General features: G+C 65.6%; 44 protein-coding genes, 1 tRNA gene and 3 pseudogenes. 19 read left to right on the top strand and 29 right to left on the bottom strand.

The window, feature by feature from the left end:
* Both BU28_RS0111545 and BU28_RS0111540 read left to right on the top strand, forming a co-directional pair.
* Nucleotides 1–200 (top strand): annotated as a pseudogene (locus tag BU28_RS0111545) (IS110 family transposase); the annotation flags it as partial.
* Between the two features lie 216 nt (nucleotides 201–416).
* Nucleotides 417–806 carry an aconitase family protein gene (locus BU28_RS0111540; protein ID WP_028719628.1) on the top strand — a complete coding sequence of 130 codons (390 nt, stop codon included), beginning with the start codon at nucleotides 417–419 and terminating at the stop codon, nucleotides 804–806.
* Between the two features lie 44 nt (nucleotides 807–850).
* Here BU28_RS0111540 and BU28_RS24655 read toward each other — a convergent pair.
* From BU28_RS24655 to rph, 16 genes and pseudogenes are all read right to left on the bottom strand, one after another.
* Nucleotides 851–1,096 (bottom strand): annotated as a pseudogene (locus BU28_RS24655) (transposase domain-containing protein); the annotation flags it as partial.
* Between the two features lie 67 nt (nucleotides 1,097–1,163).
* A complete protein-coding gene (tnpB, locus tag BU28_RS0111535) occupies nucleotides 1,164–1,370 on the bottom strand; it encodes an IS66 family insertion sequence element accessory protein TnpB (protein WP_081791359.1) in 207 nt (68 codons plus the stop codon).
* Between the two features lie 92 nt (nucleotides 1,371–1,462).
* Nucleotides 1,463–2,275, bottom strand: a complete 813-nt coding sequence (locus tag BU28_RS26075) for a helix-turn-helix domain-containing protein (protein WP_051578138.1) — start codon at nucleotides 2,273–2,275, stop codon at nucleotides 1,463–1,465.
* Between the two features lie 97 nt (nucleotides 2,276–2,372).
* Nucleotides 2,373–3,062: a recombinase family protein gene (locus BU28_RS26070; protein WP_051578137.1), complete on the bottom strand. Its 690-nt coding sequence runs from the start codon at nucleotides 3,060–3,062 to the stop codon at nucleotides 2,373–2,375.
* A gap of 246 nt (nucleotides 3,063–3,308) precedes the next feature.
* Nucleotides 3,309–3,856, bottom strand: a pseudogene (locus BU28_RS25450) (IS3 family transposase); the annotation flags it as partial.
* Between the two features lie 99 nt (nucleotides 3,857–3,955).
* Nucleotides 3,956–4,180, bottom strand: a complete 225-nt coding sequence (locus tag BU28_RS22745; RefSeq protein ID WP_036762719.1) for a hypothetical protein — start codon at nucleotides 4,178–4,180, stop codon at nucleotides 3,956–3,958.
* Nucleotides 4,181–4,237: 57 nt separating this feature from the next.
* Nucleotides 4,238–4,840 (bottom strand): molybdenum cofactor guanylyltransferase MobA, encoded by a 603-nt coding sequence (gene mobA / locus BU28_RS0111515; RefSeq protein ID WP_028719625.1) that lies wholly within the window; start codon nucleotides 4,838–4,840, stop codon nucleotides 4,238–4,240.
* Between the two features lie 130 nt (nucleotides 4,841–4,970).
* Nucleotides 4,971–5,810, bottom strand: coding sequence for an S-formylglutathione hydrolase (fghA, locus tag BU28_RS0111510; RefSeq protein ID WP_028719624.1), 840 nt, complete (start codon nucleotides 5,808–5,810; stop codon nucleotides 4,971–4,973).
* A 165-nt stretch (nucleotides 5,811–5,975) separates the two neighbouring features.
* Nucleotides 5,976–6,608, bottom strand: coding sequence for an ATP-dependent Clp protease proteolytic subunit (locus BU28_RS0111505; protein ID WP_028719623.1), 633 nt, complete (start codon nucleotides 6,606–6,608; stop codon nucleotides 5,976–5,978).
* Nucleotides 6,609–6,683: 75 nt separating this feature from the next.
* Nucleotides 6,684–7,811, bottom strand: coding sequence for an S-(hydroxymethyl)glutathione dehydrogenase/class III alcohol dehydrogenase (locus BU28_RS0111500; RefSeq protein ID WP_028719622.1), 1,128 nt, complete (start codon nucleotides 7,809–7,811; stop codon nucleotides 6,684–6,686).
* A gap of 115 nt (nucleotides 7,812–7,926) precedes the next feature.
* Nucleotides 7,927–8,511, bottom strand: a complete 585-nt coding sequence (gene gfa / locus BU28_RS0111495; protein WP_028719621.1) for an S-(hydroxymethyl)glutathione synthase — start codon at nucleotides 8,509–8,511, stop codon at nucleotides 7,927–7,929.
* 89 nt (nucleotides 8,512–8,600) lie between these two features.
* Entirely contained in the window at nucleotides 8,601–8,954 is a 354-nt protein-coding gene (locus tag BU28_RS0111490) for a YbaN family protein (RefSeq protein ID WP_028719620.1), read from the bottom strand.
* Nucleotides 8,955–10,148: a radical SAM family heme chaperone HemW gene (hemW, locus tag BU28_RS0111485; protein WP_028719619.1), complete on the bottom strand. Its 1,194-nt coding sequence runs from the start codon at nucleotides 10,146–10,148 to the stop codon at nucleotides 8,955–8,957. It abuts the gene before it with no gap.
* A complete protein-coding gene (locus BU28_RS0111480; protein WP_028719618.1) occupies nucleotides 10,145–10,519 on the bottom strand; it encodes a RidA family protein in 375 nt (124 codons plus the stop codon). Before BU28_RS0111480 ends, hemW begins: the two co-directional genes overlap by 4 nt.
* A complete protein-coding gene (gene rdgB / locus BU28_RS0111475; RefSeq protein ID WP_028719617.1) occupies nucleotides 10,512–11,117 on the bottom strand; it encodes an RdgB/HAM1 family non-canonical purine NTP pyrophosphatase in 606 nt (201 codons plus the stop codon). Before rdgB ends, BU28_RS0111480 begins: the two co-directional genes overlap by 8 nt.
* On the bottom strand, nucleotides 11,114–11,827 hold the full coding sequence (rph, locus tag BU28_RS0111470; protein ID WP_028719616.1) for a ribonuclease PH: 714 nt from the start codon (nucleotides 11,825–11,827) through the stop codon (nucleotides 11,114–11,116). The genes rdgB and rph overlap by 4 nt, the downstream gene beginning before the upstream one ends.
* Nucleotides 11,828–11,900: 73 nt before the next feature.
* On the opposite strand from rph, the gene hrcA reads away from it, so the two are divergent.
* Together hrcA and BU28_RS0111460 are read left to right on the top strand one after the other, a co-directional pair.
* Entirely contained in the window at nucleotides 11,901–12,956 is a 1,056-nt protein-coding gene (gene hrcA, locus BU28_RS0111465; RefSeq protein WP_028719615.1) for a heat-inducible transcriptional repressor HrcA, read from the top strand.
* Between the two features lie 3 nt (nucleotides 12,957–12,959).
* Entirely contained in the window at nucleotides 12,960–13,505 is a 546-nt protein-coding gene (locus tag BU28_RS0111460) for a nucleotide exchange factor GrpE (RefSeq protein WP_028719614.1), read from the top strand.
* A 42-nt stretch (nucleotides 13,506–13,547) separates the two neighbouring features.
* Here BU28_RS0111460 and BU28_RS0111455 read toward each other — a convergent pair whose 3' ends face one another.
* The 8 genes from BU28_RS0111455 to BU28_RS0111425 form a co-directional block, all read right to left on the bottom strand.
* Nucleotides 13,548–14,420 carry a ParB/RepB/Spo0J family partition protein gene (locus BU28_RS0111455; RefSeq protein ID WP_036762716.1) on the bottom strand — a complete coding sequence of 291 codons (873 nt, stop codon included), beginning with the start codon at nucleotides 14,418–14,420 and terminating at the stop codon, nucleotides 13,548–13,550.
* Nucleotides 14,421–14,434: 14 nt separating this feature from the next.
* A complete protein-coding gene (locus tag BU28_RS0111450) occupies nucleotides 14,435–15,211 on the bottom strand; it encodes a ParA family protein (protein ID WP_028719612.1) in 777 nt (258 codons plus the stop codon).
* On the bottom strand, nucleotides 15,204–15,788 hold the full coding sequence (rsmG, locus tag BU28_RS24645; protein WP_081791356.1) for a 16S rRNA (guanine(527)-N(7))-methyltransferase RsmG: 585 nt from the start codon (nucleotides 15,786–15,788) through the stop codon (nucleotides 15,204–15,206). Before rsmG ends, BU28_RS0111450 begins: the two co-directional genes overlap by 8 nt.
* On the bottom strand, nucleotides 15,785–17,644 hold the full coding sequence (gene mnmG / locus BU28_RS0111445; protein WP_028719611.1) for a tRNA uridine-5-carboxymethylaminomethyl(34) synthesis enzyme MnmG: 1,860 nt from the start codon (nucleotides 17,642–17,644) through the stop codon (nucleotides 15,785–15,787). The genes rsmG and mnmG overlap by 4 nt, the downstream gene beginning before the upstream one ends.
* A gap of 9 nt (nucleotides 17,645–17,653) precedes the next feature.
* Nucleotides 17,654–18,910 carry a tRNA uridine-5-carboxymethylaminomethyl(34) synthesis GTPase MnmE gene (gene mnmE, locus BU28_RS0111440; RefSeq protein ID WP_028719610.1) on the bottom strand — a complete coding sequence of 419 codons (1,257 nt, stop codon included), beginning with the start codon at nucleotides 18,908–18,910 and terminating at the stop codon, nucleotides 17,654–17,656.
* Nucleotides 18,911–18,926: 16 nt separating this feature from the next.
* Nucleotides 18,927–20,198: a transcription termination factor Rho gene (gene rho, locus BU28_RS0111435; RefSeq protein WP_028719609.1), complete on the bottom strand. Its 1,272-nt coding sequence runs from the start codon at nucleotides 20,196–20,198 to the stop codon at nucleotides 18,927–18,929.
* A gap of 120 nt (nucleotides 20,199–20,318) precedes the next feature.
* Nucleotides 20,319–20,765, bottom strand: coding sequence for a protoporphyrinogen oxidase HemJ (gene hemJ / locus BU28_RS0111430; protein ID WP_028719608.1), 447 nt, complete (start codon nucleotides 20,763–20,765; stop codon nucleotides 20,319–20,321).
* 406 nt (nucleotides 20,766–21,171) lie between these two features.
* The gene (locus BU28_RS0111425; protein ID WP_028719607.1) at nucleotides 21,172–22,149 is read right to left on the bottom strand and encodes a TAXI family TRAP transporter solute-binding subunit; all 978 of its coding nucleotides are present in this window, start codon (nucleotides 22,147–22,149) and stop codon (nucleotides 21,172–21,174) included.
* Nucleotides 22,150–22,340: 191 nt separating this feature from the next.
* Between BU28_RS0111425 and BU28_RS0111420 the strand changes: the two genes are divergently transcribed.
* The 12 genes from BU28_RS0111420 to BU28_RS0111370 all read left to right on the top strand — a co-directional run bounded on the left by BU28_RS0111420 (nucleotide 22,341) and on the right by BU28_RS0111370 (nucleotide 35,980).
* Nucleotides 22,341–23,579, top strand: coding sequence for an aromatic ring-hydroxylating oxygenase subunit alpha (locus BU28_RS0111420; RefSeq protein WP_028719606.1), 1,239 nt, complete (start codon nucleotides 22,341–22,343; stop codon nucleotides 23,577–23,579).
* Nucleotides 23,579–24,655 (top strand): FAD-binding oxidoreductase, encoded by a 1,077-nt coding sequence (locus tag BU28_RS0111415; protein WP_051578136.1) that lies wholly within the window; start codon nucleotides 23,579–23,581, stop codon nucleotides 24,653–24,655. The genes BU28_RS0111420 and BU28_RS0111415 overlap by 1 nt, the downstream gene beginning before the upstream one ends.
* Before the next feature lie 141 nt (nucleotides 24,656–24,796).
* Complete coding sequence (locus BU28_RS26905; protein ID WP_088239213.1) at nucleotides 24,797–25,396, top strand: twin-arginine translocation signal domain-containing protein; 600 nt, start codon at nucleotides 24,797–24,799, stop codon at nucleotides 25,394–25,396.
* 12 nt (nucleotides 25,397–25,408) lie between these two features.
* Nucleotides 25,409–27,880, top strand: a complete 2,472-nt coding sequence (gene fdnG / locus BU28_RS0111405) for a formate dehydrogenase-N subunit alpha (RefSeq protein ID WP_198944977.1) — start codon at nucleotides 25,409–25,411, stop codon at nucleotides 27,878–27,880.
* Nucleotides 27,877–28,866: a formate dehydrogenase subunit beta gene (gene fdxH, locus BU28_RS0111400; RefSeq protein ID WP_028719602.1), complete on the top strand. Its 990-nt coding sequence runs from the start codon at nucleotides 27,877–27,879 to the stop codon at nucleotides 28,864–28,866. Before fdnG ends, fdxH begins: the two co-directional genes overlap by 4 nt.
* Complete coding sequence (locus BU28_RS0111395; protein ID WP_088239214.1) at nucleotides 28,866–29,555, top strand: formate dehydrogenase subunit gamma; 690 nt, start codon at nucleotides 28,866–28,868, stop codon at nucleotides 29,553–29,555. The genes fdxH and BU28_RS0111395 overlap by 1 nt, the downstream gene beginning before the upstream one ends.
* Nucleotides 29,556–29,597: 42 nt before the next feature.
* Nucleotides 29,598–30,503 carry a formate dehydrogenase accessory protein FdhE gene (gene fdhE / locus BU28_RS0111390; RefSeq protein WP_036762712.1) on the top strand — a complete coding sequence of 302 codons (906 nt, stop codon included), beginning with the start codon at nucleotides 29,598–29,600 and terminating at the stop codon, nucleotides 30,501–30,503.
* Nucleotides 30,503–31,834, top strand: coding sequence for an L-seryl-tRNA(Sec) selenium transferase (selA, locus tag BU28_RS0111385; protein WP_028719599.1), 1,332 nt, complete (start codon nucleotides 30,503–30,505; stop codon nucleotides 31,832–31,834). The genes fdhE and selA overlap by 1 nt, the downstream gene beginning before the upstream one ends.
* Nucleotides 31,831–33,744, top strand: coding sequence for a selenocysteine-specific translation elongation factor (gene selB, locus BU28_RS0111380; protein ID WP_028719598.1), 1,914 nt, complete (start codon nucleotides 31,831–31,833; stop codon nucleotides 33,742–33,744). Before selA ends, selB begins: the two co-directional genes overlap by 4 nt.
* 55 nt (nucleotides 33,745–33,799) lie before the next feature.
* A tRNA-Sec gene (locus BU28_RS25445) sits at nucleotides 33,800–33,895 on the top strand.
* A 17-nt stretch (nucleotides 33,896–33,912) separates the two neighbouring features.
* Nucleotides 33,913–34,965 (top strand): aldo/keto reductase, encoded by a 1,053-nt coding sequence (locus tag BU28_RS0111375; protein ID WP_028719597.1) that lies wholly within the window; start codon nucleotides 33,913–33,915, stop codon nucleotides 34,963–34,965.
* 67 nt (nucleotides 34,966–35,032) lie between these two features.
* A complete protein-coding gene (locus tag BU28_RS0111370) occupies nucleotides 35,033–35,980 on the top strand; it encodes an NAD(P)H-dependent flavin oxidoreductase (protein WP_028719596.1) in 948 nt (315 codons plus the stop codon).
* A gap of 102 nt (nucleotides 35,981–36,082) precedes the next feature.
* Here BU28_RS0111370 and BU28_RS0111365 read toward each other — a convergent pair whose 3' ends face one another.
* Complete coding sequence (locus BU28_RS0111365) at nucleotides 36,083–36,886, bottom strand: response regulator (RefSeq protein WP_028719595.1); 804 nt, start codon at nucleotides 36,884–36,886, stop codon at nucleotides 36,083–36,085.
* Between the two features lie 94 nt (nucleotides 36,887–36,980).
* Between BU28_RS0111365 and BU28_RS0111360 the strand changes: the two genes are divergently transcribed.
* The 3 genes from BU28_RS0111360 to BU28_RS0111350 are packed head-to-tail and all read left to right on the top strand — an operon-like array spanning nucleotide 36,981 to nucleotide 39,538.
* Entirely contained in the window at nucleotides 36,981–37,148 is a 168-nt protein-coding gene (locus tag BU28_RS0111360) for a NepR family anti-sigma factor (protein ID WP_028719594.1), read from the top strand.
* Nucleotides 37,145–37,735 carry an RNA polymerase sigma factor gene (locus BU28_RS0111355; RefSeq protein ID WP_028719593.1) on the top strand — a complete coding sequence of 197 codons (591 nt, stop codon included), beginning with the start codon at nucleotides 37,145–37,147 and terminating at the stop codon, nucleotides 37,733–37,735. Before BU28_RS0111360 ends, BU28_RS0111355 begins: the two co-directional genes overlap by 4 nt.
* A 12-nt stretch (nucleotides 37,736–37,747) precedes the next feature.
* Nucleotides 37,748–39,538 carry a sensor histidine kinase gene (locus BU28_RS0111350; protein ID WP_028719592.1) on the top strand — a complete coding sequence of 597 codons (1,791 nt, stop codon included), beginning with the start codon at nucleotides 37,748–37,750 and terminating at the stop codon, nucleotides 39,536–39,538.
* A 33-nt stretch (nucleotides 39,539–39,571) separates the two neighbouring features.
* On the opposite strand, the gene BU28_RS0111345 is transcribed toward BU28_RS0111350, so the two are convergent.
* From BU28_RS0111345 to BU28_RS0111330, 4 genes are all read right to left on the bottom strand, one after another.
* Nucleotides 39,572–40,447 (bottom strand): YihY/virulence factor BrkB family protein, encoded by an 876-nt coding sequence (locus BU28_RS0111345; RefSeq protein ID WP_028719591.1) that lies wholly within the window; start codon nucleotides 40,445–40,447, stop codon nucleotides 39,572–39,574.
* A 78-nt stretch (nucleotides 40,448–40,525) separates the two neighbouring features.
* On the bottom strand, nucleotides 40,526–41,239 hold the full coding sequence (gene dnaQ / locus BU28_RS0111340; RefSeq protein WP_028719590.1) for a DNA polymerase III subunit epsilon: 714 nt from the start codon (nucleotides 41,237–41,239) through the stop codon (nucleotides 40,526–40,528).
* Nucleotides 41,232–41,828 carry a dephospho-CoA kinase gene (coaE, locus tag BU28_RS0111335; protein WP_028719589.1) on the bottom strand — a complete coding sequence of 199 codons (597 nt, stop codon included), beginning with the start codon at nucleotides 41,826–41,828 and terminating at the stop codon, nucleotides 41,232–41,234. Before coaE ends, dnaQ begins: the two co-directional genes overlap by 8 nt.
* 11 nt (nucleotides 41,829–41,839) lie before the next feature.
* The gene (locus tag BU28_RS0111330; RefSeq protein WP_028719588.1) at nucleotides 41,840–42,688 is read right to left on the bottom strand and encodes a shikimate dehydrogenase; all 849 of its coding nucleotides are present in this window, start codon (nucleotides 42,686–42,688) and stop codon (nucleotides 41,840–41,842) included.
* Nucleotides 42,689–42,732 lie beyond the last annotated feature (44 nt).

Here is a 42,732-nt window from a genome sequence, read left to right as displayed (position 1 = left end):
TGCTGATCCTCGGCGCCAACAGCGTCATCATCAAGCGGCATGTCCATGCCGCAGCCCGGCCAGGCACCTGGCTGGGCGGGATGCTGACCCGCAAGCCACCGATGCTGGTGCGGGTGGCGCTGGCGAACAAGATGGCGCGGATCGTCTGGGCCCTGATGGCCAAGGGCGGCGTCTACCAGTCTCCGGCCGCGGCGGCGTAAGCCGTCTGTCGGTCGCGAGGACGTCGGAGCGGAGGAGGGCAAGGAGCAGTTTGGCGCAACGGTCGTGAGACGGGATCGGGAGACCCAGGGTGCAACAGAGTGCCATCGAGCAGGGTGCAACAGAGTGCCATCGAGCACGCGGCTTTGATCTGGACCCGACCCGCGGACACCATACGGGCCCGCGGCATGACGATGGCCGCATCAGAGGCCGGACACATGTCGGCACCCGACACCGCGCCAACATCAGCTCCGAAGATCCCCCTTGCGCTTGGGGCGGTTACACATGGCTGCACCACCTGCATCGGCAATTCCGGCCCGCTGCCCGACAGCGCGATCCAGGCGCAGGCGGCGGGCCGCCTGCAGGTCGCGGTCCTGTCGGGCAACCGCAACTTTCCAGGCCGCGTGCACCCGCAATTGGCCGCCGGCTTTCTGGCCTCGCCGCCCCTGGTGGTGGCCTTTGCCCTGGCGGGCGACGTGGAACGCGACATCCTGCGCGACCAGATCGCGCCGGGTGTCCACCTGGCCGACCTCTGGCCTTCAGGCGCCGAGATCGACGCCATGCGGACGGCCGGGTCCTTGCCGCGCACGGTCGCATCGATCCGATAGAGCAACGCGATCTTGCGAGGCCCTTCCCCTCGCGCCCGGGCAAGCGCGGCTTCAGCCTTCTCCTGTGCGGCCTCAAGCACGCCCTGGGGCAGTTCGGCGTCCTCGAGCGGCAAATTGAACTGGTCAGGTGACAACTTCTCGGAACTCTTACCGGAGCGCTCACGCTGCGAGGCGCGCAGGATACCCTCCAACCGGCGGTTGGCCTCCTGCACCTCCGCGAGCGCTGTCTCGACCTCCGCGAGGCGGGCCTTCAGATGAGCGTTCTCGCGGCTGAGAGTGTCGGCATACATGCCTGAAGTGAATCACGTTGATGCCGTTCTAGCCAGTAAAAACGGACCTCCAGTGCATCGGACGCACTTACCCTGCAACCAGCGGGCGGCGCACCCGCTTGGGTCTTACCAATCTCCAGTCCAACCCCTCAAACAGCGCCGCCAACTGCGCCGAGGACATGCGCATCACCCCATCCCGCACCTGCGGCCAGACAAACTTGCCGCCCTCGAGGCGCTTGTGAACGAGCACCATCCCGGTCTGGTCCCAGACCAGCATCTTGATACGATCGGCCAAAATCCGGGCAGAGGCATGGACCTGTCTGCCATCTTCTCAAGGGCTTGCCGTGGACGGCGCGCAGCAATCTCCTGCAATCCTATCCGCACCGCCTAGGTCTCCAGCGCGTCAACCGGTATTTTCCAAGGCGCGGAATACATGATCTGCGTTGCGGGCAGGGTTTGCGATCGGATCAGCTTGTGCACCGAAGCGACGCATACGCCGAGCCGCTTGGCGGCAGCGTCGACACTCAAGGTCTTCGGGACCTCGGCATCAGGATCATAGGCCGGGATCGCGAGCTTGTCGCGCAACTCGGCGACACGAACGGTTGTCCATGTCTCCCCATCCTCGGTGCGGCAGCGCATCCGGTTGAGGGTGACGGCCAACTCCCTGTCAGGCCAGTGTCCGGCAAGCTTGCGGAGGACCTCCCGGGCTGTGAGCGGGCGACCTGGTGGGAACCGACCCGTCTTGCGTCGGGCCAGTCTGACCTCGGTATGGCGTCCGCCGATCCAGTGAATGAGGAGAATGAACTCGTTCTCCTCCGCGTCGATGTCGATCACGACCTCCTCGATCAGCAGCCTGACCAGACGTTGTCTCGCGCGGGCATCGCTCCCAACCGCGTTCCAGACGGACGGCAGATCCGTGGCGAGCCGCATGAGAACAGCAGGATCGACCCCGGGTTTGGCCCGGAGCTCCGCGCCCAGTGCAGCAAGCTTGTGCTCTACCGCCGCGACCCGCTCCAGCGCCACGTTCCAGCGCGCCTCCAGGGTCCGGGCGACATGCCGTTTGGCAGGATCGACGTGCTCGTAGCGCCGCTCCGCCAGTTCCGCCGCATATCGGGCCTCATCGAGTTCCTTCTCGACCGCAAGCCGGACCGTCTCCTGCGCCTTGGCGGCCTGCTGCCCCGCCAGAAGGGCGGCCTGCACGGCCTGCCCGGAGACGGCCTCGAGAAGCTGGCTGGCAACAAGTGCATCGATACCTCCCCCGCCGGCACCGATGCACAGACCGGCCCCGACATGCCCGTCATCGCCGCGGCACTGATAACGGCGACAGGTCGGTCCCCGTCTTGTAGAACACCCGCATCATCCGGCCGCAGCGCGCGCAGCGGGCCATGCCCGACAACAGCGCCTGTCCGCCACGTCCCGATTTGCGGGCCGCGCGCTTCTGCATATGCGCGTTCTCTTCCAGCATGCGGCGGTTCTCCTCGTAGGCGCGCCAGTCGAGATATCCCTCGTGATTGTCCTTGATCAGCACGCTCCAGTCCGCGATCGCACGGTGGTGACCGCTGGTCTTGCGCGCTTGCCCATCGACCACCCCCGTCCGGTTCCCGGTCCGTCCAAAGGCATAAGCGCCAGCATAGATCGGGTTGTGCAGCACCTGCATCACGCTGTGATAGGCAGGCTTGCGCCAGGCGATCTTGCGCAAGGCGCCGTTCCGCAGCGCCACCGGCAGATGGATATCCGCCGCACGCAGCCACAGAAACACCTGCCGCCCGCTGCCCAACTCGCGGAACTTGGCGAAGATCAGACGGATGGCCTGCTGGACCCGTTCATCGGGATCCATCTCGATCCTGTCGTCCTCGCTCCAGCAGAAGCCCGGCGGAAGGGTGAAGCGCAGTTCGCCCCGGCTCGCCTTCGCGTCTCGGGCTGCCAGTCCGCGCTGGCGAAGGAGGCTCAGTTCGTATTCCGACATCGTTCCCTTCAGCCCCAGCATGGACTTGCCCGACTTTTGTGGAGAGCGTTTAGCTCACTTCCCGGGCCTTTCGCTCGAAGGCGACTGGGCTCTGGGAGCCGCTCGACAGGGCGTCATTTACAACCTGTCTGGACTTGCCCGACTTTTGTGGAGAGCGTTTAGCTCACTTCCCGGGCCTTTCGCTCGAAGGCGACTGGGCTCTGGAAGCCGCTCGACAGGGCGTCATTTACAACCTGTCTGGACTTGCCCGACTTTTGTGGAGAGCGTTTAGCTCACTTCCCGGGCCTTTCGCTCGAAGGCGACTGGGCTCTGGAAGCCGAGCGATGAATGCCGCCTGACGGGGTTATAGAACCCGTCGATGTATCCGGCGACGGCGTTTTCTGCCTGCTGGCGAGATTGCCATGCAACCGGCCAGATCAGCTCCGACTTGATGGTCTTGAAGAACGTTTCCACCATCGAGTTGTCGTAGCAGTTCCCGCGCCCGCTCATCGAGATCAGGATGCCACGTTTGCGCAGCAGCGCCTGATAGTCCACCGAGCAGTATTGGGCGACCCGCGGTCGGAATGGTGAACCAGCCCCGACCCAGGGTCGCGAGCTACCAGAGCACGGCGCAGGGCTTCGACCGCAAGATCGCGTTTCAGACGGTCACTCGTGGCCCAACCGACGACGCGCCGCGAGAAGAGGTCCAGTACGATGGCGAGATAGAGCCAGCCCTCTGCCGTCCAGATGTAGGAGATGTCCGCCCCCCACTTCCTGTCCGGGCCATCCGCCGTGAAGTCCTGCGCCACGAGATTGGGCGCGACGGGCCAGGCATGTTCATTCTCGCTAAAATCTGTCCACCGGACAGATTTCTTCACGCTCGAATTCCGTCGTGCGCTTGAAGCGCCGCGTCGGACCGCGCCAGCCGCACCGCTTCACGCCGAAATTCCGGCGTCGGTCTGTTCCCGTTTCTCATAGAACACCTCCTGGTTCCTCAGTTGGTGCTCTCCACATTTTCCGGGCAAGTCCAGCCGGACCTTGCGGAGCCGGTGATGTGCAGGGATCCGCTCCTCCAGATCGACATAGCTGAAGAGCAAACCGCTCGCCTCGTCTGTGCCCGCATCGTCACCCCCATCATCGACCGCCAGAAGGTGAATCATGTTCCACAGCCCGCGTCGAGACGCGACTAAATCAGCAACCTGTTAGCGGACCAGCGCTCAGACCAGAAGGGCGGCGCGGTCCAGATCCTCGGGCGTGTTGATGTTCAGGAACGGGTCGACCGGGTGGCTGTCAAAGACTGCACGCCCCGGCTGATAGGCGGCCGCGAACTGGCCGATGCGGTGCAGTCCGGATTCCAGCGCATCGCGCAGGTCCTGGCGCAGGGCCACCGGCCACAGCGCGCAAGTCGGATGGTCGCGCAGCCGTCCGCTGTCATCGGGGCTAGCGGCCAGGGCCAGCCCGGACCGGCCCCGCGCATCCAGCAAGCGATAGACCAGATCCTCGGGGATGAAGGGCGTGTCCACACTGGCGCTGACCACGCTGTCGGCCCCCAGCGCCTCGGCCCATTCCATGCCCGCAAGCACCCCGGCCAGCGGTCCGGCGAAACCCGCGAAGCCGTCCGAGATGACCGGCAGGTCATAGTCGTCGAAGGCATCGGGCGCGCCATTGGCGTTGATCGCGAGCGGCGCGCATTGCGGCGTCAGACGGCGGATCACGCGGGACAGCAGGGTTTCGCCCGCCAGGACGCGCAAGCCCTTGTTGCCGCCGCCCATGCGGGTGGAAAGCCCGCCGGCCAGGATGATGCCGGGCGGCCTGTTCATCGGGCAGCCCGGCTGGATTGGGGTTCGGTCAGGTCATGCATGAACCGATGGTGACCGTTTCGACGGGAAAAATCCACCCGTTTCATTCCCCTGCCCCGGTTCCGAGGATGGCCGGGCGCGTCCCCCCGCCTTAGGCCAGCCGTTCGGCGTGCCAGCGGATGTGGTCGGCCATGAAGGTCTGGACGAAGAAATAGCTGTGGTCATAGCCCTGGTGCAGGCGGAACTCGCCCGGCTGGCGGCGCGCGGCCATGGCATGAGCCAGCGCCTCGGGCTTGAGCAGGTCCAGGAACTGGTCGCTGGCGCCCTGGTCGATCAGCACCTCGCCCGGATAGCCGCGCTCGCGCATCAGCAGGGTCGCATCGTGCCGTTCCCAGGCGGTGCGGTCGCCGCCCAGATAGGCGTTGAACTGCTTGCGCCCCCAATCGGATTCGGTCGGGTTGGCGATCGGCGAGAAGGCCGAGACCGAGCGGTAGCGTTCGGGAAAGGTCATGGCGATGGTCAGCGCGCCGTGCCCGCCCATCGAATGGCCGGTGATGCCCTGCGCGTCGCGGTCCAGGGCGAAATTGTCGAACACCAGCTCGGGCAGCTCGTGGGTGACATAGTGCCACATGCGGAAATGCGGCGCCCAGGGTTCCTGCGTCGCATCGACGTAAAAGCCAGCCCCCTGGCCCAGGTCATAGGCCTCGTCATTGGCGACGCCTTCGCCGCGGGGCGAGGTGTCGGGAAAGATCAGGGCGATGCCATAATCCGCGGCCCATTCCTGCGCCCCGGCCTTGGTCATGGCGTTTTCATGGGTGCAGGTCAGGCCCGACAGATACCACAGCACCGGCACCTTGCCGTGCTGGGCGGCGGGCGGCAGATAGACGGCAAAGGTCATGTCGGTTCCGGTCGCCTGCGACGTGTGGCGATAGACGCCTTGGGTTCCGCCGAAGCTGCGGTTTTCCGAGAGGGTCTCATAGGTCAGGGTCAAGGCTTCTCTCCTGTCAGGGCGTGAAATGTCGGGGCGAGGAAACCCGCAGGGCGGCGGGCCGGCAAGACCGAAACCGCGCTTCTGCCACGAACGAAGGGGACGGCCGCGGGATCGGTCCAAGGCGGCGAATGCCGCCCGGGCCGTCGCCGCAGTCCCGCCCCCGCCTTAGTTCAGTTCGTCGACCGAGCGGATGACCTTGCCCAGCAGGCCGTAATCCAGCGCCTCTTGCGTGTTCAGCCAGAAATCGCGCTGGGTGTCCTTTTCGATCCGCTCGACGGGCTGGCCCGTGGCATCGGCAAAGATCTGGTTCAGCCGGTCGCGCATCAACCGGACCTGTTCGGCCTGGATCATCATGTCGGACGAGGTGCCGCCGATCCCGCCGGAAGGCTGGTGGATCAGGAAGCGGGTGTTCGGCAGGCAAAAGCGGTTTTCCCGTTTCGCCGCGACAAAGATCAGCGCGCCGGCGCTGGCGACCCAGCCCGAACCGATGGTGCGCACGGTCGGGCGGATGAACTTGATGACGTCATGGATCATGTCGCCCGATTCCACATGCCCCCCGGGCGAGGAGATCAGCATGTTGATCGGCTTGTCGCCATCCTCGGCCAGGGCCAGCAGATGCGCGACGGTGCGCTGCGCCAGCTTGTCGGTGATGGTGCCGGCGACGATCACGGTGCGCGACTTGAAATACAGCTTGCCGATCTTGTCGCCTTCCGGCAGGCCCAGCCCTTCGTCCTTCTGGCCTTCTTGCGGGCGCTCGTCGTCGTCGTCATCGTCGTCCAGATGGAAGTGCTGTGCCATGATCGGTCCTTTCGTGTTGACGGCGGGGCCGGTCGCCCGCCCCCGCCGTCCTTTTACCTAAGCAGAGCTTACCGATCAGTAAAGGACGACCGAGCGGATCGACTCGCCCGAGTGCATCAGGTCGAATCCCTTGTTGATGTCGTCGAGTCTCATGGTGTGGGTGATCATCGGGTCGATCTCGATCTTGCCGTCCATGTACCAGTCGACGATCTTCGGCACATCCGTCCGGCCGCGTGCGCCGCCGAACGCCGTGCCCTTCCAGACCCGGCCCGTGACCAGTTGGAACGGACGGGTGCTGATTTCCGCGCCCGCCGCGGCGACGCCGATGACGACCGACTGGCCCCAGCCACGGTGGGTGCATTCCAGGGCCTGGCGCATCACGGTGGTGTTGCCCGTGGCGTCGAAGCTGTAGTCCGCGCCGCCGATCTGGTCGAAGGGGGTCTTCGTCATGTTGACGATTTCCTGCACGACATTCTCGACATTCTTCGGATTGATGAAATGCGTCATGCCGAAATGTTCGGCCATCGGCTTCTTGTCGTCGTTCAGGTCGACGCCGATGATCATGTCCGCGCCCGCAAGCCGCAGGCCCTGAATCACGTTCAGGCCGATGCCGCCCAGGCCGAACACCACCGCCTTGGCGCCGATTTCCACCTTGGCGGTGTTGATGACCGCGCCGATGCCGGTGGTCACGCCGCAGCCGATGTAGCAGATCTTGTCGAAGGGCGCGTCCTCGCGCACCTTGGCGACGGCGATCTCGGGCAGCACGGTGTAGTTCGAGAAGGTCGAGCAGCCCATGTAGTGATAGATCGGCGTGCCATCCAGCATCGAGAACCGCGTGGTGCCGTCGGGCATCAGGCCCTGGCCCTGGGTGGCGCGGATCGCGGTGCAAAGGTTCGTCTTGCCCGAGAGGCAGGATGCGCACTGCCGGCATTCCGGGGTGTAAAGCGGGATGACGTGGTCGCCGGGCTTCACGCTGGTGACGCCGGGGCCGACCTCGACCACCACGCCCGCGCCCTCATGGCCCAGGATCGAGGGGAAGATGCCTTCCGGGTCGGCGCCCGAGCGGGTGAATTCGTCGGTGTGGCAGATGCCGGTGGCCTTGATCTCGACCATGACCTCGCCGGCCTTGGGGCCTTCCAGGTTGACCTCCATGACCTCCAGCGGTTTTCCGGCTTCAAGAGCGACGGCGGCGCGGGTTCTCATTTCTGCGTTCTCCTTGCGTGGGGGCCGGTTGGCCTGCGGCGGCATGGCCGGACATGGTCTTGGGGGCCGGCGTGACCGGCCCCCTTGTGCTGTTCCCCCGGCAACCGGGGTTTCGTCAAGCGGCGAGTGCGCCGGACTTCTTGGCGATATGCGTCGCGATGGCATCCATCAGCGGCGGGGACAGCGCGTCATAGGGTTCAAGCCCCAGTTCGCGCAGCCGGGCGCGGATCGCGTCCATGCGAGAGGGATCGACGCCCGACTCGATCACCGAGCTGACGAAGGCCGCGAATTCCGGCGCCGCCCAACCGTCCTCGTCCGAAAGCTCGGTATGGACGAAATCGAGACCATAGAACGGGTGTTCGGTGTTCTCGATGCGGCCATACATGTGGACGCCGCAGCCCTTGCAGCGATAGCGCTGGATCGGCGCGTCCTTGTTGACGACCTCGAGCTTGTCGGCGCCCGACAGGACCTCGACCGCGTCGCGGCCGACGACAGCCACCTGGGAAAAGATGGCGCCTTCCGGCTTCCAGCACTTGGTGCAGCCGCAGACGTGGTTGTGCGCGGTCTGGGACTTTACGGCGACGCGAACCGGATCCGAGGCACAGTGGCAATGCAGTTCACCGCCCGAGAAACCGGGCTTGGCGGGTTTGATGCCGTTATCCACGGCGGGGTGAATCTTGACCCCGGATGTATCTGTCATGGCCTTCCCTCCGATAGACCTGAAACAGCGGCAGGTTCGCGCCGGGGCAAGGCCGCAGCAAGTGGGCAAAAGGTTGTATTCGCCCGCGCTCAGGCTTCGGGACGGGTCACGAGCCAGGCCGCGACCGCGCCGCAGACCAGCGCCTGGACCAGGACCAGCCGGGGATCGAGCCCGAACCACAGCGACCAGCCGACCCCGCAGGCCATCGCCAGCGTCGCAAAGACCTTGGCCCGCCGGCCGATCACCCCGCGCTTGCGCCAGGCGCGCAGTTGCGGGCCGAAGGTGGGATTGCGCATGATCCGCGCGCCAAGGCGCGGCGAGGACCGTGCAAAGGCCCAGACCGCGATCAGCAGGAAGGGCACGGTCGGCACCACCGGAAGCACGGCGCCGATCAGGCCCAAGGTCAACGCCAACCAGCCGAGGGCGAGCCACAGATACTGCATCTAGTCCGCCAGTTCGCGCAGGATGGCGTTCAGGACCGGCCGCCCGTCGCGCGTCGCGGCCAAGCGGCCCCCGCGCCGTTCGACCAGCCCCAGCACGGCCAGGTCCGCCACGCGCGCGTCCGGCAGGCGCGCACCGTGGGCCAGATAGCGGTCGATCTCCATCCCCTCGACCAGGCGCATGGACATCAGGAGGTATTCCAGCGCCCGATCGGTCAGGGGCAGAAGCTCGCGCCCCAGGTCGCCGTTGCCTTGGGCCTCGACCGCGGCCAGCCACGCCTCGGGGGCGCGATGCGCCTCGGTCGCCCAGCGGTCCGGGCCCAGCGTCAGCCGCCCATGCGCGCCCGGCCCCACCGCCGCCCAGTCGCCCTGGCGCCAGTAGACCAGGTTGTGCCGGCTTTCGGCGCCGGGCCGGGCGTGGTTCGAGATCTCATAGGCCGGCATCCCAGCCGCCGCGCAGATCTCCTGCGTGTCGAGATACATGTCGGCGGAAAGATCGTCGTCGGGCAGGCCCCTGAGGCCGCCCTTGGCATGGCGGGCGCCGAAGGCGGTGCCCGGCTCGATGGTCAGTTGATAGGCCGAGAGGTGATCGACCGCCATGGCCAGCGCCTCGGTCAGTTCGCGCCGCCAATGTGCGCGGTCCTGATCCTGGCGGGCATAGATCAGGTCGAAGCTGACGCGGGCAAAGCAGCCCCGGGCGATGTCGAAGGCGGGGCGCGCCTCGGCCACGGAATGCATCCGCCCCAGCCGGCGCAGGTCGTCGTCGTTCAGCGCCTGCACCCCCATCGAGACGCGGTTGACCCCGGCCTCGGCATAGGCGCGGAAACGGCCGGTCTCGACACTGGTCGGATTGGCCTCCAGCGTGATCTCGACATCATTGGCAAAGGGCCAGGCGGCGCGGGCGGCCTCAATCACGCCTGCCACGGTTTCGGGCGCCATCAGGCTGGGCGTGCCGCCGCCAAAGAAGATGCTGTTCAGCACCCGGCCCGGGGTCTCGCGGCCCAGACGCGCGATCTCGGCCCGATAGGCGGCCAGCCAGCGGGACTGGTCGATGGTCGCGGCGACATGGCTGTTGAAATCGCAATAGGGGCATTTCGCCGCGCAGAACGGCCAGTGGACGTAAAGCGCGAAGCCCCCTGCCCGCCAATCGTCGGCAAGGGTCGGATCCGGGGCAAGGGCTGCGGCGATGGCGGTCATTCCCGATACGCGGTCACTTCGATTTCGTTCTTCATTTCGGGTCTGATGAGGCCCGCGACAACCATCGTCGCCGCAGGTAACGCATCCTTCATCGCCGAACCCAGGACCGGGGCGATTTCGTCAAGCAGCGCGGCATCGGTGATCGTGTATTGCACGCGGACAATGTCGGCCGGCGCGAAGCCAGCCTGATCCAGGGTTGCGAAGATGGTGGCAAAGGCGGCCCGGGCCTGTTCCGCGGCGCTGTCGGGCATCCGCATGGCGGCGTAATCATAGCCGGTGGTGCCCGAAACGAAACACCACGGCCCCTTGACGACCGCCCTGCTGTAGCCAAGCGCGGCCTCGAACGGCGATCCGGTCGAGATCCTACGCAAGGGCCGCCTCGAGCAGGGCGAAGGCGCGGGCGCGGTGGCTGATCGCATTCTTCTGTTCGGGCGTCATCTCGGCATAGGTCAGATCATGGCCGTCGGGAACGAAGATCGGATCGTAGCCATGGCCCTGGACGCCACGGGGCGGCCAGACCAGCCGGCCGGGGGCGACGCCTTCAAAGATCTCCTCATGCCCGTCGGGCCACAGCAGGATCAGCGTGGCGCGGAACTGGGCGGTGCGCGGCTCGGGGACCTTGCGAGCCTCGAGTTCGTTCCAGGTCCGGGCCATGGCCTGCATGAAGTCGCGCCCGTTCGGAGTTTCGGCCCAGTCGGCGGTATAGACCCCAGGCGCGCCGTCCAACCCGTCGACGGTGATGCCGCTGTCATCGGCGAGGACCGGCAGGCCGGTCGCCTGCATGGCAGCACGGGCCTTGATGCGGGCATTGCCGATGAAGCTCGACTCGGTCTCGGCCGGTTCGGGCAGGCCCATGTCGCCGGCCGATGTCACCTCGATTCCGTGGGGCGCCATCATGGCGCGGATCTCGTCCAGCTTGCCGCGGTTGTGAGTCGCGACCAGCAGGCGCCTTTCCGCGAGGCGTCTCATGCGACGGCGTCCTTCTGGGCGCGGACCAGTTCGGCGATGCCCGCCTCAGCCAGGTCGAGCAGCTGGGTCATTTCGGCCCGCGAAAAGGTTGCGCCTTCGGCCGACATCTGCACTTCGACCAGACGACCGGCGCCGGTCATGATAAAATTGCCGTCGGTCCCGGCCTCGCTGTCTTCGGCATAATCCAGATCCAGAACCGCCTGGCCGGCATAGATGCCGCAGGACACCGCGGCGACATGGTCCAGGATCGGGTCCGTCGAGATGATGTTGGCCTTGAGCAGCTTGTTCACCGCCAGCCGCAGCGCAACCCAGCCGCCGGTGATCGCGGCGCAGCGGGTGCCGCCGTCGGCCTGGATCACGTCGCAGTCGATCACGATCTGGCGTTCGCCCAAGGCGCGCCGGTCAACCCCGGCCCGGAGGGCGCGACCGATCAGCCGCTGGATTTCCTGGGTGCGGCCCGACTGCTTGCCGGCCGCCGCCTCGCGCCGGTTGCGCGAGTTGGTGGCGCGCGGCAGCATGCCGTATTCGGCGGTCACCCAGCCCTGCCCCGACCCTTTCAGAAAGGGAGGCGCCTTGTCCTCGATCGTGGCCGAGCACAGCACGCGGGTGTCGCCGCAGACGATCAGGCACGAGCCTTCGGCATGGCGCATCACGCCCGTTTCGATTGAAATCGGGCGCATATCACTTAAATTTCGGCCGGAGGGGCGCATCCGTCATTCCTTTCGGGAGTTTTGCCGTTCAGATACAGGCCAGCCGCCAATGACCGCAACCCGTGAATGTCCCATGCCCGATATTGCCTTGCTTTCCGACCTGAATGACCGCTCGCGCGAGGTTTTTCGCCGGGTGGTCGAATCCTACCTGGAGACGGGCGAGCCCGTCGGCTCGCGCACGCTGACACGCGACATGAGCGAAAAGGTCAGCGCAGCCACTATCCGCAACGTGATGCAGGACCTCGAGCATCTGGGCCTTCTGGATCATCCGCACGTCTCGGCCGGGCGCATGCCGACCCAATTGGGCCTGCGGTTGTTCGTGGACGGGCTGATGGAGGCGGGCCCCGTCTCCAACGCCGACCGCGAGATGATCGAGGAGACCCTGGGCCGGGATCGAAGCGATACGGGAGCCATGCTGGACCGGGTCAGCACGGCCTTGTCGGCACTGACGCATGGCGCGTCCCTGGTGCTGATGCCGAAGCAGGAAGCCCCGGTCCGGCATATCGAGTTCGTGTCCCTTGCGCCCGACCGGGCGCTGGTCGTGCTGGTCTTTGCTGACGGACGAGTCGAGAACCGGGTCTTTGCCCCACCTCCGGGCCTGACAGCCAGCGCCATGCGCGAGGCGGCCAATTTCCTGAACGCCTTTGCCGAAGGCCGCACGCTTGAAGAATTGCGCCGCGACGTGGCCGCCGAAATGGATGTCAGCCGGCAGCAGCTGGACCGGCTGGCGGCGGAACTGATCTCATCGGGGTTGGCGATGTGGGACGGCGAAGGCTCGGACGCGCGGCTGATCGTACGGGGCCGCGCCAATCTGCTGGCGGACGAGCTGGCCGATCTGGACCGCATCCGCACGCTGTTCGACGATCTGGAGCGCAAGCGCGACATCGCCGAGTTCCTGGAGCTTGCCGAACAGGGTGAAGGGGTGCGCATTTTCATCGGCTCGGAAAACAAGCTTTTTTCACTTTCCGGTTCCTCTCTGGTGGTTTCACCCTATATGAATGCGGACCGCAAAATTGTCGGTGCGGTAGGCGTGATCGGCCCAACGCGGCTGAATTACGGGCGTATCGTGCCGATCGTCGATTATACCGCGCAGCTCGTCGGCCGGATGATTTCCGGCCGGAAAGGATAGGACATGACGAACGAGAACCCGAACGGAAGCCCGCTGGACGAGGACTTCGCCGACCCCTTGGCCGAACCAGCCGAGGGATCCCCGGACATCGAGGCGCTGATTGCCGAGCGGGACAGCTTCCGCGACCGTTTCATGCGCGCGCTGGCCGATGCCGAGAATGCGCGCAAGCGCGCCGAAAAGGACCGCCGCGAGGCCGAGCAATATGGCGGCTCGCGCCTGGCCCGCGATCTGCTGCCCGTTTATGACGCCCTGTCCCGGGCGCTGGATATGGCGAACGAGGAACAGCGTGCTGCCGCATCTGCCCTGATTGAAGGCGTGGAACTGACGCTGCGCGAACTGAGCAACGTGTTCGCCAAGCATGGGATTACGGTGATTTCGCCGCAGATCGGCGACAAGTTCGATCCCCAGCAGCACGAAGCCATGTTCGAGGCGCCTGCGGCTGGCACCGTGGCTGGTCAGATCATCCAGGTGATGGGGGACGGATTCATGTTGCACGACCGCTTGCTGCGTCCGGCCAAGGTCGGGGTCAGTTCAAACCCCGCGCACTGACATTGCCGCCCCTGCAAGAACCCCGGCCCGCGCCGGGGTTTTTCATTGCCCGGCCAGGATCTGGCAAAGCCGGTCGAGCTGATCGAGATCCTTGTAAGAAATCACGAGCTGGCCGCCGTCCTGGCCCGCGTGCTTGATCGCCACCTTCATCTTGAGATGGGCGCTGAGGTCGCCTTCCAGGGCGCGGGTGTCGGCATCCTTCTCAGACTGCGGACGCTTTGACTTGGCCGCTGCACCCTCGGCTTGCCGGCGGACCAGTTCCTCGGTCTCTCGTACGGACAGATTGCGTTCGATGACCTTGCGCGCCAGGTCGACGGCGTTGCTGGCCGTCACCAGGGCACGGGCGTGGCCGGCAGTCAGCTTCCCCTCGCGCAGCCAAGCCTGAACCTGGTCAGGAAGATTCAGCAATCTCATAAGGTTAGCGATATGGCTGCGGCTTTTATTCAGCGCCTCGGCCAGCTTGTCCTGGGTATGGCCGAAGCGATCCATCAACTGGCGATAAGATGCCGCTTCTTCGATCGCATTCAGGTCCGAGCGCTGGATGTTTTCGACAATGGCGACTTCCAGAACCTCGGTATCGTTCAGATCCCGGACGATCACCGGAACCTCGTGCAGCTGGGCGATCTGGGCAGCGCGCCAACGCCGCTCGCCCGCGACGATCTGGTAAAGGCCGCGGTCGCTGGGATGGGGGCGTACGATCAGCGGCTGCAACATGCCGCGATTACGCAACGAGGCCGCAAGCTCTTGCAGCGCCTCAGGTGCGAAGCTACGACGCGGCTGGTCAGGGTTTGGTGTCAGTTGCTCGACGGGGACGACTTGCCGGGGTGCGGGCTTTTCCGACGGAATCAGGTCTACATCCGCCATCAGGGCAGACAGCCCCCGACCCAGACCGCGCTTTTCCAGCTTGTTGTCCATCAAATTCGCTCCCCTCAGGCGGCCACGACTTGGCGGGTCAGAAACTCTTCAGCCAAGGCGCGATAAGCCGCACTGCCCTTCGAGTTCGAGTCGTATTGCAGAACCGGCATCGCATGGGACGGCGCCTCGGACAAGCGCACGTTGCGCGGGATTACCGTCTTGTAAACCAGACCCGACAGGGTGTTGCGCGCGTCCGCTTCGACCTGCTGGGACAGATTGTTGCGATTGTCCGACATGGTCAGCAGAACCCCTTCGATCCGCAGATCGGGATTGGCAGTCTGCCGCACCTCGCGGACCGTCATGAGCAGCTGCGAAAGCCCTTCAAGGGCATAAAATTCAGCCTGAAGGGGCACGAGGACGCTATCGGCGGCAACCATCGCATTGACCGTCAGCAGACCAAGCGCGGGTGGGCAGTCAATCAGGATAAACTCGAATTCTGACACACCGGACAGCTTTCGCCGCAAGAGATGAGTCCTGCCAGGCCGGTTGGACATTTCGAAGTCAACCGAGGACAAATCGCGGCTGGACGGCACAAGGCTGAGGTTGGGCAACTTGGTTGGCATAAGGCAGTCATGGAAAGTAACATCACCTGCCAGCAGATCGTAGGTCGTCGTTTCCCGCTCATCCGGAGTGAAGCCAAGGCCCGTAGATGCGTTCCCTTGGGAGTCCAAGTCGACAAGGGCAATGCTGTGGCCAGCCTCAGCCAACGCAGCGCCGAGATTGATGGCGGTCGTCGTTTTTCCGACCCCGCCTTTTTGATTGGCGACCGCAATTATCCGCGTTTCACGCATGACAGATCCCTGTGATCTCCAAGATCGCTGCGTCCGGATCAGTGATGCTGGAATGGCTCAGCAGATCGAACTTCCAGGTTTTCCGGGCCTCATCGACCTCTGATTGCCAGTTTCTACCCTTCATCAACCAAGCCCTGCCCGATGGTGCGAGATGTCGTGCAACATATGACATGAGGAGCGGTAACGGGGCAAGGGCGCGCGCGCTGAGGTTCTGAGAATTCAGAGGTGAAGTCTTCTCGATGCGGTGATTCAACACGGTGACATTGCGCAGGCCAAGCTCACGGACAACTGTCCTGAGAAAACTGCATTTTCTCTGGTCACTTTCCACCAAGGTCACGGGCATTCCGGGGCGCAGAATGGCAACGACAATCGCCGGAAGACCGCCACCACTTCCCAAGTCTGCCCAGCTGCCATCAGAGTTTGATGATAGGTGAACAAGGTGTTTCGAGTCCTGAATATGACGAAATTCAAGATCTTTAAGCGTGCTTGGCGCCACCAGATTTATCGTACCGTTCCACTTACGAACGAGTGCCGCGTAATGCTCCAATTGTTCTGTTTCACGTGAAACATCGCTCATGCACTTCTGCGCTCGCCTGACCGAATTACCGCAAGAATGAGAGTTAGGGCTGCAGGCGTCATACCTTCGATCCGGCCTGCCTCTGCCAGATTAGCTGGCTTCTGCTTATTAAGCTTTTGCTTGAGCTCGTTAGACAGCCCCGACAGAGCATCGTAGTCAAAGGTTTCGGGAATGGTTGCCGCTTCTTCTTTCCTAAGTTGTTCTGCGTCACGCGCTTGGCGATCAGCGTACTGTGCATAGAGAGCATCGGTGGCCACCTGCTGCCGTATGGCAGGATCGGCCTTACTTACGATTTCGTCGAGCGATAGTACCAACTCAGGCGTAATTTCCGATTGGCCAAGGAGAGAAAACAGGCTGCGCCGGCTGCCGTCCTGCCTAACCGCGATCCCCGCCTTATTCAATTGCGACGGCGTGAATTGAACCCGCTCGCAATGCTGACGCAACGCATGAATGCGGCGCATTTTATCCTTGTGCGCGTCTGCTCTGTCTTGCGTCACACAGCCGAGTTCCAGACCAAGCGGGGTCAGTCTTTGATCAGCGTTGTCCGCCCGAAGTGAGAGGCGATATTCAGCGCGCGACGTGAACATACGATATGGTTCGGTGACTCCGCGCGTCACAAGGTCGTCGATCATGACGCCGATGTAGCTTTGTGACCGGCTGAAAGTAACAGGCGGACGCTTCAAGCTCTTCAGCGCCGCGTTCAAGCCCGCGACCAGGCCTTGAGCTGCTGCCTCTTCATAGCCCGTCGTGCCATTGATCTGGCCTGCCATGTAGAGCCCTTCGACTGCCTTGAGTTCCAAGGTTGGCCTTAAGGCGCGAGGATCAATATAATCATATTCCACCGCATAGCCTGGTTGAACAAGCTTAGCATCTTCCAGGCCTCTTATAGAACGGACGTAATCATGCTGAACGTCCTCTGGAAGCGAAGTGGATATCCCGTTCGGATAAACCAGCGGAGAGTCCACCCCCTCAGGCTCCAGAAAGATCTGGTGTGTATTCTTTTCGGAAAATCGAACGACCTTGTCCTCGATCGACGGGCAATATCGCGGCCCCACGCCATCTATGCGGCCGCCATACATTGCTGATCGGGATAGGTTTTTCCTGATAATGGCATGCGTCGTAGCGTTGGTATGAGTAATCGCGCATGAAATTTGGGGAAGCGCTGTCCGGGCACTCAGGTATGAAAACAGGACGGGTTCATCGTCCCCTCTCTGTTGTTCCAAGCTGGCCCAGTCGATGCTTGCCTTTTCGATACGGGGCGGCGTCCCCGTCTTCAACCGCCCTACGGGGAGGCCGAGCGATTGCAGGGTCTGCGCCAAGGCTATCGAGGCACCATCACCCCACCGTCCCGCCCTTCGTGTGGTTTCGCCGATGTGGATGAGACCGTTGAGAAACGTGCCCGTGGTAAGAATCACGTTCCCTGTCATGATATGCTCGCCGTCAGCGAGCTTAACGCCTACAATTCTGTCTCCGTCTCTCGCAATATCGGCCACCTCACCGACGATGAGGACAAGGTTAGATTGTTCCGAAACCAGCTTTGCTGCCTCGGAACGGTAGATCTTTCTGTCCGCCTGGGCACGAGGGCCTTGTACCGCCGGACCTTTACGGCGATTCAGCAACCGAAACTGAATACCGGCGGCGTCAGCCAAGCGCCCCATCACACCGTCCAAGGCATCGATTTCCCGAACAAGATGACCCTTGCCCAATCCGCCGATGGCCGGATTACAGGACAATGTGCCTAGATCATTGCGGGACAGCGTGATCAAGGCGGTATTGGCACCCATGCGGGCAGATGCCATCGCAGCCTCAATTCCGGCATGTCCGCCACCGACAACCACTACATCAAATTGTTTCACGTGAAACACCTATTTCCCGATGCAGAATGATGAGAAGATCTCATCCAGATAGTCTTCGGCTCCAATGCGGCCAACCATCGAAGCCAGTTCATGTGACGCCTGCCGCACTGATTCGGCCAGTATCTCCGCCGGAGCCTCTTTGCCGACATCAAGAGCAGTGATTGCCCGATTCAGAGCCTCCGCCTGCCGCCTGTGGCTAACCAAGCCCGGATTCACCGCTCGGACGTAGAGCCGTTCATATACCATGTCTAGCAGTTCCGGGAGCCCTTGTCCGGTGGCGCCCGACACTCCGTCGTGCGTACCTTCTCGGTCGATCTTGGATCGCACCACCAGGTCGCCCTCTCGATAAGGATCCTGTCGTGCACCATCCTCTGACAGATGAATTCTCAGATCCGCATCAAACGCCCGCTGCCGAGCACGTTCGACGCCCATCGCCTCAACGACATCGTCCGAATGCCTCAATCCCGCGGTGTCCAGAAAGGTCACCGGAAGGCCACGAAGATCGGTTCTTAGTTCGATGATATCGCGCGTCGTCCCCGCAATGTCCGACACCAGCGCCACATCCCGGCCCGCGACATGATTCAGAAGCGTCGACTTGCCCGCGTTGGGGGGGCCGATGATTGCAACCTCATAGCCTTGACGAAGACGTTCAGTGGCAGGATAGCGGCTCAGCATCCCCGCCAAATCACTGGATATTTTCTGAATAATATTAAAGACTTCATCAGGAACGTCCTCCGGAACCTCCTCATCGGCAAAGTCGATGCTAGCCTCGATCAGCGCCCCTGCCCGGACCAGCCTCGCGCGCAGCGCGTCCACCATGCGGCCCAAGGCGCCATCCGTAGCCTGGACCGCCAGCTTCCGCTGCGCTTCGGTTTCCGCAGCCAGAAGATCGGCCAGACCTTCGGCCTCCGCAAGATCCATCCGACCATTCACGAAAGCCCTGCGGGTAAACTCACCCGCCTCTGCCCGCCGCGCACCCCGGGCCAGCAGCGCCTGGCTCAGACGCTGTGCGATGACGGGCGCACCGTGCAGATGGATTTCTGCCGCCTCTTCACCCGTAAAGCTGTGACCTTCGCGGAACCACAGAACCAGGGCACGGTCGATCAGATCGCTGCCGTCCCGAATCGCGCGCAAGGTGGCGTGGCGGGGCTGTTCGACAGGCCCCGCCAGATCCTGCAACAAGGCATGCGCCTGCGGTCCGCTGATGCGGACCACTGTGACGCCACCCCGGCCGGGCGGCGTCGCCTCGGCAAAGATCGTATCCACCCAGCCTCGTCTCCTGTCAGGCGTTCATCGACTCGAAGAATTCGCCATTCGTCTTGGTCTGCTTCAGCTTCGAGATCAGGAACTCGATGGCGTCGGTCGTGCCCATCGGGTTCAGAATGCGCCGCAGCAGATAAGTCTTCTGCAGATCCTTCGCATCCACCAGAAGTTCCTCTTTCCGGGTGCCGGATTTCAGGATGTCCATGGCCGGGAAGACGCGCTTGTCGGCGACCTTCCGATCCAGGACGATCTCACTGTTGCCGGTACCCTTGAACTCTTCGAAGATCACCTCGTCCATGCGCGACCCGGTGTCGATCAGCGCCGTCGCAATGATGGTCAGCGAACCGCCTTCCTCGATATTGCGCGCGGCGCCGAAGAAACGCTTCGGCCGCTGCAAGGCATTCGCATCGACACCGCCGGTCAGCACCTTACCCGAGCTGGGGACAACGGTGTTAAACGCCCTACCAAGTCTTGTGATCGAATCGAGAAGAATAACAACATCTCGTTTATGCTCGACCAGTCGCTTGGCTTTTTCGATGACCATTTCCGAAACCGCGACATGTCGGCTGGCCGGCTCGTCGAAGGTCGAGGAGACGACCTCCCCCTTGACCGAACGCTGCATGTCGGTGACTTCCTCGGGCCGCTCGTCGATCAGCAGGACGATCAGATAGCACTCGGGATGGTTCCGGGCGATCGAATGGGCGATGTTTTGCAGCAGCACCGTCTTGCCGGTGCGCGGCGGCGCCACGATCAGCGACCGCTGGCCCTTGCCGATTGGGGCGACCAGGTCGATGATCCGGGCCGAGCGATCCTTGATCGTGGGATCCTCGATCTCCATCTTCAGCCGCTCATTCGGGTAAAGCGGCGTCAGGTTGTCGAAGGCGACCTTGTGGCGCGCCTTTTCAGGGTCCTCGAAGTTGATGCGTTCGACCTTGGTCAGCGCGAAATAGCGCTCGTTCTCGCCCGGTGCGCGGATCACGCCCTCGACGGTGTCGCCGGTGCGCAGCGAGTGCTGCCGGATCATGTCGGGGCTGACATAGATGTCGTCAGGACCGGGCAGATAGTTCGCCTCGGTCGAGCGCAGAAAGCCGAAGCCGTCCTGGACGACCTCCAGCACGCCATCGCCGCCGATCTCGAACCCTTCCTCGGCGTGCTCCTTGAGGATCGAGAACATCATCTCGCCCTTGCGCATCGTCGAGGCGTTCTCGATTTCCCATTCCTCGGCCATGGACAGCAAGTCTGCCGGGCTCTTGGCCTTCAGGTCGGAAAGATTAAGGCGTTCTTCGCTCATATCCATGCCTATGCGATGCGGCGCACCCGCAAGCGGGGCAGCGCGTCAATCTGTGTGCGGAAAAGACCACCGGACGGCGGACGGCTGTCACATAGGAAGAAATGGCCCCTGAGTCAATTCTCAGAACCTCAGGATCACCGAAAGCACGATCACGACCATCAGCAGGGTCGGAACCTCGTTCATCATCCGATAGGTCCGGCCGTTCGCTCCGCGGCCCTCGGACAAAGCCCGGCGCTGACGCGCAAGCCACATGTGAAACCCGGTCATCGCCAGCACGGCCGCGCCCTTGGTCCAAGGCCAGACCTGTGAAAAATCAACGATTCCAGGGGTTAGGACCAGCAGCAGGCCGGCGATCCAGGTCACGATCATCGCCGGATTCATGATCAGCCGCAGCAGCTTTTCCTCCATGATCGCCAGCGAGGCCGCAGGCTCGGTCCCCGTGCGGCCGCGCTCGGCGTGATAGACGAACAGGCGCGGCAGATAGAACAGTCCCGCCATCCAGGAAATCACCGCCATGATGTGCAGGGCTTTGATCCAGGGATAGGCCTGGGCGAGCAGATCGGTCATGGGCGCCTCCGCCCTCTCTCCTTTCAAAAAAATAGGTAAAGATAAAGAAGGATGATGTAGTGGTAGGCCCTGTGCATAACGGGAAATCAATGTTCCACGCCAGAATTCCACCGCAACGAGGAATGTGGAAAAAAATGCGCTCTCGCAGCACGACCTGAAATTTCCGTTTAAAAACATAAATATGGTTTTATCCAACCTGTGGATAAGTTTGTGAGAACTTTTGTTGTCCACAGCGTGTGGAGAAGGCCGATGGGCTTGTCGACATGTGGAAAACCCGCCTTCGTTCGCCAGCCGTTCCAGGGGCTCGTCCACAGGCTCTGCGCAGGCCCCGATTCCCGCACACGTCCCGCCCCCTGAGTCGCGGGTTCTTGTCCACAGGCTTATGCGCAAGTTTGGGGCCAAGGCCTCAGTCCAGCATCCCGATCTCGCGATAGAACTGCGCGGCGCCGGGATGCAGGGGGATTCCCAGCCCCTCCAGCGCATGGGACCGCTCGATGGCGCGGCCCATCGGACGGCCCGTGCGCAGCAGCCGGGCCGAGGGCTCGCTCCACAAGGCGCGGGTGATCGACAGGATCAGGTCGTCGGACTGGCGGGCCGAGGTCGCCCAGATGGCGGCCACGGACAACGTGGGCATAGCCTCGCCCTGTCCCTGATAGGTGCCGGGCGGGATGGTGCTTTCGGACAGGAACGGATGATCCTGCGCAACCTGGCGCGCCAGTTCCACCGGAATCGGCAGCAGGGATATCTCGACCTGGCCAACCAGTTCAGCGATGGCGGGGGCGGGGTAGCCGCCGACAAAGAAGAAGGCGTCCAGTTCGTTCCTGGACAGGGCGCGGGCGGCATCGGACGCGCTCAGCCTTGCTTCCGTGAAATCGCCCGGCGCCAGACCGGCAGCCGCCAGGATGATCCCCGCATCCACCATCGTGCCCGAACCCGCCATGTCCACGGAAACCCGTTTGCCGCGCAGGTCGCCGATGGTTGCGATTCCAGCGTCCCGCCGCGTCACCACATGAATCGCCTCGGTATAAAGCGCGGCGATCGCGCGCAGGTCGGGTGCCGCGCCCATCTGCGCCAGCGCTGCCACGTCGCCCTGAACCAGGCCGGATTCGACCCGGTTCTCCTGGATGGCCGCGACGTTTGCGACCGAACCTTCGCTGGCGATGGCCGAGGCGATCAGCCCCGGCACCCCGCAGGGCCCGCCCTGCGCGCAGGGGCGCGAGCCGGGCGGCGCCGAAATCGCCGTGGCGATCAGGGCCCCGACTGGATAATAGGTGCCGCCCGTCGCGGCCGTTGCGATGCGAAAAAAGCGCAGTTCCTCGGCCCGGGGGGCTGGAATGCAGACCATGGCCAGGGCGATGGTCGCTGCCAGAAACCGCATCAACATCGTTCCGCTCCTGTCTTCTTGGCGCCCGATCAGCCTAGCACAAGGCCAGCACCGTTCGGCACAAATGCATGGGCCGGTCACCGGGGTCCGTTTCCGTCGTCTGAATGTCGCATTTGTCGGATTGCGATCCGCCAAAGGGGTGCAAATCTCGGATCAGGAAGCCCCTCCACCCCAGCCACCGGAATCAAGCCATGCTGAACCCCGCGGAAATCCTGTCCCAGCTTGCCAATCGGCAGCCGAAATATTCGCTGAGCCGCGATCTTTACTGCGACGAAGGCGTGTTCCAGAACGATCTGGAACAGATCTGGTACAAGGAATGGCTGTTCGCCATCCCGGCCTGCGAAATTCCCAAGACCGGCAACTACGCGACGATGCAGGTTGGCGCCTATCCGGTGCTGATCGTGCGCGGCGGCGACGGCAAGATCCGCGCCTTCCACAACGTCTGCCGGCATCGCGGCCAGCGGCTGTGTTCCAAGCCCAGCGGCTCGACCGCCAAGCTGGTCTGCCCCTATCACCAGTGGACCTACGAACTGGACGGCAAGCTGCTTTACGCCCGCGACATGGGCGACGACTTCGATGCGTCCAAGTTCGGGCTCAAGCCGGTGCATTGCGTCGACCTGAATGGCATGGTCTTTGTCTGCCTGGCCGAGGTGCCGCCCTCGATCGCCGAACTGGGCAAGAACCTGATCCCCTATCTGGCGCCCTCGGGCCTGGCGGATGCCAAGGTGGCCTTCTCCTCGACCATCATCGAGAACGGCAACTGGAAGCTGGTGATCGAGAACAACCGCGAATGCTATCACTGCGGCGGCAGCCACCCCTCGCTCTGCCGGACCTATTCCGACAACCCGCTGATGACGGTGATGGAGGGGCCGAACGCCGCCTCGCCGGAAATCCTGGCCCATTGGGACCGCTGCGACAAGGCGGGCGTGCCCGCGCGTTTCGTGAACCAGGCCGACATGCAGTGGCGTCTGGCGCGGGTTCCGCTGCTGGACAATGCCGAAAGCTTCACCATGTCGACCAAGGCGGCCGTCGCGCGCCGCATGGGCACCATGCCCTGGAACGACGCGGGCAGCCTGATGTTCTATCACTTCCCGTCCAGCTGGAACCACTTCCTGCCCGACCACGCCATCGTGTTCCGCCTGCTGCCGATCAGCCCGACCGAAACCGAGGTGACCAGCAAGTGGCTGGTCCACAAGGACGCTGTCGAGGGCAAGGATTACGACCTGAAAACCCTGACCGAGGTGTGGCTCGCCACCAATGACGAGGATCGCCGCGTGGTCGAGGAAAACCAGAAGGGCATCCTGTCGCCCGCCTATCAGCCCGGGCCCTATTCCCCCACGCAGGAGGAAGGCGTGATCCACTTCGTCGACTGGTATGTGCGGCACATGCAAAAGCACCTGACCCCCAGCCCGGCCATGGCGGCCGAATAATGGCGGTTCTGGTCAAGGCATTCGGCGACAAGCCGTGGAAGGACGACGAGTTGCTGGAATGCGCGATGGTGGTGCCCGAGACATCGGACACCGCCACCTTCACCTTCCGTGCACCGTCGGGGGCCTGGTTCGATTATCAGCCGGGCCAGTTCATCACGCTGGACCTGCCGGTGCCGGGCGGGAACGTGCAGCGGACCTACACGATCAGTTCCAGCCCGTCGCGGCCGCTGTCGATCTCGGTCACGGTCAAGGCGCAGATGGGCAGCATCGGCACGCGCTGGATGCTGGATCACCTGCGCCCCGGCATGCGGCTGAAAGCCTTCGGGCCCGCCGGCATCTTCAGCTTTCTGCGCCACGAGGCGCCGAAATACCTGATGATCTCGGCCGGGTCGGGCATCACGCCGATGATGTCGATGACCACCTGGGCCTGGGATTCGGGCGAGATGCCGGACATCGTCTTCGTCCATGCCGCCCGCGCGCCCAGCGAGATCATCTTTCGCCAGCGGCTGGAAGGCATGGCCGACCGGGTGCCCGGCCTGCAGCTGCGCTTCACGGTCGAGGAATCGGACCCGTTCCGCACCTGGCACGGCTATCGCGGCCGCCTGAACCAGATCATGCTGGGCCTGATGGCGCCCGATTACCTGGAACGCGAGGTCTTCTGCTGCGGCCCCGAGCCCTTCATGCAGGCGGTGCGCGACATGCTGATCGCGCTTGGCTATGACATGGACCGCTATCACCAGGAAAGCTTCGGCGCGCCCATCCGCAACGAGGCCGATGCCCCCGTCCTGGACGATGTGGTCCCCGACGAGGACAGCGCCGCCCAGATCACCTTCGCCGCTTCGGGCATTACGGCGAAATGCGCCGAGACCGACACCGTCCTGGCGGTGGCCAAGGCCAATGGCCTGAACATCCCCTCGGGTTGCACCTTCGGCCTTTGCGGCACCTGCAGGATCAAGAAGACCTCGGGCGAGGTGCACATGGTTCACAATGGCGGCATCACCGACGAGGACATCGAGGAAGGCTATATCCTGGCCTGCTGTTCGCACCCCATCGGCGCCATTGCCGTCGAGGTCTGAGCGGCGATCAGAAGGCCGTTTTCAAGATCGGGGGGCGGGTTTCGGAACCCGCCCCTTCGGCGTCCGTTCGCTTGACAGGACTGCCATACCGGGCCAATCTTCGCTCATACCTATCTATACGACAGGCAAAAGGAGGGTTTGATGAACATCGACCTCTCACGCCGCAGTTTCCTGAAAATTGCGGGTGCGGGTGTCGCGGCGACGTCGCTGGGGGCCTTGGGCTTCGGCGATGCCGAGGCAGCGGAACAGGCGCATGTGCGCGCCTTCAAGCTGGCCTCGACCACCGAGACACGCAACACCTGCACCTATTGCTCGGTCGCCTGCGGCATCCTGATCTATTCCAAGGGTGATGTGGCGGCCGGCGAACAGGCGGTCATCACCCATATCGAGGGCGATGCCGACCACCCGACGAACCGCGGCACGCTGTGCCCCAAGGGCGCGGCGCTGAAGGACATCGTTCATTCCGAAACCCGCCTGACCACGCCCTGCATCCGCCGCCCCGGCGCCGCCGGGTTCGAGGAGATCAGCTGGGACGACGCCCTGGACAAGATCGCCCGCGCGCTCAAGGACGACCGCGACGCGAACATGGTCCTGACCAATGACGCGGGCGTCACGGTCAACCGCTGGACGACGACCGGATTTCTGGCCGCGTCGGCCACCACGAACGAAACGGCCTGGCTGACCTACAAGACGGTCCGGTCCATGGGAATCGTCGGTTTCGACAACCAGGCGCGCGTTTGACACGGCCCCACGGTGTCCAGTTTGGGCCCGACCTTTGGCCGTGGAGCGATGACCAATCCATGGACTGACATCAAGAACACCGACCTGGTGATCGTCATGGGCGGCAACGCCGCCGAAGCCCATCCCTGCGGCTTCAAATGGGTGACCGAGGCCAAGGCGCATCGCGGCGCCAAGCTGATCGTCGTGGACCCGAGGTTCACGCGCACGGCCTCCGTGTCCGACTATTACGCGCCGATCCGGCCGGGGTCCGACATCACCTTCCTGATGGCGCTCATCAACTGGATGATCCAGAACGACAAGGTCCAGTGGGAATACGTCAAGAACTTCACCAACGCGGCCTTCATCGTGAAGGACGAGTTCGGCTGGAGCGAGGGGCTGTTTTCCGGCTACGACCCGGAAAAGCGCGACTATGACAAGTCCAGCTGGGATTATGTCATTGGCGATGACGGCTTTGCCCAGGTCGACATGGCGCTGCAGAACCCGCGCTGCGTCTGGAACCTGCTCAAGGAACACGTCTCGCGCTATACGCCCGAACTGGTCGAACAGGTCTGCGGCACCCCCAGCGACCGCTTCCTGAAGATCGCGCAGATGATCGGCGAATGTTCGGCGCCCGACAAGACCATGACCTCGATGTATGCGCTTGGCTGGACGCAGCATGCCAAGGGCGCGCAGAACATCCGCGGCATGGCCATGCTGCAGCTGATCCTGGGCAACATCGGCGTCCGGGGCGGCGGCATGAACGCCTTGCGCGGGCATTCCAACATCCAGGGCCTGACCGACATCGGGCTGATGTCGAACCTGATCCCGGGCTATCTGAACATGCCCACGGAAAAGGAAGCCGACTGGGCGACCTACATGTCCAGCCGGAACTTCAAGCCCTTGCGGCCGGGTCAGACCAGCTACTGGCAGAACTATCCCAAGTTCATGGTCAGCTTCATGAAGGCCATGTGGGGCGATGCCGCCAGGGTCGAAAACGACTGGGCCTATCACTACCTGCCCAAGCTCGACGTGCCCACCTATGACATCCTGCGCATGTTCGAGCTGATGAAGGCCGGGCAGATCACCAACTATTTCTGCCAGGGCTTCAACCCCCTGCTGGCCTTCCCGAACCGCGCCAAGCTGACCGAGGCCCTGAGCAAGCTCAAGCTTCTGGTCATCATGGACCCGCTGGAGACCGAAACCGCCCGGTTCTGGGAAAACCACGGCGAACACAACGACGTGGACACCGCCTCGATCCAGACCGAGGTGATCCAGCTGCCGACCACCTGCTTTGCCGAAGACGACGGCTCGCTGGTGAACTCGGGGCGCTGGCTGCAATGGCACTGGGCGGCGGGCACGCCCCCGGGCCAGGCAAGGCGCGACACCTGGATCATGTCGCAGATCTTCCTGCGGGTGAAGAAGCTTTATCAGGACGAGGGCGGGATCTTCCCCGATCCGATCCTGAACCTGACCTGGGACTATGCCGATCCGAACGAACCCACCGCCGAGGAACTGGCCAAGGAAATGAACGGCCGCGCGCTGCGCGACGTCTATGACCTCAAGGACACCACCAAGCTGCTGACGCCGGCCGGCAAGCAGCTGGTGAACTTCAGCCAGTATCGCGACGATGGCTCGACCATGGGCGGCTGCTGGATCTTCTCGGGCTGCTGGACCGAGGAAGGCAACATGATGGCGCGGCGGGACAACACCGATCCCGACGACACCGGCATGTATCTGAACTGGACCTACAGCTGGCCGCTGAACCGCCGGATCCTGTACAACCGGGCCTCGGCGGACATGCAGGGCAAGCCCTGGGACCCCTCGCGCAAGCTGATGGAATGGAACGGCGAGAAATGGACGGGCTACGACATTCCCGACATCGCCCCCACCGCCAGGCCGGACGAGATCGGTCCCTTCATCATGAACCAGGAAGGCGTCTCGCGCCTGTTTACCCGGGGCATGATGCGCGACGGTCCCTTCCCGACGCATATGGAGCCCTTTGAAAGCCCCATCGCCAACCCGTTCAACGCCCGGATGCGGGGCAACCCGGTGGCGCGGGTCTTTGTCGACGATGCCGAGCAATTCGGCACCAGCGACGAATTCCCCTTTGTCGCCACCTCCTATCGGTTGACCGAGCATTTCCACTACTGGACCAAGAACAACCGCATCAATGCCGCGCTTCAGCCCGAATTCTTCGTCGAGATCAGCGAGGAACTGGCGGCCGAACGGGGCATCACCCGGGGCGGCTGGGTGCGGGTCTGGTCCAAGCGCGGCTCGATCAAGGCCAAGGCGCTGGTGACCAAGCGCATCCGCCCGCTGCAATGCGGCGACAAGCTGGTCCATGTGGTGGGCATCCCGCTGCACTGGGGGTTTGTGGGCGCGGCGCGCAAGGGCTGGGGGCCGAACAGCCTGACGCCCTTCGTCGGTGACGCAAACGTGGAAACGCCGGAGTTCAAGGCGTTCCTTGTCAATATCGAACCCGCGACCGGGGAGGCCGTGTCATGACCATGGACCCGAACCTCGACAGCCCGCGGACGGCTGTGGCCAATCCTCCGGTCCAGCCGATGCCGGCCAACCTGGGGGCGGGCGATGTCGTCCGCGCCTCGGCCATGCCGGACCTGGCGCCGCCGACGCGCCAGCTGACGCCCGTCGCCAAGCTGATCGACGTCAGCAAATGCATCGGCTGCAAGGCCTGCCAGTCGGCCTGCGCCGAGTGGAACGACACCGTCCCCGAGATCGAGCACAACGTGGGCATGTATCAGAACCCCCACGACCTGACGCCCGACATGTTCACCCTGATGCGGTTCACCGAATACGAGAACCCCGACAGCGGCGATCTGGAATGGCTGATCCGCAAGGACGGCTGCATGCATTGCGCCGATCCGGGCTGCCTGAAGGCCTGCCCGGCCCCCGGCGCCATCGTGCAGTACACGAACGGCATCGTGGATTTCATCCACGAGAACTGCATCGGCTGCGGCTATTGCGTGACGGGCTGCCCGTTCAACATCCCGCGCGTCAGCCAGAAAACCCATGTCAGCTACAAATGCACGCTGTGCTCGGACCGGGTGGCGGTCGGGCAGGGGCCGGCTTGCGCCAAGGCCTGCCCCACCCAGGCCATCGTCTTCGGCACCAAGGAGGACATGGTCGCCCATGCCGAGGAACGGGTCGCGGACCTCAAATCGCGCGGCTATGACAATGCTGGCATCTATGATCCCGAAGGCGTGGGCGGCACGCATGTGTTCTATGTGCTGCACCATGCCGACCAGCCGGGGCTGTACTCCGGCCTGCCGGAAAATCCCCGCATCTCGCCGGTGGTCGAGGGCTGGAAGGGATTCACCAAGACGCTGGGCCTTGCGGTGATCGGGGCAGCCGCGGTCGGCTCGGTCCTGCACGGACTTCTGGGCCGCGCCAACAAGGTCAGCGCCCAGGAAGAGCATGAGGCCGAGGAACTGGTGCAGGGCTCGACCACATCGCCAGGCAAGGGGGCATGATGCGGGACCGTCTTTATTATTCCGAAGCGGGCGACCGGATCGAAAGCACCCGGCCCGTCCTGGTCAGCCGCTATCGCGGCTTCACCCGGGCGAACCACTGGGTGACGGCGGTCAGCCTGATCGCGCTGCTGCTGTCGGGCATGGCGCTGTTTCACCCCTCGCTTTACTTTCTGACGGGGCTGTTCGGCGGCGGCCAGACCACACGCTGGCTGCACCCCTTCGTTGGCGTGCTGCTGTTCTTTAGCTTTTTCATCCTGTTCGCCCAGCTGTGGCGCCTGAACCTGCCCAAGCCCGAGGATCGCACCTGGGTCAGCCAGATCGGCGAGGTGGTGAAGGGAGAAGAGGAGAAACTGCCCGAGATGGGGAAATACAACCCCGGGCAGAAGTTCGTCTTCTGGGGGATGTCGGTGCTGATCGTGGTGCTGATCGTCACCGGCATCATGATCTGGGAACAGTTCTTCGGCCATCTCGTCAGCATCCAGACCCGCCGCTGGGCGGTGCTCGTCCATTCGCTGGCGGCGGTCGGCATCACGCTGGTCTTCATCCTGCATGTCTATGCGGCGATCTGGACGCGGGGCACCCTGCGGGCGATGACGCGCGGCACGGTGACCGGCGGCTGGGCCTGGCGTCACCACCGCAAATGGCTGCGCGAACTGGCTGGACGCAGCGGCCGGGGCCCGGCAGAGTAGGTCCGGCCCAAGGACAGTGGCCGGTTCGGCCCCAAGGATAAGATGACGACCGTCAAACCCGACCCCTCGATGATCGGCGGCGTGGCCAAGGTTCCGCTGGCCCGCCTGCCCGACCCTCCGGCCCTGTTCCGCACCCGGTCCGAACGCCTGGCGTTTCTGGCCGGGCACAACCCGAACCTGGGCCCGTATCTGCGTTTCCTGACGGCGATCTGTGACGCCCAGGCCCAGGTCGCGGCGCAGCTTCCGGCCCCCGATCTTCCCTCGGCCGAACGCCTGCAACAGGCCCGAAGCGCCGCCATGCCGCCGCTGGGGCCGTCCGACCTGCGCGCGGGCCTTGCCCGAACGCTCGACCGGCTGCTGGAGCGGTTGGGCCCCATCGACATGCCGCAGCCCGCGCGGCTGGCGCTGGACGCGCTGCGGGACGCGACGCCCTCGGACCGCGACTGGGTGCTGGAGAACGTGCTGGCGGGCACCATACCCGCCGACAGCGTGGCCCCGCACCTGTTCGCGGCGGCGGCCCTGCAGGTCCATGCCGCGCTGGCCGCCTCGGGGCTGCAGGCCGACCGGCTGGTGCCCGTCGGCATCGGCACCTGCCCGGCTTGCGGCGGAAGGCCCGTGGCCAGCCTGGTCACGGAAAACATCGGCGCCGAAGGCGCGCGCTATTGTTCCTGCGCCACCTGCCAGACGCTCTGGAACGAGGTGCGGGTGAAATGCACCTGCTGCGGCTCGACCAAGGGCATCACCTATCGCTCGGTCGAGGTCGAGGACGCCGCCGTCAAGGCCGAGATCTGCCGCGAATGTGGCAAATGGGTCAAGATCCTGTACCAGAACAAGAACCCCACGCTGGAAGCGGTCGCGGACGATGTGGCGAGCCTTGGCTTGGACCTGATGATGCGGGACACGGACTGGGTCCGGGGCGGCTATAACCCGTTCCTGGCAGGGTACTGATGGACCTGCGCGCCCTGCCCTCGGTCGACCGGCTGCTGGCGCAGGCCGATGCGCTGGTCGCGGCCCACGGCCGGGCCCTGGCGACACAGGCGCTGCGCGCGGAACTGGCCGCGATCCGTCAGGACCGGCCCCATTCCCTGCCCGATGCCGGCGCGATCCTGAAGGCCGCGGCCCGCGCGCTGGACGCCGCGGCCCGCTCGGCGCTGCGGCCGGTCCTGAACCTGACCGGCACCGTCCTGCACACCAACCTGGGCCGCGCCGTGCTGGCCGATCACGCCATCGCGGCGGCGCTGGACGCGATGCGCGCGCCCGCGGCGCTGGAATTCGACCTCGGCAGCGGCGGGCGCGGCGAACGCGACAGCCACCTGCGCGGCCTTCTGTGCGAACTGACGGGGGCCGAGGACGCCACCGTCGTCAACAACAACGCCGCCGCCGTGCTGATCGTCCTGAACACCCTGGCCCGGGGGCGCGAGGCAGTCCTGTCGCGCGGCGAGCTGATCGAGATCGGCGGCGCCTTTCGCATGCCCGCGATCATGGAACAGGCGGGCTGCACCCTGCGCGAGGTCGGCACCACCAACCGCACCCATCCCCGCGACTACCGCGAAGCCATCGGCCCCGACACCGCCCTGCTGATGAAGGTGCATACCTCGAATTATCGGATCGAGGGCTTTACGGCCGAGGTGCCCGCCCCGGATCTTGCCCGGATCGCGCATGACGCGGGCCTGCCCCTGGTCAACGACCTCGGCTCGGGCACGCTGGTCGATCTGCGATCCTGGGGCCTTGCGCCCGAGCCCACCGTGGCCGAGGCGGTGGCCGAAGGCGCCGACGTGGTGACGTTTTCTGGCGACAAGCTGCTGGGCGGACCGCAGGCGGGTTTCATCGTAGGCCGCCGCGACATCATCGCCGCCATCAACAAGAACCCGCTGAAACGCGCCCTGCGGCTGGACAAGATCCGCATTGCCGCGACCGAGGCGACGCTGCGGCTGTACCGCGACCCCGACACGCTGGCCGAACGCCTGCCGACCCTGCGCCTGCTGTCGCGCCCCGAGGCCGAGATCCGCGCCCAGGCCAAACGCCTGGCCCCGCAGGTGGCGCAGGCTCTGGGCTGCGCGGCGGCAGTCGTCCCCTGCGCCAGCCAGATCGGCTCGGGCGCGTTGCCCACGGACACCATCCCCAGCGCGGGCCTTGCCCTGACCCCCGCGCCCGAGGCGCTGGCAGCCCGGCTACGGTCGCTGAAAACCCCGATCATTGGCCGCATCCACGACGGCGCGCTGATCCTGGACCTGCGCTGCCTGCCCGACGACGCGGCGCTGCTGAACGCCCTGGCATGATCGTCGGGACCGCGGGCCACATCGACCACGGCAAGACCGCGCTGGTCAAGGCGCTGACCGGCGTCGACGCCGACCGCCTGGCCGAGGAAAAGGCCCGCGGCATCACCATCGAACTGGGCTTTGCCTATGCCGACCTGGGCGGCGGTGTCGTCACCGGCTTTGTCGACGTGCCGGGGCACGAGAAATTCGTCCATACCATGCTGGCCGGCGCCGGCGGCATCGACATGGCGCTGCTGGTCGTGGCCGCCGACGACGGCATCATGCCGCAGACGCGCGAGCACCTGGCGATCCTGGATCTGCTGGGCGTGTCCCACGGCATCGTGGCGCTGACGAAGGCCGACCTTGCCACGCCCGCGCGGATCGCCGAGCTTTCGGCCCAGGTTTCCGCGCTGCTGGCGGGTACCGGCCTGGCCGGGGCGCCCGTCCTGCCGGTCTCGGCGCTGACCGGCGTCGGGGTCGACGCCCTGCGCAACGCCCTGGCGGCGGCCGAGGCCCGGACCGTCCGCCCCGCCGACGCCGCCCGTTTCCGCATGGCCATCGACCGCAGCTTTACCCTGTCGGGCGCGGGCACGGTCGTGACAGGCACCGTGCTTTCGGGCCGGGTCTCGGTCGGGGACCAGGTGCTGCTTTCACCCCAGGGCATCCCGGCCCGGGTGCGCGCGATCCATGCCCAGAACCGCCCCGCCCCGACCGGCAGCGCCGGCCAGCGCTGCGCGCTGAACCTGGCTGGCCCCGCGCGCGAGGCCATTCATCGCGGCGACGTGGCGCTGGACCCGGACCTGCACGCGCCGACCGACCGCATCGATGTCGAACTGCGCGTGCTCGCGACCGAACCCAAGGCGCTGGCGACCTGGTTCCCCGCCCGCCTGCACCTGGGCGCAGCGGAAACCGGGGCCCGCATCGTGCCGCTCGAAGGGGCCATCGCGCCGGGCGAAACGGCGCTTGCCCAACTGGTGCTCGACCGTCCGCTTGCCGCGAGCTTCGGGGAACGCTTCATCCTGCGGGACGTGTCGGCCCGGCGCACCATCGGCGGCGGCCGGCTGATCGACCTGCGCGCCCCCGCCCGCCGCCGCGCCCGGCCCGAGCGTCTGGCCGCCCTGCGCGCCGCCGCTCTGCCGGATCCCCTGGCCGCGCTTCGGGCGCTGGCGGCGCTGGCGCCGGTCGATCTGGACGCCTTCGCCCGCGACCGCGCGCTGTCCGCCGCCGGTCTGGAAACCCCGGCGACCGCTCTGATCCCCGGCACCCGCCTGGTCAGCACCCCGGCGGCGCTGGACGGCCTGCGCCGCCAGATGGCCGAAGCGCTGGACGCCTTTCACCGCGACAACGCCGACCTGCAGGGCATCGGCCGCGAAAAGCTGCGCCTGGCGCTCGACCCGCGCCTGTCGCGCCCCGATTTCACCGCCTTCCTGCGCCACGACGCCGAGGCCGGCCGCATCGCCCTGGACGGTGCCTTCGTCCGCCTGCCCGGCCACCTGCCGCGCCTGTCCCCCGAGGACGAGGCGATGCTGGCCCGCATCCTGCCCCGCCTGTCGGGCGAGGACCGCTTTCGCCCGCCCCGCACCCGCGATTTCGCGACCGAGTTCGCCGCCGAGGAGGCCGAGGTCCGCCGCATCCTGCGCATGGCCGCGCGCCAGGGCCGGATCGACCAGATCGCGCATGACCATTTCTTCGCCCGCGCCACCACGCGCGAGATGGTGGCGATCATCCGCGACCTGGCCGGCCCCGGCAACGACTGGTTCACCGCCCCCGCCTTTCGCGACCGGGTGCAGAACGGGCGCAAGGTCGCGATCCAGATCTTGGATTTCTTCGACCGCCACGGCCTGACCTTGCGCCGCGGCGACCTTCGTCGCATCAACCCGCACCGCATCGACCTGTTCGGCGAGGCGGACGGACCGGGGCAGGGCGCGTAGCGGATAACCGCCCGTGTTGTTGCCCGCCCGCGGATGGCTTAACCAGGGCCGCGATGGAAGAGAATCGTCCCCGGTGGGGCGGCCGGACTTCAAATCCGGTTGGGGCAGCAGGCCTGTCCCGGGTGGGTTCGACTCCCATTCTCTTCCGCCATGAACACGGGGTGCGGGATGGAACGGGTCAGGCTCGGCGGCAGCGAGGTCATGGTCAGCGCGGTGTCGCTGGGGACCATGACATTCGGAAACCAGACCGCCCGGGACGAGGCGCACCGGCAGCTCGACATGGCGCTGGATGCCGGGATCGGCTTTCTCGATACGGCCGAGATGTATCCCGTGAACCCCGTGCGGCGCGAGACCGTCGGCCGCAGCGAGGAAATTCTGGGTGCCTGGCTGGCCCTCCGGGGAAACCGCGACCGGGTGCAGATCGCGACCAAGGCCACCGGACCCAGCGACAAGGTCCGCCCCGAAGGCTATGACGGTTCGACCATCGGCGACATCATCAACCGCTCGCTCAGGCGGCTGGGAACGGATTGCATCGACCTGTACCAGCTGCACTGGCCGGTGCGGGGCTCCTACGCCTTCCGGCAGAACTGGCGCTACGATCCGTCGAAACAGGACCGCCAGCGCACGCTCGACCACATGGCCGGCATGATCGAGGCGCTTAAGCAGGCACGGCAGGCCGGCAAGATCCGCGCCTTCGGCCTGTCGAACGAATCCGCCTGGGGCACCCTGCGCTGGATCGACACGGCCGAACGGCTGGGCGGGCCGCGCGTCGTCTCGGTCCAGAACGAATATTCGCTGCTCCACCGGCTTTACGACACCGACATGGCCGAGGTCGCGGCGAACGAAAACGTCACCCTGCTGGCCTATTCGCCGCTGGCCGCCGGGCTTCTGACCGGCAAATACGCCGAAGGAGAACCCGACGGCAGCCGCGCGGCGGTGGATCGTGCCGCGGGCGGATCGGGCGACCTGGGCGGGCGGCGCACCCCGCGCGCGGCGGCGGCGGTCGCGGCCTGGTACGCGCTGGCGGCCGAACTCGGGCTCGACCCCATCCACATGGCCATTGCCTTCACCCGGCAGCGGCCCTTCGCCTGCATCCCGATCATCGGCGCCACGACCTGCGACCAGCTGGACCACCTGCTTCGGGGGTTGGATCTGGTCCTGACCCCGGATGCGCTGCGCCGCATCGACCGGCTGCACCGCGACCATCCGCTGCCCTATTGAACGCGACGAAACCTTTGCCTTGCAGCGCGGGCCGTGCAACCTGCCCGCCAGCCAAAGGAGGATCGTCATGCTGCCCCCCGTTCTTGCCGGCCTGCGCCTGCCGGTCGTGGCCTCGCCCATGTTCATCGTCTCGGGGCCGGACCTGGTCATCGCGCAATGCAAGGCCGGCATCGTCGGCAGCTTCCCGGCGCTGAACGCCCGCGAAAGCCACGGCGAGCCGCCGCTGCTCGACGCCTGGCTGACCCGCATCGCGCAGGAACTCGACCGCCACAACCAGGAAAACCCCGACCGCCCGGCCGCGCCCTTTGCCGTCAATCAGATCGTGCATCGCTCGAACGCCCGGCTGGAACGCGACATCGAGATCTGCCACCGCCATCGCGTGCCGATCTGGATCACCAGCCTGGGCGCGCGCCCTGAGGTGAACGCCGCAGCCCATGACTGTGGCGGCATCGTGCTGCATGACGTGATCTCGAACAGCTTCGCGCGCAAGGCGATCGACAAGGGCGCCGACGGGCTGATCGCGGTCGCCGCCGGGGCAGGGGGCCACGCCGGCCAGCAATCGCCCTTTGCCCTGATCCAGGAAATCCGCGCCTGGTTCCAGGGTCCGCTGCTGCTGTCGGGCGCCATCGCCACGGGCCGCGCCGTGCTGGCGGCGCGTGCCATGGGGGCCGATCTCGCCTATATCGGCAGCCCCTTCATCGCCACGGCCGAGGCGAACGCCCCCGAAGGCTACAAGCAGATGATCGTCGATTGCGGGGCCGAGGACATCGTGAACTCGACCCTCTTCACCGGGGTGGCGGGCAACTACCTCGCGCCCTCGATCAGGAACGCCGGCCTCGACCCCGCCGCGCTCGGCAGCGCCGATCCCTCGACCATGGACTTCGGCAAGGCCAAGGCCTGGAGCCGGATCTGGGGCGCGGGGCAGGGGATCGGCGCCGTCCACGCCGTCCGCACGGCCGCCGAACTGATTGACCAGCTGGCCGCCGAATACGCCGAGGCCCGCGCCGCTCTGTGAAAAAGGCCGGGGCGCGCGCGCAACGCCCCGGCCTTCACCGTTTTCCAAATACCCCTGCGGCGATGCAATCCGCGCGCCCGCGAGGGATCAGGCGGCGGCGGATCAGGCCGCCGTCAGCCCCTCGGTCGAGGAAAAGAACATCGCCTGGCTTACCGCCGAACGAACCTGCTCCTCGGTATAGGGCTTCGAGATCAGGAAGGCCGGCTCCGGCCGCTCGCCGGTCAGCAGCCGCTCGGGGAAGGCGGTGATGAAGATCACCGGAATATCCCCCATGTCGCGCAGCAATTCGTTCACCGCGTCGATCCCCGACGAGCCGTCCGCCAGCTGGATGTCGGCCAGGATCAGGTCCGGCCGCTTGCCATGCGCCAGTTCCACCGCGGCGGAATGGGTGCGCGCGATGCCGGTCACGTCATGGCCCATCGACTGGACGATGCCCTTCAGGTCCATGGCGATGATGGTCTCGTCCTCGATCACCATGACCTTGCCGGCCATCGAATTCGACATCTCGGTCATCGCGATCTGGACCAGCTCCTCGGCCTCGTCCTGGTCGATCTGCATGATCGTGGCGATCTGCTCATAGCGCAGCTCCTCAATCGTGCGCAAAAGCAGCGCCTCGCGCGAATTGGGGGTCAGGCCGCGCAGATGCGCCTGGGCGCGGGCCTCCTGCGGGGTCTGGCTTTCCTGCTCGACCGGCTGGCCCGAGCTTTGCCAGATGGCATGGAAGGTGCGGAACAGACCGATGCGCGTGTCCTCGGTGTCCATGAGGCTGCGGTCGCTCAGGATGGCTTCCAAAGTGGCCACCGCGTAATTGTCGCCAGCGGTCTGGCTGCCGGTCAAAGCGCGCGCATAGCGGCGCAGATAGGGCAGCTCCCGGCGGATGGATTGTGCGAGATCTGCTGCGGTCATCTTGTCCCTCGAAAAGTGTTGGTCACAATGGAACTCGCAATGATAGGTAACCGTTGCATCGTGTGCGCACAAGAATTTCGGGAATAACCAAAAAATGAACAGCAAGCGTGAGGAACGCAGGCGGGCCGCCATCGAACAGCAGATCGACGAGAACCTCAAGCGGGTCTACGAACAGGACGCAACCCAGCAGATTCCGGACAAGTTCCTGGAGCTTCTGGAAAAGCTTCGAGACAACGGTTTCGATCAAGGGAACCCGGCATGACCCGTAACGCCAAGGCGGCACGCGCCCCTTCGGACCATGCCGACCCGCGGAACGAACTGGTGGACCATCTGCCGGCGCTTCGTGCCTTTGCGCTGTCGCTGACCCGCGAAGGCGCCTCGGCCGACGACCTGGTGCAGGACACCATCGTCAAGGCATGGACCCATATCGACAAGTTCCAGCCTGGCACGAACCTGCGGGCTTGGCTGTTCACCATCCTGCGCAACACCTTCTATTCCGGCCGCCGCAAGACCCGGCGCGAGGTCAGCGACACCGACGGCATCCATGCCGCCCGCCAGGCGACCCGCCCCGAACACGACGGCCGCCTTGCGCTGAACGATTTCCGCGCCGCCTTCGAAAAGCTTCCAGACGAACAGCGCGAGGCGCTGATCCTTGTGGGCGCCTCGGGCTTTTCCTATGAAGAGGCCGCCGGCATGACCGGCGTGGCCGTGGGCACGGTTAAGTCCCGGGCCAACCGCGGACGCCGCCGCCTGGCCGAGTTGCTGCAGCTTGAAGAAGGCGAGGAACTTGAGATGACCGATCGTGCCACTCTTGCCGTGATGGCCCAGAACTCTCCCATCATGCGCTGAGGAACCGGCGACATGCTTCGCCGCATGCTGGAGAAAAGCGAGTTCCCGAAGGGACTCGGTTTTCGCCTGGGTGGGCTTCTGTCGGTGGCGATCCTGCCCATCGGCCTCATTTCGGTCATCCAGACGCTGCATCTGTCGCGCGAATACGAACGCTCGTCGGAAATCGCGCTTCTGGGGCGCACGGCGACGGCGGCGGCCGGGGAACGGGCGCTCTTGCAAAGCGCGCTCGGCACGGCGGACGCGCTGGGCCCGGCCGTGCTGGAAATGCTCGACCAGCCGCAGCCCTGTTCCGACATCATGCGGGGCGTGGTCCAGCGCACGGTGAACTTTTCCTATGCCGGCTTCACGCGGCTCGACGGGACGACCGAATGTTCCTCGGTTCCCGGTCCGCAGGATCTGTCGCAGGACCCCGCGCACCGGCTGTTCGTCGAAAGCCCGGGTACGCTCATCGCCAACAGCCGCATGGGCGCGACCTCGGCCGAAACCACCATCGCCGTGATCCAGCCGCTTTACCGCGGGGCCGAGATGCTGGGTTATATCGCCGTCTCGATGTCGCGCGACATGCTGCGGTCGGCCCATATCGCGGGCCTGGGCGGGGATGACGCGCGCATCCTGACCTTCAACAGCCAGGGCGAGCTGCTGTCGCGCGACGAAAACAGCACCGGCAACGTGGTCGAGCTTCTGCCCACCGGGATCGCGCTGCCCGCGCTTCTGGCGCGCAGCGAGACGACCTTCACCGACCGCACCGCCAGCGGCGAAAAGCGCGTGTTCAGCGTGGTTCCCGTGGTGCCGGGCCTGGTCTATGCGCTGGGCTCGTGGACCCGCCGCGAATCCGGCATCGCCGGCATCGACCTGACCACGCGCACCGCGCTGGTGCTGCCGCTGATCCTGTGGGCGGCCTCGCTGGGGGTGGCCTATTTCGCGGTCTATCGGCTCGTCCTGCGCCACATCCGCGAATTGCGCAGCCAGATGCGGCGCTTCGCCATCGGCGACCGCTCGGCCCCGCCGCCCGTCCTGGTCGACGCCCCGGCCGAGATCGAGGACATGAGCCAGACCTTCCACAACATGGCCCGCATCCTGATCCGCGACGAAGAGGCGATGGAGGCCGCCGTCCAGGAAAAGACCGTCCTGCTGAAAGAGGTCCATCACCGGGTCAAGAACAACCTGCAGCTGATCGCCTCGATCATCAACATGCAAAGCCGGATGATCCAGCACGACGACGCGCGCCAGGTGCTGCGCTCGGTCCAGGACCGGGTGGCCTCGCTCGCGACGATCTACCGCAACCTCTACCAGGCCGAGCATCTGGATTCGGTCGATGCCGACCGGCTGGTCAGCGACATCATCACCCAGATGACCCAGGCTTCGCTGGAGCCGACCGCGCATCTGCGCATCGAGACCCGGCTGGAGCCGCTGGTCCTGATGCCCGACCAGGCGGTGCCGCTGTCGCTTCTGGCGACCGAGGCCTTCACCAATGCGCTGAAATACGCCGGCGCGCCCGAACCCGGCGCGCAGCCCTGGGTGCAGGTGACGCTTTGTTCCGAAGGCCCCGACCGTGCCCTGCTCGAGGTGCGCAATTCCATCGGCGGGGCGCGGCGCGGCGCGCCCGGCACGGGGCTCGGCAGCCAGCTGATCGACGCCTTCGCCGCCCAGCTGGAAGGCACGGCAGAGCTTGACGAGGACGAGGGCCAGTTCACCCTGCGCCTGCATTTCCGGGTCGAGCCCTTGCAGAAGCGCAGCACTGCGGCGCCGCCGCCGGGAAATGTCGTCCTGACCTCGGCCGCGCGGCCGGGGTCGCGGCACTGACCGTCCGGGGCCCTGCGGGGGCAGGGGACGCGGTCAGCCCTTCTCCTGCTCCGCCTTGGCCGCCGCGCGCAGCGCCCGCGCCGCGACGACCCGGCGCCTGCGCCCCATCTCAAGGTTGATGAGCGCGCCGAGCATCACCGAGAAGCCGCCCAGATAGAACCACATCAGCAGCGCGATCACCGCCCCGATCGAGCCGTAGATCCGGTTGTAGCTGTTGAAGTTGTTCAGATAGACCGCGAACCCGTAGGACGCGAGCGCCCAGGCCATCGCCGCGAACAGCGATCCCCAGGTAAAGACCGGGGTGCGCGGCGTCTTCACGTTCGGGCCATAGCGGTACATGATGCCGATGACCACCTGCACGATGACGAAGATCGCAACCCAGGGCAGCGAACTCAGCAGCCAGCGCCGCAGCGCGACATCGGGCAGGAAGTTGAAGGCGATGGGCACCACGATGATGGTGGCCAGCCCCATCAGCACCACGCCCACGATCACCAGCGTCAGCACATAGGCCAGCAGGAACCCCATGATCGTCGAATGGGACCGCACGCCATAGGCCGCGTTCAGCCCGCGCACCAGCGCATCGACCCCGGCGCGCGCCGAGATGGTGGCGATCAGGAAGGAAATCGCCGTGGTCCAGCCCAGCTGCGTGCGCCCCGCCGCGATCAGCGAATTGATCTGGCCATAGATGATGTCGGCCGCGCCCGCCGGGATGAACTCGTCGGTGGCGTGGACGTATTGCTCGATCAGGTGGGGGTCGTACCACAGGCCCCACAGCGCAAACAGCGCCGCCAGCCCCGGAAACACCGCGAACATCGCGTAAAAGGCCACGCCCGCCGCGATCAGGCTCATGTGGATCTTGTCCATACGCTCGAACAGCGCCATGAGGAACTGCCACATATCCTGGATCAAAGAGCCGTCCTTTCTGCCTCGTGGTCCCCCGATCCTGCGGCAAAACGCCTGCCGCCGCCACCCCGGCCTGCCGCGTGGTCAGGCGTTTTCCGCCGCGCTGTAGCGCAGCCACACCGCCTTGTCCCCCAGCTTAGCGACGAAGGCCGCGTGGGCGGCCACCTCGGCCTCGGTCAGGCGCGGGGGCAGCGGACGCGGCCGGGGCGGGCGCGGCAGGGCGGTGCCGCCGGGCCCCGTGCCGCCCGCGCCCATCCCCGCCGTTTCCAGCACCAGCCCCGGCTGGCGCCCGCCGCGCAGCGCCAGATAGACCTCGGCCAGCAGCTCGCTGTCCAGAAGCGCCCCGTGCAGCGTCCGGTTCGAGTTGTCGACCCGGAACCGCCGGCACAGCGCATCCAGCGAGTTCTGCGCCCCCGGGAACTGCATCCGCGCGATTTCCAGCGTATCGACGGCCCGCGACCAGGGCATCGCCGGAAAGCCCGCGCGCTGCAGTTCCCAGTTCAGGAATTTCATGTCGAAGGCGGCGTTGTGGATCACCAGCTTGGCGTCGTCGCCGGCGAATTCGACAAAGCCCGCCGCGATCTCGGCAAAGACCGGCTTGTCCTTCAGGAACTCGTCGCCCAGGCCGTGCACCTCGAAGGCGGCCTGCGGCATCGGCCGTTCGGGGTTGATGTAGACATGATAGGTCCGGCCCGTGGGCAGGTGGTTCCACAATTCGACCGCGCCGATCTCGACGATGCGGTCGCCGGTCTCGGGGTCGAAGCCGGTGGTTTCGGTATCCAGGACGATCTCACGCATGGGGGCGTTTTGCCATGATCGCGGCGCAGATGTCCATGATCGCCGCGCGCGCGCCCTCGAGCGTTCCCGAGGGGATCACCCAGTCCGCCAGGCGTCGCTTGTCGGCATCGGGCATCTGCCGCGCCAGGATCAGCCCCAGCGTCGCCTCGTCCATGCCCGGCCGCGCCAGCACCCGCGCGCGCTGCACCGCCGCGGGGGCCGAGACCACGGCCACCCCGTCCATCTCGGCCTGATAGCCCTTTTCGTAAAGCAGCGGGATGTCCAGCACCACGATGGGCGCGTCCCCGTGCGCCGCGACGAAGGCGGCCCGGTCGGCCGCGACCAGCGGATGCACGATCGCCTCCAGCCGGGCAAAGCCGCCCGGATCGCGCGCCAGTTCCGCCTTCAGGGCCGCGCGGTCCACCGCGCCGCCCGCGACCACGCCGGGGAATGCCGCGCCGACCGGGCCCACGGCGGCGCCCCCCGGCGCATAAAGCCCGTGCACCGCCGCATCCGCGTCCCAGACCGGATGACCCAGGTCGCGGAACATGGCGGCGGCGGTCGATTTCCCCATGCCGATGCCGCCGGTCAGGCCCAGCCGGTAACTCATGCCCGACACCCTCAGGCCAGAACGGCCGCGCGCAGGTCCTCGTCCACCGCGGGGCGGATGCCGAACCAGCGCTCGAACCCCGGGGCGGCCTGGTGCAGCAGCATCCCCAGCCCGTCCACCACCTCGCAGCCGCGCGCCTGCGCCTCGGCCAGGAAGGGCGTCACCAGCGGCGTATAGACCAGGTCGGTGACCAGCGTTCCGGGTGCCAAGGCATCCAGGGGCACCTGCAGGGGCGGCTTGCCGACCATGCCCATCGAGGTCGCGTTCACCACCGTGATCGCGCCCTCCAGCATGGCGCCCGCGCCGGCCCAGTCGTGGACCACGACCCGCGGCCCGAACTCGGCCCGGATCTGCTCGGCCCGCAGCCGGGTGCGGTTGGCGATGCGCAGCTCGGTCACGCCGCTGTCCAGCAGCGCCGCGACCACCGCCCGCGCCGCGCCGCCCGCACCCAGCACGGCCGCCGGCCCCAGGTCGGGCAGCCAGCCCGGCGCGTGCTGACGGATATTGGCCATGAAGCCGTAGCCGTCGGTATTGTCGGCGTGGATCTTGCCGTCCGGGCGAAAGATCAGCGTGTTCGCGGCCCCCATCAGGGCGGCGCGGTCGGTCACCACATCGGCCAGCGCCAGCACGCTTTCCTTGTGCGGGATGGTGACGTTGCAACCGACGAAGCCCATGCGCGGCATGGCGCGCAGCACCTCGGCCAGATGCTCGGGCGCGACGGGCAGGGGGACGTAATGGCCCGCGATGCCGTGCCGCGCCAGCCAGTGCCCGTGCAGCCGGGGCGAGCGGGAATGCGCGATGGGCCAGCCGATCACACCGGCAAGGGGGGCATGGCGGGGGGTGTCGGTCTGGTCGGTCATCGGCGGCTCGCTCAAGGCTTTCGGGTGGCCCACAGTCGTGCAGC

It is taken from the genome of Paracoccus yeei ATCC BAA-599, from assembly GCF_000622145.1.
Taxonomy (GTDB): Bacteria; Pseudomonadota; Alphaproteobacteria; order Rhodobacterales; family Rhodobacteraceae; genus Paracoccus; species Paracoccus yeei.
This window is presented reverse-complemented; position numbering and strand designations above follow the sequence as displayed.

Bases quoted from the DNA above. Each gene is read 5' to 3' on its own strand.
- BU28_RS0111540 (WP_028719628.1), top strand. From the start codon at position 417: ATGTCGGCACCCGACACCGCGCCAACATCAGCTCCGAAGATCCCCCTT.
- BU28_RS26070 (WP_051578137.1), bottom strand. From the start codon at position 3,062: ATGCTGGGGCTGAAGGGAACGATGTCGGAATACGAACTGAGCCTCCTT.
- BU28_RS22745 (WP_036762719.1), bottom strand. From the start codon at position 4,180: ATGATTCACCTTCTGGCGGTCGATGATGGGGGTGACGATGCGGGCACA.
- mobA (WP_028719625.1), bottom strand. From the start codon at position 4,840: ATGAACAGGCCGCCCGGCATCATCCTGGCCGGCGGGCTTTCCACCCGC.
- BU28_RS0111505 (WP_028719623.1), bottom strand. From the start codon at position 6,608: ATGGCACAGCACTTCCATCTGGACGACGATGACGACGACGACGAGCGC.
- BU28_RS0111500 (WP_028719622.1), bottom strand. From the start codon at position 7,811: ATGAGAACCCGCGCCGCCGTCGCTCTTGAAGCCGGAAAACCGCTGGAG.
- gfa (WP_028719621.1), bottom strand. From the start codon at position 8,511: ATGACAGATACATCCGGGGTCAAGATTCACCCCGCCGTGGATAACGGC.
- BU28_RS0111490 (WP_028719620.1), bottom strand. From the start codon at position 8,954: ATGCAGTATCTGTGGCTCGCCCTCGGCTGGTTGGCGTTGACCTTGGGC.
- hemW (WP_028719619.1), bottom strand. From the start codon at position 10,148: ATGACCGCCATCGCCGCAGCCCTTGCCCCGGATCCGACCCTTGCCGAC.
- rdgB (WP_028719617.1), bottom strand. From the start codon at position 11,117: ATGAGACGCCTCGCGGAAAGGCGCCTGCTGGTCGCGACTCACAACCGC.
- rph (WP_028719616.1), bottom strand. From the start codon at position 11,827: ATGCGCCCCTCCGGCCGAAATTTAAGTGATATGCGCCCGATTTCAATC.
- hrcA (WP_028719615.1), top strand. From the start codon at position 11,901: ATGCCCGATATTGCCTTGCTTTCCGACCTGAATGACCGCTCGCGCGAG.
- BU28_RS0111460 (WP_028719614.1), top strand. From the start codon at position 12,960: ATGACGAACGAGAACCCGAACGGAAGCCCGCTGGACGAGGACTTCGCC.
- BU28_RS0111455 (WP_036762716.1), bottom strand. From the start codon at position 14,420: ATGGACAACAAGCTGGAAAAGCGCGGTCTGGGTCGGGGGCTGTCTGCC.
- BU28_RS0111450 (WP_028719612.1), bottom strand. From the start codon at position 15,211: ATGCGTGAAACGCGGATAATTGCGGTCGCCAATCAAAAAGGCGGGGTC.
- rsmG (WP_081791356.1), bottom strand. From the start codon at position 15,788: ATGAGCGATGTTTCACGTGAAACAGAACAATTGGAGCATTACGCGGCA.
- rho (WP_028719609.1), bottom strand. From the start codon at position 20,198: ATGAGCGAAGAACGCCTTAATCTTTCCGACCTGAAGGCCAAGAGCCCG.
- hemJ (WP_028719608.1), bottom strand. From the start codon at position 20,765: ATGACCGATCTGCTCGCCCAGGCCTATCCCTGGATCAAAGCCCTGCAC.
- BU28_RS0111425 (WP_028719607.1), bottom strand. From the start codon at position 22,149: ATGTTGATGCGGTTTCTGGCAGCGACCATCGCCCTGGCCATGGTCTGC.
- BU28_RS0111420 (WP_028719606.1), top strand. From the start codon at position 22,341: ATGCTGAACCCCGCGGAAATCCTGTCCCAGCTTGCCAATCGGCAGCCG.
- BU28_RS0111415 (WP_051578136.1), top strand. From the start codon at position 23,579: ATGGCGGTTCTGGTCAAGGCATTCGGCGACAAGCCGTGGAAGGACGAC.
- BU28_RS26905 (WP_088239213.1), top strand. From the start codon at position 24,797: ATGAACATCGACCTCTCACGCCGCAGTTTCCTGAAAATTGCGGGTGCG.
- fdxH (WP_028719602.1), top strand. From the start codon at position 27,877: ATGACCATGGACCCGAACCTCGACAGCCCGCGGACGGCTGTGGCCAAT.
- BU28_RS0111395 (WP_088239214.1), top strand. From the start codon at position 28,866: ATGCGGGACCGTCTTTATTATTCCGAAGCGGGCGACCGGATCGAAAGC.
- fdhE (WP_036762712.1), top strand. From the start codon at position 29,598: ATGACGACCGTCAAACCCGACCCCTCGATGATCGGCGGCGTGGCCAAG.
- selA (WP_028719599.1), top strand. From the start codon at position 30,503: ATGGACCTGCGCGCCCTGCCCTCGGTCGACCGGCTGCTGGCGCAGGCC.
- selB (WP_028719598.1), top strand. From the start codon at position 31,831: ATGATCGTCGGGACCGCGGGCCACATCGACCACGGCAAGACCGCGCTG.
- BU28_RS0111375 (WP_028719597.1), top strand. From the start codon at position 33,913: ATGGAACGGGTCAGGCTCGGCGGCAGCGAGGTCATGGTCAGCGCGGTG.
- BU28_RS0111370 (WP_028719596.1), top strand. From the start codon at position 35,033: ATGCTGCCCCCCGTTCTTGCCGGCCTGCGCCTGCCGGTCGTGGCCTCG.
- BU28_RS0111365 (WP_028719595.1), bottom strand. From the start codon at position 36,886: ATGACCGCAGCAGATCTCGCACAATCCATCCGCCGGGAGCTGCCCTAT.
- BU28_RS0111360 (WP_028719594.1), top strand. From the start codon at position 36,981: ATGAACAGCAAGCGTGAGGAACGCAGGCGGGCCGCCATCGAACAGCAG.
- BU28_RS0111355 (WP_028719593.1), top strand. From the start codon at position 37,145: ATGACCCGTAACGCCAAGGCGGCACGCGCCCCTTCGGACCATGCCGAC.
- BU28_RS0111350 (WP_028719592.1), top strand. From the start codon at position 37,748: ATGCTTCGCCGCATGCTGGAGAAAAGCGAGTTCCCGAAGGGACTCGGT.
- dnaQ (WP_028719590.1), bottom strand. From the start codon at position 41,239: ATGCGTGAGATCGTCCTGGATACCGAAACCACCGGCTTCGACCCCGAG.
- coaE (WP_028719589.1), bottom strand. From the start codon at position 41,828: ATGAGTTACCGGCTGGGCCTGACCGGCGGCATCGGCATGGGGAAATCG.
- BU28_RS0111330 (WP_028719588.1), bottom strand. From the start codon at position 42,688: ATGACCGACCAGACCGACACCCCCCGCCATGCCCCCCTTGCCGGTGTG.